General features: G+C 61.9%; 53 protein-coding genes (1 of these 53 running past the window's edge). 19 read left to right on the top strand and 34 right to left on the bottom strand.

The window, feature by feature from the left end:
• On the top strand, positions 1–680 hold the 3' portion of the coding sequence (gene mazG / locus LQK84_RS00265) for a nucleoside triphosphate pyrophosphohydrolase (protein WP_230827253.1). Its footprint begins 148 nt before the window's first position; 680 of the gene's 828 nt are visible here — the last part of the coding sequence; its start codon lies beyond the left edge, outside the window; it ends in the stop codon at positions 678–680.
• Here mazG and LQK84_RS00260 read toward each other — a convergent pair.
• The 10 genes from LQK84_RS00260 to dusB form a co-directional block, all read right to left on the bottom strand.
• Positions 677–973, bottom strand: coding sequence for a type II toxin-antitoxin system RelE/ParE family toxin (locus tag LQK84_RS00260; protein WP_230826613.1), 297 nt, complete (start codon positions 971–973; stop codon positions 677–679). The genes mazG and LQK84_RS00260 overlap by 4 nt on opposite strands.
• A complete protein-coding gene (locus LQK84_RS00255) occupies positions 970–1,272 on the bottom strand; it encodes a ribbon-helix-helix domain-containing protein (protein WP_230826612.1) in 303 nt (100 codons plus the stop codon). Before LQK84_RS00255 ends, LQK84_RS00260 begins: the two co-directional genes overlap by 4 nt.
• A gap of 71 nt (positions 1,273–1,343) precedes the next feature.
• The gene (hflX, locus tag LQK84_RS00250; protein WP_230826611.1) at positions 1,344–2,660 is read right to left on the bottom strand and encodes a GTPase HflX; all 1,317 of its coding nucleotides are present in this window, start codon (positions 2,658–2,660) and stop codon (positions 1,344–1,346) included.
• 75 nt (positions 2,661–2,735) lie between these two features.
• Positions 2,736–2,975: an RNA chaperone Hfq gene (gene hfq / locus LQK84_RS00245; RefSeq protein ID WP_109857631.1), complete on the bottom strand. Its 240-nt coding sequence runs from the start codon at positions 2,973–2,975 to the stop codon at positions 2,736–2,738.
• 99 nt (positions 2,976–3,074) lie between these two features.
• Complete coding sequence (locus LQK84_RS00240) at positions 3,075–3,938, bottom strand: D-amino-acid transaminase (protein WP_230826610.1); 864 nt, start codon at positions 3,936–3,938, stop codon at positions 3,075–3,077.
• A gap of 41 nt (positions 3,939–3,979) precedes the next feature.
• The gene (ntrX, locus tag LQK84_RS00235; RefSeq protein WP_230826609.1) at positions 3,980–5,344 is read right to left on the bottom strand and encodes a nitrogen assimilation response regulator NtrX; all 1,365 of its coding nucleotides are present in this window, start codon (positions 5,342–5,344) and stop codon (positions 3,980–3,982) included.
• The gene (locus LQK84_RS00230) at positions 5,334–7,604 is read right to left on the bottom strand and encodes a sensor histidine kinase NtrY-like (protein ID WP_230826608.1); all 2,271 of its coding nucleotides are present in this window, start codon (positions 7,602–7,604) and stop codon (positions 5,334–5,336) included. The genes ntrX and LQK84_RS00230 overlap by 11 nt, the downstream gene beginning before the upstream one ends.
• Before the next feature lie 150 nt (positions 7,605–7,754).
• On the bottom strand, positions 7,755–9,209 hold the full coding sequence (ntrC, locus tag LQK84_RS00225) for a nitrogen regulation protein NR(I) (RefSeq protein WP_230826607.1): 1,455 nt from the start codon (positions 9,207–9,209) through the stop codon (positions 7,755–7,757).
• 5 nt (positions 9,210–9,214) lie between these two features.
• Positions 9,215–10,357 carry a two-component system sensor histidine kinase NtrB gene (locus tag LQK84_RS00220; RefSeq protein ID WP_230826606.1) on the bottom strand — a complete coding sequence of 381 codons (1,143 nt, stop codon included), beginning with the start codon at positions 10,355–10,357 and terminating at the stop codon, positions 9,215–9,217.
• Positions 10,354–11,361: a tRNA dihydrouridine synthase DusB gene (gene dusB / locus LQK84_RS00215; RefSeq protein WP_269071696.1), complete on the bottom strand. Its 1,008-nt coding sequence runs from the start codon at positions 11,359–11,361 to the stop codon at positions 10,354–10,356. The genes LQK84_RS00220 and dusB overlap by 4 nt, the downstream gene beginning before the upstream one ends.
• A 201-nt stretch (positions 11,362–11,562) precedes the next feature.
• On the opposite strand from dusB, the gene LQK84_RS00210 reads away from it, so the two are divergent.
• From LQK84_RS00210 to LQK84_RS00200, 3 genes are all read left to right on the top strand, one after another.
• Positions 11,563–12,777: a bifunctional 2-C-methyl-D-erythritol 4-phosphate cytidylyltransferase/2-C-methyl-D-erythritol 2,4-cyclodiphosphate synthase gene (locus tag LQK84_RS00210; RefSeq protein WP_230826605.1), complete on the top strand. Its 1,215-nt coding sequence runs from the start codon at positions 11,563–11,565 to the stop codon at positions 12,775–12,777.
• Positions 12,774–13,289, top strand: coding sequence for a CinA family protein (locus LQK84_RS00205; protein ID WP_230826604.1), 516 nt, complete (start codon positions 12,774–12,776; stop codon positions 13,287–13,289). The genes LQK84_RS00210 and LQK84_RS00205 overlap by 4 nt, the downstream gene beginning before the upstream one ends.
• Before the next feature lie 264 nt (positions 13,290–13,553).
• Complete coding sequence (locus tag LQK84_RS00200) at positions 13,554–13,838, top strand: type II toxin-antitoxin system RelE/ParE family toxin (RefSeq protein WP_230826603.1); 285 nt, start codon at positions 13,554–13,556, stop codon at positions 13,836–13,838.
• Between the two features lie 15 nt (positions 13,839–13,853).
• On the opposite strand, the gene LQK84_RS00195 is transcribed toward LQK84_RS00200, so the two are convergent.
• The 3 genes from LQK84_RS00195 to tpiA form a co-directional block, all read right to left on the bottom strand.
• Complete coding sequence (locus tag LQK84_RS00195; RefSeq protein ID WP_442966852.1) at positions 13,854–15,491, bottom strand: CTP synthase; 1,638 nt, start codon at positions 15,489–15,491, stop codon at positions 13,854–13,856.
• A 143-nt stretch (positions 15,492–15,634) separates the two neighbouring features.
• On the bottom strand, positions 15,635–16,138 hold the full coding sequence (gene secG, locus LQK84_RS00190; RefSeq protein WP_230826601.1) for a preprotein translocase subunit SecG: 504 nt from the start codon (positions 16,136–16,138) through the stop codon (positions 15,635–15,637).
• A gap of 120 nt (positions 16,139–16,258) precedes the next feature.
• The gene (gene tpiA, locus LQK84_RS00185) at positions 16,259–17,026 is read right to left on the bottom strand and encodes a triose-phosphate isomerase (protein ID WP_230826600.1); all 768 of its coding nucleotides are present in this window, start codon (positions 17,024–17,026) and stop codon (positions 16,259–16,261) included.
• Between the two features lie 160 nt (positions 17,027–17,186).
• Here tpiA and LQK84_RS00180 point away from each other — a divergent pair, with 160 nt between their 5' ends.
• Both LQK84_RS00180 and LQK84_RS00175 read left to right on the top strand, forming a co-directional pair.
• Positions 17,187–18,695: a caspase family protein gene (locus LQK84_RS00180; RefSeq protein WP_230826599.1), complete on the top strand. Its 1,509-nt coding sequence runs from the start codon at positions 17,187–17,189 to the stop codon at positions 18,693–18,695.
• Positions 18,696–18,747: 52 nt separating this feature from the next.
• On the top strand, positions 18,748–19,425 hold the full coding sequence (locus tag LQK84_RS00175; RefSeq protein WP_230826598.1) for a hypothetical protein: 678 nt from the start codon (positions 18,748–18,750) through the stop codon (positions 19,423–19,425).
• Positions 19,426–19,428: 3 nt separating this feature from the next.
• On the opposite strand, the gene LQK84_RS00170 is transcribed toward LQK84_RS00175, so the two are convergent.
• Entirely contained in the window at positions 19,429–20,322 is an 894-nt protein-coding gene (locus tag LQK84_RS00170) for an alpha/beta hydrolase (RefSeq protein WP_230826597.1), read from the bottom strand.
• Between the two features lie 192 nt (positions 20,323–20,514).
• On the opposite strand from LQK84_RS00170, the gene parE reads away from it, so the two are divergent.
• Together parE and LQK84_RS00160 are read left to right on the top strand one after the other, a co-directional pair.
• Positions 20,515–22,608, top strand: a complete 2,094-nt coding sequence (gene parE, locus LQK84_RS00165) for a DNA topoisomerase IV subunit B (RefSeq protein ID WP_230826596.1) — start codon at positions 20,515–20,517, stop codon at positions 22,606–22,608.
• Positions 22,609–22,738: 130 nt separating this feature from the next.
• Entirely contained in the window at positions 22,739–23,182 is a 444-nt protein-coding gene (locus tag LQK84_RS00160) for a hypothetical protein (protein ID WP_230826595.1), read from the top strand.
• Between the two features lie 33 nt (positions 23,183–23,215).
• Here the strand turns inward: LQK84_RS00160 and LQK84_RS00155 are convergent, their stop codons facing one another.
• Both LQK84_RS00155 and LQK84_RS00150 read right to left on the bottom strand, forming a co-directional pair.
• On the bottom strand, positions 23,216–23,971 hold the full coding sequence (locus LQK84_RS00155; protein WP_230826594.1) for a carbonic anhydrase: 756 nt from the start codon (positions 23,969–23,971) through the stop codon (positions 23,216–23,218).
• A 130-nt stretch (positions 23,972–24,101) separates the two neighbouring features.
• Positions 24,102–25,229, bottom strand: a complete 1,128-nt coding sequence (locus LQK84_RS00150) for a DUF2336 domain-containing protein (RefSeq protein WP_230826593.1) — start codon at positions 25,227–25,229, stop codon at positions 24,102–24,104.
• Positions 25,230–25,343: 114 nt separating this feature from the next.
• On the opposite strand from LQK84_RS00150, the gene LQK84_RS00145 reads away from it, so the two are divergent.
• Complete coding sequence (locus tag LQK84_RS00145) at positions 25,344–25,895, top strand: hypothetical protein (RefSeq protein ID WP_230826592.1); 552 nt, start codon at positions 25,344–25,346, stop codon at positions 25,893–25,895.
• On the opposite strand, the gene recJ is transcribed toward LQK84_RS00145, so the two are convergent.
• The 6 genes from recJ to LQK84_RS00115 form a co-directional block, all read right to left on the bottom strand.
• Positions 25,892–27,694 (bottom strand): single-stranded-DNA-specific exonuclease RecJ, encoded by a 1,803-nt coding sequence (gene recJ, locus LQK84_RS00140; RefSeq protein ID WP_230826591.1) that lies wholly within the window; start codon positions 27,692–27,694, stop codon positions 25,892–25,894. The two genes, LQK84_RS00145 and recJ, sit on opposite strands and share 4 nt — an antisense overlap.
• A gap of 92 nt (positions 27,695–27,786) precedes the next feature.
• Entirely contained in the window at positions 27,787–29,748 is a 1,962-nt protein-coding gene (locus LQK84_RS00135; RefSeq protein WP_230826590.1) for a MacB family efflux pump subunit, read from the bottom strand.
• Positions 29,749–29,759: 11 nt separating this feature from the next.
• Positions 29,760–30,962, bottom strand: coding sequence for an efflux RND transporter periplasmic adaptor subunit (locus tag LQK84_RS00130; RefSeq protein ID WP_230826589.1), 1,203 nt, complete (start codon positions 30,960–30,962; stop codon positions 29,760–29,762).
• Between the two features lie 259 nt (positions 30,963–31,221).
• Positions 31,222–32,532 (bottom strand): homoserine dehydrogenase, encoded by a 1,311-nt coding sequence (locus LQK84_RS00125; protein WP_230826588.1) that lies wholly within the window; start codon positions 32,530–32,532, stop codon positions 31,222–31,224.
• 62 nt (positions 32,533–32,594) lie between these two features.
• Positions 32,595–33,818 carry an LL-diaminopimelate aminotransferase gene (locus LQK84_RS00120; RefSeq protein WP_230826587.1) on the bottom strand — a complete coding sequence of 408 codons (1,224 nt, stop codon included), beginning with the start codon at positions 33,816–33,818 and terminating at the stop codon, positions 32,595–32,597.
• A 156-nt stretch (positions 33,819–33,974) separates the two neighbouring features.
• On the bottom strand, positions 33,975–34,280 hold the full coding sequence (locus LQK84_RS00115) for a hypothetical protein (RefSeq protein ID WP_230826586.1): 306 nt from the start codon (positions 34,278–34,280) through the stop codon (positions 33,975–33,977).
• A gap of 155 nt (positions 34,281–34,435) precedes the next feature.
• Between LQK84_RS00115 and LQK84_RS00110 the strand changes: the two genes are divergently transcribed.
• Genes LQK84_RS00110 through radC form a run of 4 tightly spaced genes read left to right on the top strand, consistent with a single transcriptional unit; the run spans position 34,436 to position 38,678 of the window.
• The gene (locus LQK84_RS00110) at positions 34,436–36,265 is read left to right on the top strand and encodes a PHA/PHB synthase family protein (RefSeq protein ID WP_230827251.1); all 1,830 of its coding nucleotides are present in this window, start codon (positions 34,436–34,438) and stop codon (positions 36,263–36,265) included.
• A 2-nt stretch (positions 36,266–36,267) separates the two neighbouring features.
• Positions 36,268–36,966: a DNA/RNA nuclease SfsA gene (sfsA, locus tag LQK84_RS00105; protein ID WP_230826585.1), complete on the top strand. Its 699-nt coding sequence runs from the start codon at positions 36,268–36,270 to the stop codon at positions 36,964–36,966.
• A 45-nt stretch (positions 36,967–37,011) separates the two neighbouring features.
• Positions 37,012–37,836: a type I methionyl aminopeptidase gene (map, locus tag LQK84_RS00100; RefSeq protein WP_230826584.1), complete on the top strand. Its 825-nt coding sequence runs from the start codon at positions 37,012–37,014 to the stop codon at positions 37,834–37,836.
• Complete coding sequence (gene radC, locus LQK84_RS00095; protein WP_230826583.1) at positions 37,836–38,678, top strand: RadC family protein; 843 nt, start codon at positions 37,836–37,838, stop codon at positions 38,676–38,678. Before map ends, radC begins: the two co-directional genes overlap by 1 nt.
• A gap of 69 nt (positions 38,679–38,747) precedes the next feature.
• Here radC and LQK84_RS00090 read toward each other — a convergent pair whose 3' ends face one another.
• From LQK84_RS00090 to LQK84_RS00060, 7 genes are all read right to left on the bottom strand, one after another.
• Positions 38,748–40,481 carry a TadG family pilus assembly protein gene (locus LQK84_RS00090; RefSeq protein ID WP_230826582.1) on the bottom strand — a complete coding sequence of 578 codons (1,734 nt, stop codon included), beginning with the start codon at positions 40,479–40,481 and terminating at the stop codon, positions 38,748–38,750.
• 2 nt (positions 40,482–40,483) lie between these two features.
• Positions 40,484–40,903: a TadE/TadG family type IV pilus assembly protein gene (locus LQK84_RS00085; protein ID WP_230826581.1), complete on the bottom strand. Its 420-nt coding sequence runs from the start codon at positions 40,901–40,903 to the stop codon at positions 40,484–40,486.
• Positions 40,904–41,253: 350 nt separating this feature from the next.
• Positions 41,254–42,336 (bottom strand): BMP family ABC transporter substrate-binding protein, encoded by a 1,083-nt coding sequence (locus LQK84_RS00080; RefSeq protein ID WP_230826580.1) that lies wholly within the window; start codon positions 42,334–42,336, stop codon positions 41,254–41,256.
• Positions 42,337–42,361: 25 nt separating this feature from the next.
• The gene (locus LQK84_RS00075) at positions 42,362–43,285 is read right to left on the bottom strand and encodes an ABC transporter permease (protein WP_230826579.1); all 924 of its coding nucleotides are present in this window, start codon (positions 43,283–43,285) and stop codon (positions 42,362–42,364) included.
• Positions 43,286–43,288: 3 nt separating this feature from the next.
• The gene (locus LQK84_RS00070) at positions 43,289–44,383 is read right to left on the bottom strand and encodes an ABC transporter permease (protein WP_230826578.1); all 1,095 of its coding nucleotides are present in this window, start codon (positions 44,381–44,383) and stop codon (positions 43,289–43,291) included.
• A complete protein-coding gene (locus LQK84_RS00065) occupies positions 44,367–45,935 on the bottom strand; it encodes an ABC transporter ATP-binding protein (protein WP_230826577.1) in 1,569 nt (522 codons plus the stop codon). The genes LQK84_RS00070 and LQK84_RS00065 overlap by 17 nt, the downstream gene beginning before the upstream one ends.
• A gap of 332 nt (positions 45,936–46,267) precedes the next feature.
• The gene (locus LQK84_RS00060; protein WP_230826576.1) at positions 46,268–47,188 is read right to left on the bottom strand and encodes a LysR family transcriptional regulator; all 921 of its coding nucleotides are present in this window, start codon (positions 47,186–47,188) and stop codon (positions 46,268–46,270) included.
• Positions 47,189–47,352: 164 nt separating this feature from the next.
• On the opposite strand from LQK84_RS00060, the gene LQK84_RS00055 reads away from it, so the two are divergent.
• Positions 47,353–47,841: a nucleoside deaminase gene (locus tag LQK84_RS00055; RefSeq protein WP_230826575.1), complete on the top strand. Its 489-nt coding sequence runs from the start codon at positions 47,353–47,355 to the stop codon at positions 47,839–47,841.
• 14 nt (positions 47,842–47,855) lie between these two features.
• Here the strand turns inward: LQK84_RS00055 and LQK84_RS00050 are convergent, their stop codons facing one another.
• Complete coding sequence (locus LQK84_RS00050) at positions 47,856–48,173, bottom strand: hypothetical protein (RefSeq protein WP_230826574.1); 318 nt, start codon at positions 48,171–48,173, stop codon at positions 47,856–47,858.
• 120 nt (positions 48,174–48,293) lie between these two features.
• Here LQK84_RS00050 and LQK84_RS00045 point away from each other — a divergent pair, with 120 nt between their 5' ends.
• From LQK84_RS00045 to LQK84_RS00030, 4 genes are all read left to right on the top strand, one after another.
• Positions 48,294–48,932, top strand: coding sequence for a VOC family protein (locus LQK84_RS00045; RefSeq protein WP_230826573.1), 639 nt, complete (start codon positions 48,294–48,296; stop codon positions 48,930–48,932).
• Between the two features lie 82 nt (positions 48,933–49,014).
• Positions 49,015–50,232 carry an MFS transporter gene (locus LQK84_RS00040; protein WP_230826572.1) on the top strand — a complete coding sequence of 406 codons (1,218 nt, stop codon included), beginning with the start codon at positions 49,015–49,017 and terminating at the stop codon, positions 50,230–50,232.
• A 149-nt stretch (positions 50,233–50,381) separates the two neighbouring features.
• Positions 50,382–50,651, top strand: a complete 270-nt coding sequence (locus tag LQK84_RS00035) for a hypothetical protein (protein ID WP_230826571.1) — start codon at positions 50,382–50,384, stop codon at positions 50,649–50,651.
• A 257-nt stretch (positions 50,652–50,908) separates the two neighbouring features.
• Complete coding sequence (locus LQK84_RS00030) at positions 50,909–51,460, top strand: hypothetical protein (RefSeq protein ID WP_230826570.1); 552 nt, start codon at positions 50,909–50,911, stop codon at positions 51,458–51,460.
• 96 nt (positions 51,461–51,556) lie between these two features.
• Here the strand turns inward: LQK84_RS00030 and LQK84_RS00025 are convergent, their stop codons facing one another.
• On the bottom strand, positions 51,557–52,843 hold the full coding sequence (locus LQK84_RS00025) for an amidohydrolase family protein (RefSeq protein ID WP_230826569.1): 1,287 nt from the start codon (positions 52,841–52,843) through the stop codon (positions 51,557–51,559).
• 128 nt (positions 52,844–52,971) lie between these two features.
• On the opposite strand from LQK84_RS00025, the gene LQK84_RS00020 reads away from it, so the two are divergent.
• A complete protein-coding gene (locus LQK84_RS00020; RefSeq protein ID WP_230826568.1) occupies positions 52,972–53,325 on the top strand; it encodes a YigZ family protein in 354 nt (117 codons plus the stop codon).
• 42 nt (positions 53,326–53,367) lie between these two features.
• On the opposite strand, the gene thrS is transcribed toward LQK84_RS00020, so the two are convergent.
• The 3 genes from thrS to LQK84_RS00005 form a co-directional block, all read right to left on the bottom strand.
• A complete protein-coding gene (gene thrS / locus LQK84_RS00015) occupies positions 53,368–55,377 on the bottom strand; it encodes a threonine--tRNA ligase (protein ID WP_230826567.1) in 2,010 nt (669 codons plus the stop codon).
• Positions 55,378–55,529: 152 nt separating this feature from the next.
• Positions 55,530–56,285 (bottom strand): hypothetical protein, encoded by a 756-nt coding sequence (locus LQK84_RS00010; RefSeq protein WP_230826566.1) that lies wholly within the window; start codon positions 56,283–56,285, stop codon positions 55,530–55,532.
• A gap of 70 nt (positions 56,286–56,355) precedes the next feature.
• Positions 56,356–56,640 (bottom strand): addiction module antidote protein, encoded by a 285-nt coding sequence (locus LQK84_RS00005; protein WP_230826565.1) that lies wholly within the window; start codon positions 56,638–56,640, stop codon positions 56,356–56,358.
• Positions 56,641–57,041: the final 401 nt, after the last annotated feature.

The following is a 57,041-nucleotide window of genomic DNA, read 5'->3' as shown; positions in this document are numbered from 1 at the left end:
TCGAGCGCAACGACATGGGCGATCTCTGCGAGGAATTGGGCGACCTTCTGCTGCAGGTCGTCTTCCACGCGCAAATGGCTGAAGAAAAAGGACAATTTTCCTTTGGTGACGTGGTGGAGGCAATCACCCGCAAAATGATCCGCCGCCACCCCCATGTCTTCGCCGTCTCGGACGCCGAAACACCCGGCGCGGTGAAGGCGCAATGGGATGAGATCAAGACAGAAGAAAAGCGCGAGCGCGCCGAACGCCGCGCAAGGGCCGGCTATGTCGAACCCGACAATGGCCTGCTCGGCTCGGTCCAGCGGTCATTTCCGGCTCTGACCGAGGCGCTCAAGATCCAGGAGAAGGCTGCCAAGGTCGGTTTCGACTGGAAGGAGGCCGCCCCCATCCTCGACAAGATCGAGGAGGAACTCGGCGAACTCCGCGAGGCATTGGCAGAAGGCAACCAACAAGCCGTCGCCGACGAACTCGGCGACCTCATCTTCGCCACCGTCAATATCGGGCGGCATATCGGGGCCGATCCGGAGATGGCGCTGCGCGGAACGAATACGAAGTTCAGAAGGCGATTCAGATATATAGAGACGTCTCTTAAAGCGTCAGGCGAGGAAATCGGGGATGCCTCGCTGGAGCGGATGGAAGAGCTTTGGGTTGAGGCGAAGGGGTCGGAGCGGCAGGGCTAGATCTCATCCAGGTCGATATTGCGGCCTCGATGGAAGACACGAAGGATTGTTACCTGACCGTTTTCGACGCGAAAGATCACTGTCGCGCGGCGCTCATAACCGACGCTTCTCATGTTGCTGTCGTTATTGATCACTGTCCCTCGATGCGGAAACAACTCGAGACGCTGAAGAAAGTCTCGCATCCTCCCGATATAGTCACGCGCAATCCGCTCGCCTGCTTCAGCAAGAATGTAATCAAAGATTTCATTGACATCAGATACCGCAGACGAGGAGAGAACGACGCGGTGCTTCATTCACGATAGCCTGCGTTCTTTGCGGCTCGATCCATATGACCCTCGATCTGTTCCCATGCTTCCTCGATCGGGATGAGCAGCGAAGGATCGGCGTCAATGGCTTCAAGCATCGGAACCATCTCCGTCTTCATCCACCGATCAATCTCTGCCTGATGCGGCCCGTCTTCGAAAACCAAGGACAGCAGCCCATCGACCACAACGTCGCTCTCGCTCTGGTACTCTCCCGAGCGCACCTTTTCGGCAATCATATCTGCCATTTCTTCAGGCAATTCGATGGTGAGCGCGCGTGTTCTCGACATGGATCAAGCTCCTGTTCATGCGAAAATAACACAGGAACGCACTCGATCAAAGCACGCACAGAGTAGGCAGCCTACCACTCATCCTTCTTCGACTTCACCGTCCCGAGCTTGCGCTCCAGCTCGCCCGAGGACGCCGCCGATATCCGGATATCGAGGCTCACCGAGCCGTCTTCCTGGTCGTGGCGTTCATCGACCATGGCGTTGGCATAGAGCCAGGGCAGCAGTGACAGTTTGTCGGGTGAAATGTCGATGGTCACTTCGGTCATCACGCCGGAAATGCGGCGGCTGATTTCTTCCATGAGCGCATCGACGCCCTCGCCTGTCACGGCCGAAATGGCGCGGACATTGGCGGTGGCGGCGGCCTTGTCGGCAATGGCCTCATGGGCCTCCGGCTCCAGCCGGTCGATCTTGTTCCAGACTTCGAGAATGCGGTCTTCCGCCTCCTGCCCCTCGATGCCGAGATCGGTCAGGATGCGCATGACGTCGCCCGCCTGCGACGCATTGTCCGGATCGGACATGTCGCGCACATGCAGGATGAGATCGGCTTCCAGCACCTCTTCCAGCGTCGCGCGGAAGGCGGCGACGAGATGCGTCGGAAGGTCGGAAATGAAGCCCACCGTGTCGGACAGGATCACCGTGCGACCCTGCGGCAGCTTCATACGGCGCAGCGTCGGGTCGAGCGTGGCAAACAGCATGTCCTCGGCAAGAACGCCGGCACCTGTGATCCTGTTGAACAGGGTCGATTTGCCTGCGTTCGTATAGCCGACGAGAGCCACGATCGGATGCGGCACCTTGCGGCGCTTGGCCCGGTGCAACTGGCGCGTACGACGCACCTGTTCCAGCTCGCGCTCCAGCTTGACGATCTTGTCCTGCAGCACACGTCTATCGGCTTCGATCTGCGTTTCACCGGGGCCGCCCATGAAGCCCGCGCCACCGCGCTGGCGTTCAAGGTGGGTCCAGCTGCGAACGAGACGGCCCTTCTGATAATTCAGATGCGCAAGCTCGACCTGCAGCGTGCCTTCCTTGGTGGAGGCGCGGCGGCCGAAGATTTCAAGGATGAGGCCCGTGCGGTCGATGACCTTGGCCTTCCATTCACGCTCAAGATTGCGCTGCTGCACCGGTGTCAGCGGATGATCGACGATGATCAGGCCGGCATTCTCGGCCTTGGCCATCTCGCCGATCTCTTCCACCTTGCCAGTGCCCATCAGGGTCGCCGGGCGCGGCTGCGAGACGCTCACGATGATGCCGCCCGCGATCTCGAGATCGATGGCGCGGGCAAGGCCGATGGCTTCTTCCAGCTTGGCTTCGTTGGAGCGGGGAGCCGTGGTCGCGGTCTCGCCCTTCGGGTGCGGGTGCTTCAGCACCGGCACAACGACAAGCGCACGCATGTCGTCGCGCGGAACGTCGTGTTCCGCGCCGGCAGCGTCGGTCGTGTCAAATTCGTCTGAAATGGCTTTTATCCGTTAGCCCGCGTCTTCACCTTCGAACATCTGCACGGGCTGGCCGGGCATGATAGTCGAGATCGCGTGCTTGTAAACCAGCTGGGAATGACCATCCCTGCGCAGAAGGACGCAGAAATTGTCGAAGGACGTCACAACGCCCGTGAGCTTCACGCCGTTGATCAGGAAGATCGTCAGCGAAATCTTCTGCTTTCTGACGGTGTTGAGAAACAGGTCCTGGAGGTTCTGAGAACGTTCCGCCATATGCGCCGCTACTTTCTTATGTGCCGGCGTTCGGGACGCCGCTTGGAATGAAATGATGTCCCCGCAAACCCTCACTTTTGCGGCAATAGAAGACTCGTATCAAATCAATGTCTTTTCCGCAATGTCGAAAAAGGCTTCTCTGATCTGCTTTGACACAAGTCCGGGGTGACCATTGCCGATCGTCTTGCCGTCGATGGAAACGACGGGAAAACAGATACTTGTCGCCGCCGTGATGAAGACCTCGCGGGCGTTCAGCATATCCTCGACAGTGAAACGCTCTTCACGGATTTCGATCCCGTCCCGCTTCGCCACATCGAGAAGCGTCGTGCGGGTAATCCCGCGCAGAATGCCGTGTTCGGCCGGCCGCGTGCGCAGCACGCCATCGGTTCCGACCATCCAGACATTGGTGGCAGCACCCTCCGTCACGTAGCCTTCGGCATCAACATAGATCGCTTCCTGCGCGCCTGCCACCTTGGCCGCCTGACGCGCCATGGCGTTGGGCAGAAGGCCCACGGTCTTGATGTCCACGCGGTCCCAGCGGTTGTCCGGCAGCGTGATGGCGCGGATGCCGTCGGCATTTTTCTTGTCGATTGCCTTGCGGTCGGTGTTCTTCGCGGTGATGACGATGGAGGGCTTCACCGCATGCGCCGGATAGGCGTGGTCGCGCCTGGCGACACCGCGCGTCACCTGCATGTAGAACATGCCGTTCGTCACGCCGTTCTTCCGCAGCACCTGCCGGATGACCAGCGTCAGTGCCCGGCGATCCATCGGCCAGTCGATCGAGAGTTCCGATAGAGAGCGGCCGAGCCGGTCAAGGTGGCGCGTCAGGTCCACGATCATGCCGTGGCGGACCTCGCAGACTTCATAGACCCCATCGGCAAACTGATAGCCGCGATCCTCGATATGAACGGAGGCATCCGCATGCTGCACATAGCGGCCATTGACATAGGCAATTCTGGACATTGACGATTTCCGAATGAACGAAAGAGACCGGGCGCTTTGCTTTAAACGCCCAGGGACTTCAATTTGCGATGCAGTGCCGAGCGCTCCATGCCGACGAATTCTGCCGTGCGCGAGATATTGCCGCCGAAACGGTTGATCTGCGCCATCAGATAGTCGCGCTCGAAGAGTTCGCGTGCCTCGCGCAGCGGCAGCGTCATGATGTGCTGGTCGCCCTGCGCCGAGATCTTCGGCATCATGTCCACCACATCGGGCGGAAGGTGATCCGCCGTGATCGTCATGTCGCCGCCTTCCGGCCTCGTCAGGATCAGCACGCGCTCGATGACGTTGCGCAGCTGGCGGATATTGCCCGGCCAGTCATGCGCCTGCAGAACGGCGAGCGCATCGTCGGCCACGCGCCGCGCCTTCATGCCGGCCTGTTCGCTGATCTGGCGCATGAAGAGATCGACGAGGAAGGGAATGTCCTCGCGCCGTTCGGCGAGCGCCGGCACCTTGATCGGAACGACGGCGAGGCGATGATAGAGATCCTCGCGGAAACGCCCCTCGCCGATCTGGTTTTCCAGATTGTAGGCGGTCGAGGAGATGATGCGCACATCCACCTTCACCCGCTTGGAGCCACCGACGCGCTCGAACTGCTGGTCGACCAGCACGCGCAGGATCTTGTTCTGCGTCTCACGCGGCATTTCGCCGACTTCGTCGAGATAGAGGGTGCCGCGATGGGCCTCTTCCAGAGCGCCCGTGCGGCGCGGCTGGCCCGGCTGTCCTTCCGTGCCGAACAGCGCCATTTCCATGCGGTCCGGCGTGATCGTCGCCGCATTCAGCGCCACGAACGGACCGTCGGAACGCGACGACTTCTTGTGGATCATGCGCGCCACCAGCTCCTTGCCGGAGCCGGAGGGGCCGAGGATCATGATGCGGCTGTTGGTCGGCGAAATCTTCTCGATCGTCTGGCGAAGCTGCGAGACGGCAACAGAGGTGCCTATCAGTTCCACCGGATCGCCGGAACGCTTCTTGAGTTCGCTGACTTCCTTGCGCAGCTGCGAGTTTTCCAGCGCCCGTTCCGCAACGAGGATCAGTCGGTCGGCCTTGAACGGCTTCTCGATGAAGTCATAGGCGCCGCGATGGATGGCCGAGACGGCGGTTTCGATATTGCCATGGCCGGAAATCATCACCACCGGTACATCGGAATGGCGCGCCTTGATCTCGTCCAGCAGCGCCAGCCCGTCGAGCTTGCTGCCCTGCATCCAGATGTCGAGGAAGATCAGGCGCGGCACGCGGTCGCTGATGGCGGCCAGCGCGCTGTCGCTGTCATGCGCGGTGCGGGTTTCATGCCCCTCATCCGAAAGGATACCGGACACCACTTCGCGGATGTCCTGTTCGTCGTCCACGATAAGAATATCAGACGCCATTGGCTGCTTCCTTCATTTCCGTTTCGACATGCTGGGCGGCTTCCGTCCGGGGCAGATACACCCGGATCATCGCGCCGCGCCCATCGTCGAATTCTTCCGGCGCGTCGTGCAGTTCAAGCTCGCCGCCGTGTTCCTCGATGATCTTCTTGACGATGGCGAGGCCGAGGCCGGTGCCCTTTTCGCGCATCGTGATATAGGGCTCGAGAATGCTGTTGCGGTTCTCGGTCGGCAGCCCCTTGCCGTTGTCTATGATGTCGACGACGAAGCGCTCGCCGGAGCCGTCCGCGCGCGCCCGGACCATGATGCGGTTTTCCTCGCGCGCTGCCCCCGCCGGCAAGGCTTCGATCGCCTCCACCGCGTTCTTCACCAGATTGCCGAAGGCCTGGCCGAGCATGCGCGAATCGAACACGCCGTCGAGCGGTACGTCGCCCAGATCCTTCTCGAAACGCACATGCGTATTGCCCATCTCGCGCAGGAAGACAGCGTCCTTGAGGATATCGCGCAGGTCGCAGGCCGCCTTGGTCGGTTTCGGCATGCGGGCAAACGAGGAGAACTCGTCCACCATGCGTCCAATGTCACCCACCTGCCGGACGATCGTGTCCGTGCACTGGTCGAAGACCTCGCGGTCATCCTGGTTGATCTGCTTGCCATAGCGGCGGCGGATCCGTTCCGCCGAAAGCTGGATCGGCGTCAGCGGGTTCTTGATTTCATGCGCAATGCGGCGCGCCACATCCGCCCAGGCGGTCGAGCGCTGTGCCAGCACGAGATCGGTAATGTCGTCGATGGTCAGAACCCAGGCGCTCTTGGCCTCATCGGATTCCTCCCGCGTCATCTGGACGTTCAGCGTCCGCTCGCGGCCATTGATGCGAAGGTTGATCTGTCGGCGATAGCTCGCACGCCCCCGGGCCACGGCCTCGGCAAACACCTCGTCGACATCGGGCGAAAGCTCACCCAGCGTATGCCCGACGATGTCATCCGCCGGCCGGCCGACAAAGACCTCGGTCGAGGGATTCGCGACCGTGATGCGACCGTCCTCCTCGACACCGATCACCGCCGCGTTGACGCCCGAAAGCACGGCTTCGATGAAGCGCCGGCGGTCGTCCACCTCGTCCTTGGCGGCGAGAACTTCGTCGCGCTGAGAACGGATTTCGGCGATCATCTTGTTGAAGGTGCGCGACAGGTTGCCGACGTCGCCGTCTGCGGCGCGAACCGGCACGATCACGTTCAAGTTGCCGGTGGCCACGCTGTCTGCCGCACTGATGAGAAGCCGGATCGGGCGCACCAGTCGGTCGGCAATCGCGATTGCGGTCCAGATGGCGGCGAGCAGCACGATCAGCGCAAAGCCGAGATAGAGAATGCCAAAGGCGACCTGCAGGGACACGCGCCCCGCCTCCATCGCCCGGTATTCCTGGGTATTCTCTTCCATCAACCGCAGCGCCGACATGACGTTCGGGTCGACGGCGCGGATCGTGTAGAGATAGGAGCCCGGAATTTCATCGAGCTTGATCACCGCACCCACGAGGTTGGTCACCCCGGGCGGGATCAGTGTCGGCTGTCCGGCAACTGAACTGTCGAGCGCATCCTTCGGAATGGCCGGAAGCGGTTTCTCGGTCTCGATTTCCGCCTGCACGATGACGCTGCCATCCGAACGCACGAGAAATGCGCCGAGCATCCCGCGCCCCCGCGCCTGCCGGGTCATCAGATCGATGAACCCGGTACGGTCGAGACTGTAGAGTGCGCGGTTGCGGTCGAGGTCATTCGCCATCGACGCCGTCTGGCCCTGTAGATAGCTGGCATTCTCCAGCACATAGGCCTGCGCGACGTTAATGGAAGAATTGACGATCGACTGGGTGCGGATCGAGAACCAGCGATCAAGGCCGGCCTGCAGCGTGAACAATGCGAAAATCGCGACCAGAACGGCGGGAAGGATGGCCACGATCGAAAAGAGCGAGACGATGCGAACATGCAGACGCGCCGCGGCACGCCCGCGCCGGCGTGCCTTGATCAGCCGCAGCACTTCGCGACCGATCAGATACATGAGCCCGAAGACGAAAAGCCCGTTGATCACGGCGGATGCGATGACGACATCCGTTTCCGGCGCGATCGGCGTGAGACCCAGAAGCACGAAAAGGGTAATGACGGACGAGGTCAGCGCCCCGCCGGCCAGGATCAGGCCTGGCAGCGCGAAATAGGCGCGCCGATCCTGCGCGCCTAACCCTGTCGCGCTATCGTCTTCCGATGCAGCGATGCTGCCTGCCATCAATACATTCTCCAGGCCTACCCGATGACCAGCAACGGTAGACGGTCGCCCATGCCGGTGTTCGGCAAAGCGAATCCGACGAGTCACGCTGAAAGTCGTGACTTTCAAGCAACATATTGTGGCGAAATTGCAACGCCTGGCAAGCCCTAATCAGTTCGTACGCGCGCTTCTGTAAACAGAAACGCCCAGCTCCCTGATCTTCTTGCGCAGCGTATTGCGATTGAGGCCGAGCACTTCGGCGGCCTTGATCTGGTTGCCGCGCGTTGCCGTGAGAACCGCCAGAATCAGCGGATATTCAAGCTCCGCCAGCACGCGGTTATAGAGGCCGGGCGGCGGCAGGTCTTCTCCGAAGCCGGAGAAATAGGTGCGCATGTTTTCCTCGACCGCCTGCGAAATGGTGACCGGGCCGGAACGACCGGCAGCCTTGTCGAGCGGACTGTCGGGAATGTCGGCGCGCAATTCCGTGTCGATGATCTCGCGGGTGATGACGTCCTGCGGATAGAGCGCGGTGAGTCGCCGGATGAGGTTCTCCAGCTCGCGCACGTTGCCCGGCCAGGCATAGGTCTTCATGGCCTCGATCGCCTCGGAATCGAAACGCTTGACGTCGAGACCTTCCTTCTCGGCACGCGTCACGAAGTGGCGCACGAGATCCGGAATGTCTTCCGAGCGGTCGCGCAGCGGCGGCAGGCGCAGCGGCACGACATTGAGGCGATAGTAAAGGTCTTCGCGGAAAAGCCCCTGATTGATCAGGTGCTTCAGGTCCTTGTTGGTGGCCGCGACGATGCGGACATCCGTGCGGATCGGCATGCGCCCGCCCACGGTCGTATACTCGCCCTGCTGGAGCACACGCAGCAGGCGGGTCTGCGCATCCATCGGCATGTCGCCGATTTCGTCGAGGAAGAGCGTGCCACCCTCGGCCTGCTCGAAGCGGCCGGTCGAGCGGTTCTGTGCGCCGGTGAAGGCGCCCTTCTCGTGGCCGAAGAGTTCCGATTCGATGAGATCGCGCGGAATGGCGGCCATGTTGATGGCGACGAACGGGCCGTTGCGGCGCTTGCCATAGTCATGAAGCGCGCGGGCGACCAGTTCCTTGCCGGTACCGCTTTCACCCGTGATCATCAGCGTCAGGTCCGTCTGCATGAGACGAGCGAGCACGCGGTAGATTTCCTGCATGGCGGCGGAGCGGCCAACCAGCGGCATGCCGTCCTGCTGGTCATCTTCCAGCTCCGGTGCCTTCTGCTTCGGCTCGGAAAGCGCGCGCTTGACGATGGCGAGCAGTTCGGTGAGGTCGAATGGCTTCGGCAGGTAGTCGTAGGCGCCCTTTTCGGAGGCCTTGATCGCCGTCATGAACGTATTCTGCGCACTCATGACGAGGACCGGAAGCTCCGGCCGCGCCTTCTTGATGCGTGGCAGCAGGTCGAAGGCGTTCTCGTCCGGCATGATGACGTCGGTAATGACGATATCGCCCTCGCCGCCCGCCACCCAGCGCCACAGCGTGGCGGCATTGGAGGTGATGCGGACATCATATCCGGCGCGCGTCAGCGCCTGATTGAGCACGGTGCGGATGGCGGCGTCGTCGTCGGCGACTAGAACCGTGGCGCTGGTCATGGGGCTTATCCTGCCTGTTCGTCATTGCGCGCGTTGTCAGCCGTATCCGTGGAAACGGGCATGAGAACGCGGAACGTGGTACGGTTGGTCTGGCTGTCGCATTCGACAATGCCGCCATGCGCGCCAATGATCTTGGCGACAAGGGCGAGACCGAGACCGGAACCGTTTGTCTTGGTGGTGATGAAGGGATCGAAAAGATGCGGCACGAGGTCCTGCGGGACGCCGGGACCATTGTCGTGCACGCAGAATTCCAGCGGCAGCGAGATCTTCTCGCGGGTGCCGGCAACCGAGAGACGAATGCCCGGACGATAGGCCGTCGACAGCACGATCTCGCCATCCGGCTTGTTGCCGATCGCTTCCGCCGCATTCTTCACGAGGTTGAGGAAGACCTGAACCAGCTGGTCGCGATTGGCATAGACCGGTGGCAGCGAGGGGTCGTAGTTCTCGACAAACTTGATGTCGCGGGCAAAGCCGGCCTGCGCAATCGCCTTCACGCGGTCGAGCACGACGTGGATGTTGATCGGCATGCGATCGACCGGGCGCTCGTCCGAGAAGACTTCCATACGGTCGACCAGCGACACGATCCGGTCCGTCTCGTCGCAGATGAGCTGCGTCAGCGAGCGGTCTTCCTCGCCGACGGAGGTTTCGAGCAGCTGCGCGGCACCGCGAATACCGGACAGCGGGTTCTTGATCTCATGCGCCAGCATGGAGGCAAGGCCGCTCACCGAGCGGGCAGCGGCGCGATGTGTCAGCTGCCGGTCGATCTTGTCGGCCATCGAGCGTTCCTGGAACACGACGACCACCGCACCCGGCGTCGTCAGGACCGGGGCGACATAGATATCGACCAGCTTGTCGGATCCGAGGCGCGGTGACGACAGGTCGACACGATATTCGTTGACCGGCGCGCGGCGTTCACGCACCTGCTCGATCAACGCCAGAAGCGGGCTGCCGAACGGGATCAGCGCCTCGATGACGTAACGCGACAGATGCGTGGCACTCGCCCCGAAAAAGGCCTCGGCCTCCCAGTTGGCGAAGACGACATAGCCGTCCGAGTTCAGCATGATCACAGGGTTCTGGATCGCGTTCAGAACCGGCAGCGCAAGTGCTTCCATCGATTCCAGTGGCATGGCGGGCGGCTTGGTGGTCATGCGGCTTCTCCGATTTCGGCGCTCGAATCTTCGGCCGAAAGCAGCGCCTCGCGCAGCCCCCTCACCACGGCTTCCGGGTCATGCGATGTCATGATGGCCACGCGGGCGGCCGGCTCCATCGATATGGTGTGCCGGTCGAGATACCAGCCAACATGCTTGCGCGCATGGCGCAGCCCACCTTCTACCCCGTAGAAGGACAGCATGTCGCGATAATGCTCCTCGGCAATGTCCGCAATCTCGGCTTGGGCCGGGGTTTCGCAGACGCCGGCGATCTTGCCGCAAAGCCAGGGCTGTCCCTGGCTCGCGCGTCCGACCATCACCGCATCGGCACCGGAGCGGCGCAGGATCTCTTCGGCATCATCCGCAGAGGCCACGTCGCCATTGGCAATGAGCGGAAGGCTGATCGCGTCGCGCACGGCGCGGATGGCGTCCCAGTCGGCCTTGCCTTCATAGAACTGCATGCGGGTGCGTCCATGCACGGTGATCATCTGGACGCCCGCATCCTCGCAGCGCCTGGCGATCTCCGGCGCGTTCAGCGACGTCTCGTCCCACCCGAGCCGCATCTTGACCGTCACGGGTACGGAAACTGCCGCGACCGTGGCTTCCACCAGCGACAGTGCGAGATCCGGATCGCGCATCAGGGCAGAACCGGAATAGCCGCCAATGACCTTCTTGGCCGGGCAGCCCATGTTGATGTCGATGATGTCCGCGCCCTCGCCTTCGGCTATCTTTGCGGCTTCCGCCATCCAGCGCGCCTCGCGGCCCGCCAGCTGTACAATGTGCGGACGCGCGCCTGTGCCCTTGAGCCGCTGGCGCGATTCGCGCATGTCCCGCACGAGTTCGCCACTCGCCACCATCTCGGTCACGGTCAGGCCCGCGCCATAACGCCAGGCGAGTTTACGGAAAGGCAGGTCCGTCACGCCCGACATGGGCGCGAGGATCACTCGGTTGCGAATTTCGACCGTTCCGGCCGAAAACGCAGATAGCAGGCTCACGCGATGCAAATGATTATCTTTCGTGCATCAGATTATTTTGCACCTTTTTTAGACATTCGCCATGCTCTTGCCAAGGGGGCAGCGGTAAAGGTCTCAAAAAAGCTTTGGACTGGAAAAAATACTCTTACACTTGTAAGGCCTTGGGTCCGTTGTGGCGTGCCTTACGGGACGTTTTTGACGGATACAAGACAACAGTTTGGAATTTGAAATATGAATGACACGGCGGAACTGGCCAGAGACTGCGCATTTGTCGTTGTTGCCGCAGGCCGCGGCGAGCGCGCCGGCGCGCCGCATGAAGGGCCGAAACAGTATCGCCCGATCGGTGGCAAGGCTGTCATCCGTCATACGCTCGAAGCCATCCTCGCCTGGCCGCGCAGCGGGGCGATCGTGGTGGTCATCCATCCGGACGATGAGGCGCTGCTGGTGAACGCGGTCGCCGGAATGACGGGTGCCGAACGCCTCATCATCGTCCATGGTGGCCCGACCCGCCAGCACTCGGTCCTCTATGGACTTGAAGCCCTCAGAAATGTCGAGCCGCGCTACGCCTTCATTCATGACGCCGTCCGCCCCTTCGTGACGGCAGCCTTCATGGATGGAATCGCCTCTCTCCTTGATGGCGGCGCAAAGGCCGCCCTGCCCGCGCTTGCGGTCGCCGAAACGCTGAAGCGCGCCGAGGACGGGCGCATCACCGCAACCGTCGACCGCTCCGGCCTCTATGCCGCACAGACGCCGCAAGCCTTTGATTTTGCGTCAATCCTGGACGCGCATCAGAAGGCTGCCTCTGCGGAGGACTTCACCTTCACCGACGACGCAGCCATTGCCGAATGGGCAGGCCACGACGTCAGCCTCGCGGAAGGTTTGGCGGGCAATGTCAAGCTCACGGTGAAGCGCGATATCGACCTCGCCGATGAAAGGCTCAGACGCACCATGATTGCCGATGTCCGCTGCGGAAACGGCTATGATGTCCATCAGCTTGTCCCCGGCGACGGGGTCACGCTTTGCGGCGTCTTCATTCCGCACGAAATGGCGCTGTCGGGCCATTCGGATGCCGATGTCGCGCTGCACGCCCTGACCGATGCTCTGCTCGCCACCTGCGGTGCCGGCGATATCGGCGACCATTTCCCGCCCTCCGACCCGCAATGGAAGGGAGCGCCCTCGCGCATCTTCCTGGAAAAGGCGGCGTCCATCGTGCGCGAACGCGGCGGCACGATCACCAATGCGGATGTCTCGATCATCGCCGAGCGCCCCAAGGTCGGGCCGCATCGCGAGGCGATGCGCGCCAACATGGCGGCTGTCCTGAACATTTCCATCGACCGCTGCTCGGTCAAGGCGACGACGAACGAGAAGATCGGCTTCGTCGGCCGCGAGGAAGGCATCGCCGCGATTGCGACGGCGACAGTCATTTATGAAGGAGGACGGTCATGACCGCCCATGCTGAGAATATCGAACTGGCCCGTCAGGTCATCGAAGCCTGCCGCTACCGCAACATCATGATCGCCGCGGCCGAATCCTGCACCGGCGGCCTGATCGCGACCACACTGACCGAAATCCCCGGCTCGTCCGCCGTCTTCGACCGCGGCTTCGTGACCTATTCCAATACGTCCAAGATCGAGATGCTCGGCATCTTTCCGATCACCATCAAGCAATATGGCGCGGTCTCCAAGGAAACCGCCATGGAAATGGCCCATGGCGCGCTCGCACGCTCGGAAGCCGGCCTGTCGATTGCCTGCACCGGCATTGCCGGCCCGGATGGCGGCACGGCTGAAAAGCCCGTCGGCCTCGTCCACATCGCCGCCAAGCACTATAACGGCACCCTGCTTCACCGCGACATGCATTACGGCGAAATCGGCCGCGCGGCCGTGCGCTTTGCGACGGTGAAGACGGCGCTGGAGATGATGCTGAAGCTTGCGGTGATCGACCCGAATTACAAGGGGTGAGACCCCTCACCTTGAAACGTGCAGGGAAAGGCGTAAATTAGCTTTCTGCATCCTTCAAGACGAACGGTGATTGGCCATGGCGCCCCTACCTCGGAAACAACCGGTTGCTGACCATGATAGATGGTTTGGCCAACAGGTTGATCTCGCCTTGAAGGAGGCCGACGATCCCGAAACTGTCTGGATCGATGACGCCGATATCCGCAAAGATTGGGACCGTAAGCGTGCCGACCTGGCTCGGCGCATCGACAAGGCGGACGAAACGGCGTGAAGATCATCTGGCTGCCGCGTGCGGTTGCCGACCTGAACGCGCAAATCGACTACATCGCCGCCGACAATCCCAAAAGCGCGATCGATATCGGTGACCGCGTAATCATACATGTTTTCCACCTCGGCGCCCATCCGGAAATGGGACGCAGCGGCAGACGAACAGGCACAAGGGAACTATTCGTTCCCCGTACACCCTTCGTCGTCGTCTATAGAATCCGAAATCAGCAATTGGAAATACTGCGGCTCCTGCATGGAGCGCAGCAATGGCCGCCGCCGGCATGACCTGCGGCAGAGGCCTCAAACCAGCCGGCTCTGCTCCAGCGCCGCTTCCACGAAGCTCTTGAACAGCGGATGCGGGTCGAGCGGGCGGCTTTTCAGTTCCGGGTGATACTGCACGCCGATGAACCACGGATGATCCGGGTATTCGACCGTCTCCGGCAGCACGCCGTCCGGCGACATGCCGGAGAAGACGAGGCCGCAATGTTCCAGCCGGTCCTTGTAGTCGATATTGACTTCATAGCGGTGGCGATGGCGCTCGGAAATCTCGGTCGAGCCGTAGATCGAGGCGATCAGCGTGTCCTTCTTGAGCGACGCCTTGTAGGCGCCGAGCCGCATCGTGCCACCGAGATCGCCGGAGGCCGAGCGCTTTTCAAGCTCGTTGCCCTTGATCCATTCGGTCATCAGGCCGACGACCGGCTCCTTGGTCGGGCCGAACTCGGTGGACGAAGCCTTCTCGATGCCGGCGAGATTGCGGGCCGCTTCCACGACCGCCATCTGCATGCCGAAGCAGATGCCGAAATACGGCACCTTGCGTTCGCGCGCAAAGCGCGCCGCATTGATCTTGCCTTCCGAGCCGCGCTCGCCGAAACCGCCGGGAACGAGGATGGCGTTGACCTTCTCCAGATACGGCGCCGGATCTTCCTTCTCGAAGATTTCCGACTCGATCCACTCAAGCTTGACCTTGACGTGATTGGCCACGCCGCCGTGATAAAGCGCCTCGATCAGCGACTTGTAGGCATCCTTGAGGCCCGTATACTTGCCGACGATCGCGATCGTGACTTCGCCCTGCGGCGTGTGGATGCGGTTGGAAACCTCTTCCCAGGGCTCGAGCTTCGGCTGCGGGGCCGGCTCGATGCCGAAGGCGGCCAGAACCTCGTTGTCGAGGCCTTCCTTGTGATAGGCGAGCGGCACGTCATAGATCGAGGCCACATCCAGCGCCTGGATGACAGCAGACGGACGCACGTTGCAGAACAGCGACAGCTTCTTGCGTTCGGCTTCCGGGATTTCGCGGTCGGCGCGCACCAAGAGGATGTCGGGATGAATGCCGAGTGCCTGCAGTTCCTTCACCGAATGCTGCGTCGGCTTTGTCTTGAGTTCGCCGGCAGCCGGAATATAGGGCATCAGCGTCAGGTGAACATAGACGGCCGTGCCGCGCGGCAGGTCGTTGCCGAGCTGGCGGATCGCTTCCATGAAGGGCATGGCCTCGATGTCACCCACGGTGCCGCCGATTTCGCAGATGACGAAATCATAGTCCTCATTGCCGTCGATGACGAAATTCTTGATCTCGTTCGTGACATGGGGAATGACCTGCACGGTCGCGCCGAGATAATCGCCGCGGCGTTCCTTGTCGATGATGTTCTTGTAGATCCGGCCCGTGGTGATGTTGTCGGTCTTCGTCGCCGAACGCCCGGTGAAGCGCTCATAGTGGCCGAGATCGAGGTCGGTCTCCGCGCCGTCGTCGGTGACAAACACCTCGCCGTGCTGCGTCGGGCTCATGGTGCCCGGATCGACATTGAGATAGGGGTCCAGCTTGCGCAGGCGAACACGGTAACCCCGTGCCTGCAACAATGCTCCGAGTGCTGCAGCCGCAATGCCCTTGCCAAGAGAAGAGACCACGCCGCCAGTGATGAATACGTATCGCGCCATGGGAGTCACCGGATACCTTTAAACGAACGATTCCGCTACCCGCAAAATTCGGGTGAGCCCGAAAAATCGGTGGATGACGAATCGCTTCTAGCCAAAAGAAATCCGGCAGCCAGTTGGCTGGCTGCCGGAGGATTGTGTCAACCTGTCTGCCCTTACTGGGCGGACGGTACCTTGTTTGGGTCCGCCTGAGGTGCTGCCGGCGCTGTCGCCGGAGCCTGTGCGGCGGGTGCCGTGCCCGTTGCGGGAGCCGCTGGTGCCTGGCCTGCCGGCGCCGTCGAAGCGCCGTTTGCTGCCGGTGCGCCGCCAGAGGGAACGCCATTGTCTGGAACGGCCGGCTTCGTTTCAGCCGGCTTGGTGCCGCCGAGCTGGTCGAGAATGCCGTTCTGCTGGCCCTGCTGGGTGATCGGGATCCGGTCGAGAATGTCGGTCGGCTTGGCCTGGTAGCGGGCGAGAATGCCGAGCGCCAGAGACGTGATGAAGAACAGCGTCGCCAGGATCGCGGTCGTGCGGGTCAGCGCATTGGCCGTGCCGCGCGCCGACATGAAGCCGGAGCCCCCGCCGATGCCGAGACCGCCGCCTTCCGAACGCTGGATGAGCACGAGGCCGACCAGCGCGAGCACGATCATGAGATGAATGACGATGAGAACAGTTTGCATAGTGGCATGTCCCATGCCGCGCGAAAAACGCGGCAAAATAATAGAAGTTGGCGGCTCTTTACACGAGCCGTCCCGTTATTCCAAGTCCCGACGGTTCAATTTGCGTCCAGGGAAATAAACTTAGGCCTGAAGCGTCTCGTACGCCTTGCAGATGGCGAGGAAATCCGCGGATTTCAAGGAGGCCCCACCGACCAGAGCGCCGTCGACATTGGCAACGCCCATCAGTTCGACCGCATTGCCCGGCTTCACCGACCCACCATAGAGAATCCGCATCTTCGCGCCCTCACCTGCAAAGCGTGCCTTCAACTCGGCGCGCATGAAGGCATGTGCCTCCTCGACATCACCGGTGGAGGGCGTCAGCCCGGTGCCAATCGCCCAGACGGGTTCGTAGGCAATGACGGTGTTTTCCGCCGTCGCGCCATCCGGCAGCGAGCCGGCGAGCTGCGTCTTCAGAACCTCAAGCGTCCGTCCGCCCTTGCGCTCGGCTTCCGTCTCGCCGATGCAGACGATGGCAACCAGATCGGCAGCCCATGCGGCTTCCGTCTTGGCGCGGACTTCGGCATCCGTTTCCTTGTGGTCCGTGCGGCGCTCGGAATGGCCGAGGATGACATGCGTGCCGAAGCAGTCGGCGATCATCTCGGCCGAGATATCGCCCGTATGCGCGCCGGAGACCTTCGCGTGGCAATCCTGCGCGCCGATTTCGAGAACACTGTCGGTCGCAAGCGCCGTCGCAACGTAAAGCAGCGTGACGGGCGGGCAGATCAGTGTCGAGATGTTGCACTTCAGCGAACCGACACCGGCGGCCATCGCCTTGATTTCGTCCAGCGAAGACCGCGTACCGTTCATTTTCCAGTTGCCGGCAACCAGCGGGCGGACATCAGGCGTCATCTCGAAAACCTCTCCTCATCGACTTCGGGTCGGACATGCCAATAGCGGCGAAGCGGGCGGGATGCAATGTTTTCAACCGCTCTGCGTCTGCGAATAAAAGATTGCCATTGACCGTTGTTATCCTGCGATCTTCTATAGCCTTTAAGGGCGGGATTTGGGCATGTCTGCGGTTCGGATTTTCAATCGGGCAATTTGGGGCGTCTTCTTCGTCCTGATCCTCTGTGCCGGCGTCGAGGCGCAGGCCGCAGGCCGCGTAGCACTGGTCATCGGCATGTCGGCCTATCGAAATGTCGTGCCCCTCGAAAATGCCGGCAATGACGCCCGTTCCGTGGCTGCCACGCTGAAATCCATCGGCTTCGATGTCACGGAGGCCATCGACCAGCCGCTCGGCGGGCTGGTGAAGACGATCAACGATTTCTCCTTCCGCTCGGAAACCGCCGATATCTCGGTGATCTACTATGCCGGTCACGGCGTCGAGGTGGCCGGCGAGAACTTCCTGATCCCGGTCGATGTCACCCTGCAGAGACTTGAGGAGATCGGCCAGCAGGCCCTGCCCCTCAACAGCCTTCTGTCTGCCGTTGGCGGCGCGCGCAAGCTCCGCGTCGTCATCCTGGACTCCTGCCGCAACAACCCGTTTGCCGAACAGCCGAAATTCAACGAGAAGCCGGCCACACCCGGCATTGTCATGACCGCTGCCGACGATGTACGCGAGGGCCGTCTGGCTGCGCCGACGCCGGAACAGGGAACACTGGTCGTCTATGCCGCCAAGGCCGGCGATGTCGCACTTGACGGCGAAGGCGGGCACAGCCCCTTCGCCCGTGCCCTCATCGACCGCCTGCCGGACCGCGACACCGAAATCGGCATGATGTTCCGCAAGGTGCGCGACGAGGTGATGGCGGAGACGCATAACCGTCAGGAGCCGCATTTCTATGGCTCCCTGCCCGGCATCCCCTATTTTCTGGCCGGTGGCGACGCAGCGGTTGCATCGCTCTCCGATCGCCGCACGGCCTGGGGCTCGCTTGGAGGCAGCCAGCGTCTGCAGCTGGCCTCGCTCGCAGAGGGCGGCAATGTCCGGGCGCTGATCGGTCTCGGCTACATGTCGCTGGCACCCGGCAAGGACAATTTCGACCCGGAGAAGGCCTTCCGCTATTTCTCGGATGCCGCCGACAAGGCCGATCCGGAAGCCATGTTCGAACTCGCCAAGCTCTATGAGAAGGGCATCGGCACGAAGCAGGATTTCACCAAGGCCTTGGCGCTCTACCGCAAATCCGCCGACCTCGGCTTTGCCGACGCGATCAACGATCTCGGTTTCTTCTACTACCAGGGTGCGGAAGGCGTGAAGCGCGATCCGGAAAAGGCGGTTGCCCTCTTCATCAAGGCCGCGGATCTGAAGCATCCGCAGGCCATGTACAATGTCGCCTCGCTGATCGACGACGGTGTCATCAAGGGCAAGACCTCGCAGGATGCCGCGCGCTATCTCTATGCGGCGCTCCGCTCCGGCGTGAAGGACGTGCTGGCGCAATTGACGGAGCGGCCTGAACAGTTCAAGCTTCCGACCCGCAAGGCACTGCAGAAACTGCTCGCTGACAATGGCTTCTACAAGGGAACCGTCGACGGCGGCTTCGGCAAGGGGACGGTCCGTGGCCTGCAGCTTGCATATGGAGAATAGCGGCCGGAATGCGCCTGCGTCGGCCCGAACGGGATTTTAGGGGGCAATGGGCATGCGTGGCACGGTTAAGGCGACCTGGGCGGTCATCGTTTCCATGGGGCTTGTCCTGCCCGACCTTGCCTTCTCCCAGGCCGCGGGACCCGGCCCTGGTAACCAGGGTGGCCAAGGCAACCAGGGTGGTCAGGCTCCAGCACCCAGCGCCACAACGTCCGATCCCGGAACCCAGTCGTCGAATGCGAACCCGGGCGGCTCGCCCACCATCGTCTACACCAACCTCAACTGGTTGATCACCAACCGGATCTCGAAGGACTTCAACGCGGCCGTGACCGAATGCGGCCGCTATGACGATGTCTATCGCATCGATTGCCTGCGCCAGAACATGCAGCGCATCGCGGATCAGCTGCCCGATGACGGGGATTATGGCAGGGTGAAGCGCATTCTCTCGAATGCAGCCGGCAAGCTCGGCGGCATCGTCTCGAAATATGCCGACCCTGCCGCGCCGCGTCTGACGCCGCCCGCCGGCGCCAATCCGCGTTTCCGGCTGAACCGCAGCTACAAGGCCGTGCGCCGCGACAAGGTGCGCCAGGCTATGGCAGAGGCAGCCCAGGTCGTGCAGGAAGCTGCAACCCAGCTGCTGCGCTCGTCGGAAAACTCCAGCGCGCGGCTGGCCCACTACCAGTCGATTTCGGTCGCCGTCGGCTCCACCAAGGTTCTGCTGCGTTCGCTGTGAGTTTCAGGACCGCCTGAAAAACCAGTTCAGCGTATCGCGCCAGTCGAGCATGCGCAGCGGGATCCCGTGCGAGCCCGTGTTGAACAGCACGAAGCGCGTCGGATAGCCCTTGTCGTGCAGCTTGCGATAAAGCCCGTCCTGATCCTTCCAGGAATAGACCGTGTCGTCCGTGCCGTGGGCAAAGAAAAGCGGCAGGTGAGCGGTGTAGAAGGGGGTCGTGTCGAACTGGCTGTCGAGCACGCCGCTCATCAGGATCATGCCGGACAGAACCGAGACGGCCTGCGGGTCGCGCGCGATCTCGCGGCAGACCAGCGTGCCCATCGAGGCGCAGGCGATGATGACCGGATTGCCACCGGACGCCTTGGACAGGCTCTGGACCAGCTTCGACACATCGGCGGCGCCCGCCGCATCGAAACTCTTGACGGTCGGCGCGACATAGACGCCGCCATTCTCCACCGCCAGGTTCTTCAGGCGATTGAAATTGCCGCCAAAGCGTTCGTCGCTCGCGCCGAGTTTCCGGTCGACGCCGCGGCCATGGATGAAGACGATGCTGAACTTCTGCTTGCCGACCTTGCCGGCGGTGAAGATTTCAAGCTTGTGCCCTGCTCCCAGATCCATCGTGCTGAAGGACTGGTTCCAGTTGACGCCCAGCGACATGTATTGCCACTTGACCTTCCGCTCGGGCTCGTCGTCGCGCTGGTAGATGTCGCGTTCCTTGCGGTAGTCGACCTTGATCCAGTCGCCGTTGTCCTTCGTTTCCATGATGCCCGGATAGGCAAACAGGTCGTCCTTGAACGGCTTCAGCTCCAGTGCTGCGGCCAAAGACGGCGCCAGAACCGCGGCAAACAGGCAAACCAGCGTTCTGAAACGCAAATGAACTGTGGACATATGTCCCATGGAAGAACTCCCTGACCTGCCTCATCTTGCCAACAAGGCGGGCGATACGCAATTTCGGGCCAGCTTTCACGGTTTCCCGGACTCATTGCCTGCGCTACAAGACAGGAGAACATTTGGGAAACGATTCGCGCCGCGTTCTATGTGAACCCATGCGGCGCGCGAACACCAGACTAGAGCAGCAGATACGGCACGATGGATAATTCGAACGATCTTTTCGCGAGCATGGCTCCCCAGGCTTCCGAAACTGCGGAGCGCAAGACCGAAGTTGCGGCAGCGCCTGCGCGCCCGGTCGCCGCAGCCCCCGCCTCGTCGCCCGTCAGCTCCGCACCACCACCGCCGCCGAAGTCCAACGGCGCCGACGACTATGGCGCATCCTCGATCCGCGTCCTCGAAGGCCTCGAACCCGTCCGCATGCGCCCCGGCATGTATATCGGCGGCACGGACGAGAAGGCGCTGCATCACCTCTTCGCCGAAGTCATCGACAACTCGATGGACGAAGCCGTTGCCGGCCATGCCAACTTCATCGAAGTCAGCCTCGACGCCGAAGGCTTCATCACCGTCACCGACAACGGCCGCGGTATCCCGGTCGAAGAACATCCGCAGGCGCCCGGCAAGTCGACGCTCGAAGTCATCATGACCAAGCTCCATGCCGGCGGCAAGTTCGACGGCAAGGCCTACGAGACCTCCGGCGGTCTGCACGGCGTCGGCATCTCGGTGGTCAACGCGCTGTCAGATGTTCTCGAAGTCGAGGTCGCCCGCAACAAGAAGCTCTATCGCCAATGTTTCTCGCGCGGCCTCCCGCAGGGGCCGCTGCAGGAACTCGGCGACGTCCATAACCGTCGCGGCACGCGCGTGCGCTTCCATCCCGACGCGCAAATCTTCGGCAACAGCGCCAAATTCGTGCCGGCGCGCATCTTCCGCATGGCCCGTTCCAAGGCTTATCTTTTTGGCGGCGTCGAAATCCGCTGGAGCTGCGATCCGTCCATCCTGCCGGAAAGCGGCGAGATCCCGGAAAAGGCCGTCTTCCACTTCCCCGGCGGCCTGAAGGATTACCTCCAGGCATCGCTTGGCAAGGACTTCACCGTCACCCGCGAAATCTTCGCCGGCAAGACCGAGAAGACCGGCGGCCATGGTGCGCTCGAATGGGCGATCACCTGGTATGGCGGCGACGCGATCCTCAATTCCTATTGCAATACGATCCCGACACCCGAAGGCGGCACGCATGAGGCGGGCCTGCGCATCGCGCTGACCAAGGGGCTCAAGAACTACGCGGAAATGACGCAGAACAAGCGTGCCGCCAACATCACCACCGACGACGTGATGATCTCGGCCTACGGCATGCTCTCCGTCTTCATCCGCGAGCCGGAATTCGTCGGCCAGACGAAGGACAAGCTCGCCACCGTCGAGGCCCAGCGCATCGTCGAAAACGCGCTGCGCGATCCCTTCGACCACTTCCTCACCGGCAACCCGCAGGAAGCCGACAAGCTTCTCGAATGGGTGATCGAGCGCTCGGAAGAGCGCATGCGCCGCCGCAAGGAAAAGGAAGTCAACCGCAAGACGGCGGTGCGCAAGCTGCGCCTGCCCGGCAAGCTCGCCGACTGCGCGCAGAACACGGCCGATGGTGCCGAACTCTTCATCGTCGAAGGCGACTCGGCCGGCGGGTCTGCCAAGCAGGCGCGCAACCGCGCCAACCAGGCGATCCTGCCCTTGCGCGGCAAGATTTTGAACGTTGCAAGCGCCGGCCGCGAAAAGCTCGGCGCCAACCAGCAGATCGCCGATCTCATCCAGGCGCTCGGCTGCGGCACGCGCTCGAAATACCGCGAGGAAGACCTGCGCTACGACCGCATCATCATCATGACCGATGCCGACGTCGACGGTGCGCATATCGCCTCGCTGCTGATCACCTTCTTCTATCAGGAAATGCCGGAACTGATCCGCGAAGGCCACCTCTTCCTCGCCGTGCCGCCGCTCTACAAGCTGACGCAGGGCGGCAAGACGCTCTATGCCCGCGATGACGGCCACCGCGCCGACCTGATGGCCAAGGAGTTTACCGGTCGCGGCAAGGTCGAAGTCAGCCGCTTCAAAGGTCTTGGCGAAATGTCGTCCGACCAGCTGAAGGAAACGACGATGAACCCGAAGACGCGCACGCTGCTGCGTGTCGATGTCGACCGGGAGGACCCGGAAGGCACGCGCGATTCGGTCGATGCGCTGATGGGAACGAAGCCGGAAGCCCGCTTCCGCTTCATCCAGGACCGCGCCGCCTTCGCCGAAAACCTCGATATCTGAGTGCTCGCCTTCGTCCTCTCGATCGTCCTGTTGAATGCCTGCCACAGTTCGGTGATATTCCAGCCTATAACGGGATGAGCGGGCATTTCAGCATGGCGTGAGCGATGCGACAGAAGATGGACGGGAAGAGATGCAGGTCAAGACTGCGATGATCGTCATGGCGATCATGGGCTGCGACGACAGCGCAACGAAGTGCACGCAGCTTTCGCTGAGCGAGCCGAAATGGGAGACGGTCGCTGCCTGCGACAAGGATTCCGAACAGGAACTGGCGCGCTATTCCAACGTGAAATATCCGATGGTCATCGCCATCTGCCAGTCGCCCGAGGTGACCAAGGCAGATGCGATGAAGGATAACACGGCACCCAGGCAACAGCCGCAGGCGCAACCCGCCTTGCCCCCGACTGCCGAAACGGCAGCCAAAGAACCCGAGAAGCCCAACCTTCTGCAAAGAACCTTTGGGGTTATCAAGGAAGCCATTCCGACGACGGAAGGCGTGAAATCAGCTGTGACAAAGCCGGTCCATGTGATCGCCGACGGCTACAGCTGGGTCGTGCGCAAGATCAAGCCGGACTGATATCCGGCCTGATGCGGACGCGCGTCCCTCGTCTTACTGCGACATCAGGACAAGACGACGGTTGATCGGAAGGACAGGTCGTGCATTGCTCGAATAGATCGAGGTGAACGCCTGGATTGATACCTGCTCGACCTTCAGCGGTTCGCGCGCCACCATCCATGTGACGATCTCGCTGCAGGGCGGGGTGGTGAGCGAACCTTCGTAGGTCCAGTATTCGAGACCCTGCGGCAGCAGGTCGCTCGGCGTAAACGCCTCGACTTTGCCCTCGGCTCCCTCCGTCTGCGGGAAGTACCTGGCCAGCATGGAGAAGGCGTCGTGCTTCTGTTCCGGCATCATGAAGATGCCGAGAACGACCAGGTCGCCATCCTTCTTGTTCTTGTGCACGAAATGCACTTCCATCGGATGCGTCATGCCGTCGACGAGATGTTCGCTCGGCGCATGGAAGTGGAACTGCAGCAGATCATAGACCTTGCCGTTGCGGCTGATCGACGAGCCTTCCGGCATGTTGATCTGGATCGTGTGGCCGTTATTGACGATCTTGGCGGAAGATTTCTTCCACGACACCGTGATCGGATCGACTTCGGCCCTGATCGCAGAGGTAATGTTGATCGGCGACTGCTGGCCGCCTGCGGAGCAGACCGCATTGGCCTTGTCTAGATCGGCCCAGTGATCCGGACCGTGCTCGCCCTTGTATTCCCAATGGGGCCCTTCGGATGCGCGCGCCATCCCGGCGCAAACAGCACAACCGCCCAGCGCGATAAAACCGCGTATCAATTCACGTCTCTTCATGATGTCCCCCTGCCCGGGACAAGAAAAATGCGCCTGAAAATGGCGCCGGTTGCCCAAGCGACAATAAGATTAAACAACAAAACATTGACAAGTGGTTGCGCAACCCATCGTCAAGTCTGGCGATCCTGGGTCAGGCGGCGTCGCTCAGCAGCTCGTGAACATAGGCCTTGGCCATCTGGCGCATCTCGGAAATCGCCAGTCGCTCCACCGCATCGACGAGCGCATGGCCGCCTTCCGACAGGTCCTTCTGTCTGCGGCAGCGTTCGGCGAGCCTCAGGAAAATTCCAGAATCGCCGGGGATGTCTCCGCCCTCTTCGCGCCAGATCGCGACGGCCTCAGAGAACACCTCGGAAAGGTCACGGCTGATTCCGGCCGCTTCGATCAGTGCCCGGACGGCGCGCGGACGACCGGAGGCGAGGATCGCACGCGCACGCACGCGCGCGACACCGGAGAGGTTCGAAATGACTTCGGCGAAAAAGGCCGTACGTCCGGCACAAAGTGCGTGAATGAGGAACATGGTCGAAAGCCGTCCCTCGACACGCAGGTGTTCCGTCATTTCGGACAGTTCGGCTTCGCTGGCGCCGGCCAGCACGCGGACAAGGGCGGCCTCGCAGGCCTCGCGACGCATCCGCTCGCGCTTGCGCGGCGGAATGAGCGCCGTGACAAGTCCGGCATCCGCCAGCGTATCGCCGATCTTTTCGATGAGGATATGACGTGCCGTCGCCGGCAGTTCGCTGCGCTCGAGCAGCAGTTCACGGATCGTCGCATCCTTGCCGCAGCGCGACGCCAGACGCACCATGACATTGGCCGTCAGCCGAGCACCCTGATTGCGCAGCAGCAGCGCAATGTCGAACCTGCCGCCCACTTCCGCCAATGCGGCGGCAACCGGGGCGGAGACGGCCGTGCGAACAGCCACGGCTGCCCGGATTTCGTGGTTGCCACGACCGATGAGATCGATGAGATCATTGTCCGTCAGAACCGGAGAACGGGAAACGATTGTCGCTGCGATATCGGTGCGATCTTCCGTCAGCGCCAGAATGACCGGGCGCGGAGCATTGTGGTCATCCGCCAGCGACTCGGCAAGGTTCAGCCGAACTTTGGGGGAAACGTCGTCGAGAAGAAAGGTTGCGGCGAGGTCGAGCTTGCGGCGCTCGCCACCCGCAACCGTGGGAAGCTGCGCGTTCATGGCAGGCGCGGCAACCGGCTCAACCCGGTTCTGGGTCTTGTCCGACCGACGCAGGAAAGTTCCGAAAATCAACCGCTTGCCCCTGAATACTGACTCAGTTCTACTGTTCAGGGAGCTTAGGCCGGAATTGGTTTAAGATTCCTTTACCATGTCGCTTGGCGATTACTTAACCATGACGGACATCGAATGACGGTCATCTTGCGGGAAGAACTGGCTCCGGCGCGCGTCGTCGTCGGCGAGACGGATGATGCCCGCTGGCCGGCTGGAGCGCGTTTCCTTACCACGGCACTCCCGCGCAGCCTCGACGACGACCGTCGCCTGCTCGGGCGCCTCGCCGAGCCGGCATGGGCGGGCATCTGCGTCTGCGGCATCGAAACGCCGGCCGATATCGAAAGGGTATCCGTGCTGCTGCGCGTCGCCGAGGCCGACCGGGATCGGCCGCCCGCCTCGCTTCTCATTCTCGCCGTGCTGGACACGGCAAGGGCAGCACTCGATCTTGCCGCCTTCCATCGACCGATCCCCCGCCTCGCCGGCTTCCTCTTCGATGCGAAGGCCTTGGCGGAGAATACCGGTGCCGCGATCGACAGCGATCTCATTGCCGACCTGCGCCTGCGCCTGCCGCTGGCGGCACGCGCTTCTGAGGTGCCAGCGTTCCTGAAGGTCGATGAAATCGGCGCGGACGCGACAGCTGCCTCGATCCGCAATGGCTATCACGGCCTCTGTCTGGCGACGTCCTAGAATGTCTTGACCGCATCCACGATGCGCAGCTGAACGCGCCGCGAACTTTGCCACATGTCCGCCGAGAGCGTGCCGGCGAGATGCAGCGAAGCGCCACGCGATCCGAGCAGCAGGTCACCGAGCGGCGTGCCGATGGCGCGAAAGGCGATCGCATCGAGCCGCGTCCGGTCGAGCCCTTCAATGGTGACCTTGATATGGTTCACGCCGACCTGCCGCGAATCCAGGATCTTGTGCGACGGCAGGGCAAAGACGGGCTGCGAATGCCCCGAGCCATACGGTCCCGCCTGTTCGATCAGGTCGATCAGTTCCAGCGTTGCGCCGGACGCCGACAGCGCCCCATCGATCTTGAGGCTCGCGCCGGCGGCGATGTCGAGAACCGCAGTTCCCGCATGCTCTTCAAAGAAGGCGCGCATGGCACCGAGCTTCGAACGTTCGACCGTCAGGCCCGCCGCCATGGCGTGACCGCCGCCCTTGACGAGCAGCCCCTGATCGACTGCCGCGCGGACCATGCGGCCCATGTCGAAGCCGGCAATCGAGCGTCCCGAACCCGAGCCCTTGCCCGATGGATCGAAGGCAATGGCAAAAGCCGGTCGCTGGAACTTCTCCTTCAGCCGCGCCGCCAGCAGCCCGACGATGCCCGGATGCCAGCGGTTGCTGGCGGTCACGAGAATGGAGGCCTTCTCGGCGGTGCCGTATTCGGCGAGCACTTCCGCCTCGGCCTCTTCCAGCATCGCCGCCTCCATCGCCTGCCGCTCGCGGTTCAGCCCATCCAGCCGCTCGGCGATTTCGCCTGCCTCGACCGGATCGTCGAGCGTCAGCAGACGGCTTCCGAGCGCCGCATCGCTGATCCGCCCGCCGGCATTGATGCGCGGGCCGATGAGGAAGCCGAGGTGATAGGGCGTGACCGGACCGGAGAGGCCCGCAACCTTCAGAAGCGCTGCCAGCCCCGCATTCTTCTGATGCCGTGCCGCGATCAGACCCTTGACCACATAGGCGCGGTTCAGACCTTTTAGCGGTACGACATCGCAGACCGTTGCCAGCGCCACAAGATCGAGAAACGATAAGAGATCGATCGTGCCTGCCGCAGGATGCCCGGCCTCCTTGAGAACCCTGAGCGTCGCCACCAGAACGAGGAAGACGACGCCCGCGGCGCAGAGATGCCCCTGCCCCGACAGATCGTCCTCGCGGTTCGGATTGACCAGCGCATGCGTGACGGGAAGCTCATGTGTCACCTGATGGTGATCGATGACGACGACATCGATGCCGCGCTCGGCCGCGACCGCAAGCGACTCGTGGCTGGTCGAGCCGCAGTCGACCGTCACGATCAGCTGCGCGCCATTGTCGATCAGCTGCCCGATCGCCGCCGGGTTCGGGCCATAGCCTTCGAAGATGCGGTCGGGAATGTAGATGGTTGCTTCCACGCCGAAATGGGTGAGGAAACGATAAAGCAGCGCCGAGGAGGCCGCGCCGTCGACATCGTAGTCGCCGAAGATTGCCACCCGCTCGCCCTTGAGCGCGGCCTTGGCAATGCGCGCTGCCGCCTTGTCGCAATCCGTCAGGCTTGAGGGATCGGGCATCAGGTTGCGGATGGTTGGATCGAGAAAGGCGGGTGCGTCGTCCACCGACACGCCGCGTCCGGCCAGCACACGGGCGATCAGTTCGGGAATGCCATGCAGCTGCGCCATCGCCAGCGCGCGGTTCTCGCCCGCCTGGCCAAGCCGCGAAACCCAACGCTGTCCGCTGACCGACCGCTCGACATTCAGGAATGTCTGCGGCGCGGGATCGATCGGTTGTGCCATATCCTGCCCTTCATCTGCGGCATCTTGTCTATGGCAAGGCCCGGCGGGTCAAGGCTTTGCCGGGATTTCCACACGGTGTTGAACAGGCAGTCTCACCGTGCGAGCGCCGCCACCGGATCGAGCCGCGAGGCATTGCGGGCCGGAAGGAAGCCGAAGACGACGCCGATCAGGAAGGAGCAGAAGAAGGCAACCGCGATGGACTCGCTCGAAAACACCAGCGAGAAACCAAGCCCTGCGGCATTGAACGCCCAGCCGAAGCCGAGAGCCAGCGAGATCCCCAGCCCGCCGCCGATGAGGCAGACCAGCACCGCCTCGATCAGAAACTGCTGCAGGATATCCGCCCGCCGCGCGCCGACTGCCATGCGCACACCGATCTCGCCGATGCGCTCCGAGACGGAGACCAGCATGATGTTCATCACGCCGATCCCGCCGACGATCAGCGAGATGACGGCAATGGCCGCCACCAGCAAAGTCAACGTCTGCGTCGTCTGCGTGATCGTCTGGCGGATGTCGTCGGTGTTGAGGATGAAGAAGTCCTTCTTGCCATGCCGGTCGGTCAGGAACTGCGTGACGCCGGCCTCGGCAATGTCGGTCGCCGCGTCGTCGGCAATCCGGACGGTGATGGATCGCAGCGCGCGCCGACCGTCGAAACGCGCCTGGACGCTCGAATAGGGCATGTAGAGGTTGAGGTTGTTGCGCGCGCCGAAGCCGCCCTGCTGCGGGGCAATCACGCCGATGATCCGCACCGGCACATCGCCCAGAAACACCGTCTGCCCGACCGGATCGACGCCGCTGTCGCTGAAGAGCGCATTGGCGGTGTCGGTGTCGATGACGGCGTCCTGCGTGAGGTTCGCCACCTCCTCGTCGCCGAAGAGCTTGCCCGCCGTCAGCTTCGAGCCGCGCACCGCGAAATATTGTGGCCCCACCCCGTTCACCAGAGCGGTGGCCGCGACGGAGCCGAAGCGGGCCGTCGCATTCTTCGACACCGTCGGCGTCACCGCGCTCACATAGGAAAGCCCCGCCAGCGCGTCGGCATCCGCCACGACCAGCGTGGTGATCCTGTTCGAGCGAATGTCGCCGAACCCGGTCCCCGGAAAGATTTCGAGCGTATTGGTCCCCAGGCTTGAGATGTTCTCCAGCACCTTGCGCTGCGACCCCTCGCCCAGTGCGACGACACAGACGACCGAGGCGATGCCGATGATGATCCCGAGCATGGTGAGAAACGTGCGCAGCCGGTGTGCCTTCAGCGCCAGCAGCGCCATGGAGAAGGCCTCGCGGAAACGGTCGGCCATGCCGAACAGCCCGAAGCTCTTTCGGGTTGCGGGCCTTGCAGCGGGAGGCTGCGTGGTCTCGGTGGCAGCCTTGTCCGGATTGACCCGGTCCGCAACGATGACGCCATCGGCGATCTCGATGATCCGCCCGGCCCGGCGCGCGACATTCATGTCATGCGTGACGATGATCACCGTCTTGCCTTCGGCGTTGAGCTCGTCGAGGATTTTCAGCACCTCTTCGCCGCTCGCCTGATCCAGCGCCCCGGTTGGCTCGTCGGCGAGGATCACGTCGCCGGCATTCATCAGCGCGCGGGCAATCGAAACGCGCTGCTGCTGTCCGCCAGAGAGCTGGCCCGGCCGATGGTCGAGCCGATCCGGAATGCCGAGCCGCGTCAGCAGGTCGCCCGCGCGCGTCTGGCGCCGCCTGCGGTCGGTGCCGGCATAGATCGCCGGCACCTCGACATTGCCGAGCGCCGTCAGTTCGGGCAGCAGGTGATACCGCTGGAAGATGAAGCCGAAATGCTCGCGCCGCAGCGCCGAGCGCTCGTCGCCGTCGAGCTTGCTGGTCTCACGGCCGGAGACGATGTAGCTGCCCGATGTCGGGCTGTCGAGCAGGCCAATCAGGTTCATCAGCGTCGACTTGCCCGAGCCGGAGGGCCCGACGATCGCGACCATCTCGCCGCGCAGGATCGTCAGGTCGACGTCCTTCAGGACCGTCAGCACGCCATCGCCGGACGGATAGTCGCGGCGCAGGCGCTTCAGTTCGATGATCGGCTCGCTCATCCGATCATCCTTTAAAACAGCGAGGGGCCGCGCCGCGATGACGACGGCGAGGATTGGCGCTGCGCGGCCCCCTCGCCGACAACCACGCGCTCGCCCTTTTCAAGCCCTGAGCGGATTTCCGCCGTCGTCTTGTTGTCGAGCCCGACCTCGACCTTGCGCCGCTCGACCTTACCTTCCGCCGTCAGGACACGGACGAAACTGCCCTCCTTGCCTGCAGACACGGCGGATGACGGCACGGTCAGCGCGTCCTTGGCCTCGTCGATGAAGATCTTCACCTCGGCCGTCATGTAGGTGCGGAAATGCCGGTCCTTGTTGGCGACGTCGAACGTGCCGACATAATAGACAGCCGTGGTCGAGGAGGATGACCCGGAGCCCGAGCTGGATGCCGTTGAAGAGACGGCCGTGTCGTCCGTAATCGATTCCGGCGCGGGCTCGATGGCCGAAAGCGTCGCGTCATACTGGCGGGCAGGATCGCCCACCACATTGAAGCGCAGCTTCTGCCCCGCCTTCACCCGCACGATATCGGCCTCCGATATGGCGGCACGCACGGTCATCGTGTCGAGATCGCCGAGAATGACGATGGTCGGCACCGACTGGTTGGCATTGACGGTCCGGCCTTCCTGGTTCACCACCGAGAGCACGGTCCCATCCATCGGCGCCTTGATCTTCGTATAGCCGAGATTGGCCTCGGCCGTGGAAACCGTCACCTGCGCCTGGATGATCTGCGCTTCGAGCGCTGCAATCTGCGCATCTATGACCTTGACATTGGCCTCGGCGGTCTGCAGGTCGGCGCGCGAACCGGCGCGGCTGTCATAGACCTGCTGCTGCCGCTCCAGCACGACCTTTGCGTTTTCGAGATTGGCCTGCTTTTCGGCAAGCTGCGCCTGGACGACCGCCAGCGCGGCCTTCGACTTGCGCAGGTCATTGGCCTGCGACACGGAATCGATCTCGGCAACGAGATCGCCTTCCTTCAACTCGTCACCCGGCTTCACATGCAGGGCAATGATGCGGCCCGACACCTGCGCGCCTATAGCCACGATCTTGCGCGGCTTCAGGATGCCGGTTGCCAGAACCGATTCAGAGACGGTTCCGACCGTGACCGGCGCCGTGATGTAGCGCGGTGCCTCGACGGTGAAATAGCGTTTCCAGATGAAATATCCGCCGCCGGCCAGAAGGGCGAGGACAACGAGTGACAATAACAGGCGGGCTTTCATGTCCTCTTTCCAATTGGCATCGGGCCGAAATATTGCCCGATGTGATACGTGCGAGAGTACCGACCGGTTCCCGACTGATATGGTGCCGTCCAGCGACGCATACCAGCCTTGATCCAGCGCAAGACCCTGCGCTCCTCTCGCTCATCCGGATAAGGTGCCCGCCTGACATCCGGATGAACATGGATCGTCTATCGAGGGATCACGGCAGAAAGATGCTGCTTCCCGAAGAGGCATGCACCATTTGCCGCCAACCCCACCTTTACGGCCGCTCGATGCGGATCACCTGCGGCTCGCCGACGCAATAGCCTTCGCCCTTGATGGCCGAGACGGCCTTGCGCACGGCATCTTCCATGGTCTCGTGCGTGACGAGAATGATCGTCTTCGGACCGTCCGGATCGTCCTGATTGGGACGCTGGACGATGGATTCGAGGGAGATTTTGTTTTCCGCCATGCGGGTCGCAATGCTGGCGAAGACGCCGGCGCGGTCTTCCACCGTCAGGCGGATGAAATAGCCGCCCTCATGCGAGCGCATGCCGGCCCGCTTGTAAGGTGCCAGCGATTTCGCCGGACGGCCGAGCGCCGGTGCGACCTGCACGCCGGGGCGCGCCTTGGCGATATCGGCGATGTCGCCCATGACGGCAGAGGCGGTTGCATTGCCGCCGGCGCCAGGGCCGACCATCAGCAGTTCGCCGAGCACATCGCTCTCGATCGCCACCGCATTGGTGACGCTGTCGACCTGCGCGATCACGCTGTCATGCGGCACCATGGTCGGATGCACGCGCTGCTCGATGCCGCTTTCAGTCTTCTGGGCGACGCCGAGCAGCTTGATCTTGTAGCCGAGATCGGCCGCAGCCCGGATATCCTCGATCGAGATATTGCTGATCCCTTCGAGATAGATGTCGTCGGCCGCAATCTCGGTGCCGAAGGCCAGGCTCGTCAGGATCGAGAGCTTGTGCGCCGTGTCATTGCCCTCGATGTCGAAGGTCGGATCGGCCTCGGCATAACCGAGACGCTGTGCGTCCTTGAGGCAATCGGCGAAGGAAAGACCTTCTTTCTCCATCCGCGTCAGGATGTAATTGCAGGTGCCGTTCATGATCCCGTAAACGCGGGAGACGGTATTGCCCGTCAGCGACTCGCGCAGCGCCTTGATGACCGGAATGCCACCGGCAACGGCCGCTTCGAAATTGAGGATCGAGCCCTTTTCTTCCGCCAGCGCCGCCAGCTTCACGCCATGGGCGGCAAGCAGTGCCTTGTTGGCCGTCACCACATGGAGACCACGGCTCAGGGCAGCTTCGACAGCCGCAAGCGCCGGATCGCCCGAACCACCCATCAGCTCGACGAAGACGTCGATATCGGCAGTCTTGGCCATCTCGACCGGATTGTCGAACCACTGCGCGTTCGAAAGATCGACGCCACGGTCGCGCGTCTTGTCGCGGGCCGTGACGGCTGTCACCCTGATTGCGCGTCCGCAGGCAATCGCCAGCATATTGTCGCGCTCGGCAAGAATCTTCGCGAGCGAAGCGCCCACGGTTCCCAAACCTGCAATGCCGATCTTCAGGGCATCAGTCATGCGTCATTCCCGATTTTGGTTGAGGAGCCCGCGACCCGTGGCCGCGGGCAGGATATGAAGTCTCAGCGGCGCGCCTCGAGCGAGATCACGTTATGCAGCGTGTCGTCCGCCGTGCCGAAGAACTTCTTGATATTACGCGCGGCCTGGCGCAGGCGATGCTCGTTCTCGACCAGCGCGATGCGGACATAGTCGTCGCCATGCTCGCCGAAGCCGATGCCCGGTGCGACGGCCACTTCGGCCTTCTCGATCAGGAGCTTGGAGAATTCCAGCGAACCGAGATGACGGAACTTTTCCGGCACCGGCACCCAGGCAAACATCGAGGCTGCCGGTGGCGGCACATCCCAGCCGGCGCGGCCGAAGCTCTCTACCATGACGTCGCGGCGACGCTTGTAGGTCTGGCGCACTTCCTCGATATGCTGCTCGATATCCGGATCGTTGAGCGCGGCGGCCGCAGCCACCTGGATCGGCGTGAAGGCGCCGTAATCGAGATAGGATTTCACGCGCGTCAGCGCCGAAATCAGCCGCTCGTTGCCGACGGCAAAACCCATGCGCCAGCCGGCCATGGAGAAGGTCTTCGACATCGAGGTGAACTCGACGGCGATATCCATGGCACCCGGCACCTGCAGGATCGAGGGCGTCGGCTTGCCGTCGAAATAGATTTCCGAATAGGCGAGATCCGAAAGCACGAAGATGTCATGCTTCTTCGCGAATGCCACGACATCCTTGTAGAAGTCGAGCTCGACCACCGTCGCCGTCGGGTTCGACGGGTAGCAGAGGATCATGGCGATCGGCTTCGGGATCGAATGGGCAACGGCGCGTTCGAGCGCGCGGAAGAATTCAGCGTCCGGCTCGACCGGGATCGAACGAATCACGCCGCCGACCATCAGGAAGCCGAAGGCATGGATCGGATAGGACGGGTTGGGGCAAAGCACGACGTCGCCGGGCGCGGTGATCGCCTGCGCCATGTTGGCAAAGCCTTCCTTGGAGCCGAGCGTCGCGACAACCTGCGTGTCGGGGTTCAGCTTCACGCCGAAACGGCGGGCATAGTAGGCGGCCTGCGCGCGGCGAAGGCCGGGAATGCCCTTGGACGAGGAATAGCCGTGCGTGTCGGGCCGCTGAACGGTCTCGACCAGCTTGTCGACGATGAATTTGTTGGTCGGAAGGTCGGGATTGCCCATGCCAAGGTCGATGATATCCGCACCACCGGCTCGCGCGCTCGCCTTCAAACGGTTGACCTGTTCGAAAACGTAAGGTGGCAGGCGTCTGACCTTGTGAAACTCTTCCATCATCGGCTCCAAGGACGGCTGCCCCGAGACAGGCTCACCGTCGCAGTTGGCAAGGTTCGTCTTATGTCATGTGAAGCGCGGTCCGGCGCGAACCTCTCTCAAGCCGGATCGGCGAAGGCTTATCGCCCAAATTCCACGAAACGCAAGGACAAATTGTCAGTTGGATGCCGGTGCGTCAGCCTTGGCGGCGGCTTGCGTCGCCGTGTTCAGCTTGCGCATTTCCTCGACCTTGCGGTTGTAGTCGGCCTCGGAGACCTTGCCGGCCTTGCGCTGGTCGGCCAGTGCCTGCAGCTTTGTGCCGATCGAGGCCGCTTCCGCGTCGCTCATCTGCGTCGTCGCCACTTCGCGTTTTTCGCCGACATAGGGGTAGACGCCGGAATTGTTCATGCCCGCTGGCGTCGGCGTGTTGTTGGCGACATCCGTCGACATGCAGCCGGCAAGCAGCATCGAACATGACAGCACGGCCGCCGCACACGGAAAACGGCGTTTCAGTAGAAAAAACAAATGTGCCGCCTCTCGAATCTGCAATCTCACGTATAGAACTTCCCAGTCTTTTACGGCACAATGGCGCAAATCAAAACGACAAAATTCCGGGAGGACGAGATTTGGCGGAGGAGATGCGGGGGGAGAATGCCCAGAAGCCACCATTCGGCGGGATCGATCCTTCTGTGTTCGAGCCCTATATCCTGAAGGATCCGGAAGCGATGACCGTCAATCTGGCCCGTGCGGTCCAGAATGCCGGCAAGGCTGCCTCGCTCTGGCTTGAGCCGCGCGAGAAGGGCGAAATCGTCGATCACGTCATCGAACCCGTCGGCGACATGGTGCGAACCCTTTCCAAGGTCATCGAGTTCTGGATGACGGACCCTTCGCGAACGCTCGAGGCGCAGACGCGCCTGATGGGCGCGATGATGTCGGTCTGGATGCATTCCATGCAGAAGCTCAACGGCGACAAGGCGCAGGAACCCGCCGCCAAGGCCGACAAGCGTTTCGCCGACAAGGACTGGGAAAAGAACCCCTTCTTCGACTTCCTCCGTCAGGTCTTCCTCGTCGCCTCCGATTGGGCCACGCGCCTCGTTGACGAGACCGAAGGCCTGGACGCGCATACCCGCCACAAGGCCGAATTCTACATGCGCCAGATCATCTCGGCGCTGTCGCCTTCCAATTTTGCGCTGACCAATCCGCAAGTCTATCGCGAGACGATTGCCAGCAATGGCGAAAACCTCGTCAAGGGCATGAAGATGCTGGCGGAAGACATTGCCGCCGGCCATGGCGACCTGCGCATCCGCCAGACCGACATGTCGAAATTCGCCGTCGGCGTGAACATGGCCGTCACACCCGGCAAGGTCGTTGCCGAAAACGATGTCTGCCAGATCATCCAGTACGATCCGACGACGGAAGAGGTGCTGAAGCGCCCTCTCCTCATCTGCCCGCCCTGGATCAACAAGTTCTACGTCCTCGACCTCAATCCGGAAAAGTCGTTCATCAAGTGGTGCATCGACCAGGGCCACACCGTTTTCGTCATCTCCTGGGTCAATCCCGACGAGCGGCACGCCAGGAAGAACTGGGAAGCCTATGCCCGCGAGGGCATCGACTTCGCGCTGGAGGTCATCGAAAAGGCAACGGGCGAACGCAAGGTCAACGCCATCGGCTATTGCGTCGGCGGCACGCTGCTCGCGGCAACGCTGGCGCTTCACGCCAAGGAAGGCAACGACCGCATCCGCTCGGCCACCTTCTTCACGACGCAGGTCGACTTCACCTATGCCGGCGACCTGCAGGTCTTTGTCGACGAAGACCAGATGAAGACCATCGAGGATACCATGAAGGAACATGGCTATCTCGACGGCTCGAAGATGGCGCTGGCCTTCAACATGCTGCGCGCGTCCGAACTCATATGGCCCTATGTGGTCAACAACTACCTGCGCGGCGTCGAACCCACGGCCTTCGACCTGCTGTACTGGAATGCCGACTCCACCCGCATGCCCGCCGCCAACCACGCCTTCTACCTGCGCAACTGCTATCTGGAGAACAATCTCTCGCAGGGCCGCATGAAGATGGGCGGCCACACGCTCGACATGCATGACGTGAAGATCCCGGTCTATAACCTTGCCGCCCGCGAGGACCATATCGCCCCGGCCAAGTCGGTCTTTGTCGGCAGCCAGGTCTTTGGCGGCGATGTCACCTATGTCATGTCCGGCTCCGGCCACATCGCCGGTGTCGTCAACCCGCCCTACAAGACCAAGTATCAGTACTGGACCGGCCCCGCGCCCGAGGGCGATTTCGACACCTGGGTGAAACAGGCGGTCGAAACGCCGGGCTCCTGGTGGCCGCACTGGCATACCTGGATCGAGAACCAGCACAACAAGCGGGTTCCGGCCCGCAAGCCCGGCGGCGAGCATATCAACCCGATCGAGGATGCGCCGGGCTCCTATGTCCGCGTCCGGGTCTGACCTTGCTGTTTGACCCGCCGCTGGTCGAAGGCCGGCTGATTTCGCGCTACAAGCGCTTCCTCTTCGACGCCGAACTGGAAGACGGCTCGATCATCACCGGCAATTGCCCGAACACCGGCTCCATGCTGGGACTGACGACACCCGGCAGCCGCATCTTCATGTCGCTCCACGACAAGCCGGGCCGCAAATATGCGCACCAGTTCGAGATGATCGAGGCCGATGGTACGCTGGTCGGCGTCAACACCGGCATGCCGAACAGGATTGCCGAGGAGGCGATCCTTTCGGGTCTCATCCCCTCGCTTGCGCCCTATCCCATCCTCGCCCGCGAAAAGCGCTATGGCGTCAATTCCCGCATCGACATCCTGCTCACCGGCGAAGGCCTGCCTGCCGCCTACGTCGAGGTGAAGAACGTCCATTTCTGCCGCACGCCCGGCCTTGCCGAATTTCCCGACACGAAAACCGAGCGCGGCGCAAAGCATCTCGTGGAGCTTGGCGACATGGTGGAGGCCGGCCATCGCGCCGTGATGCTCTATGTCATCCAGCGCGGCGACTGTTCCGCATTTCGCATCTGCGCCGATCTCGATCCGGCCTATGCCAGAGCCTTCGAACTCGCCAGAACCCGCGGTGTCGAAGCCTACGCGCTTGATTGCGCCGTTTCGCAATCCCAAATTACGGCGAAAAGCTTGATCCCGGTTGTGTAAGCCGGCATAGAGTAGAAAAGCACATCCGGAAATTACCGAATCGACATGGTCAACTACATCGACGCCACCACTGCACCGCCCAAGAACACAGGCGCGATCCGGCTTTACGGACCGGACGCCTTCGAGGGCATGCGCCGTGCCTGCCAGCTGACGGCGCGCTGCCTCGATGCGCTCGCCTCGATGGTGCAGCCCGGCGTGACGACCAATGCGATCGATCGCTTCGTCTTCGAATTCGGCATGGACAATGGCGCATTGCCGGCGACGCTGAACTATCGCGGCTATACCAAGTCGGTCTGCACCTCGATCAACCACGTCGTCTGCCACGGCATTCCCGACGACAAGCCGCTGCGTGACGGCGACATCGTCAATATCGACGTGACCTATATTCTCGATGGCTGGCATGGCGACGCGAGCCGCATGTATCCGGTTGGCGAGGTCAAGCGCGCCGGCATCCGTCTTCTCGAAGTCACCTATGAGAGCCTGATGCGCGGCATCGCGGCCGTACGGCCCGGCGCCCGCACCGGCGCCATCGGCGAAGCCATCCAGACCTTTGCGGAGGCCGAACGCTGCTCGGTCGTGCGCGACTTCTGCGGTCACGGCGTCGGCCGGCTCTTCCACGACACGCCGAACATTTTGCATTACGGCCGCGCCCATGAAGGTCCGGAAATCCGTGAGGGCATGATCTTCACAATCGAGCCGATGATCAATCTCGGCCGCCCCCATGTGAAGGTTCTGGCCGACGGCTGGACGGCCGTCACCCGCGACCGGTCGCTGACCGCGCAATACGAGCATACCGTCGGCGTCACCGCGACGGGCTGCGAGATCTTCACGCTTTCGCCCGCCGGGCTCGACAGGCCGGGGCTCACCTGATGATGGCAACCGGCGGCAAGGATCGTCTGGACGAACCGGCAGCTGCCGAGGACCCGGACGATTTTTCCGCCAGTGTCGAAGGGGACGAACGCGGCTTCTTTGCCGAACCGCGCCAGCGCCCCAAAGCCGCCACCCGCGCCACGCCGCAGGGCGAGGAAACGTCCTCACCCGAACACCATTACCACGGCCACCGCGAGCGCCTGCGCACCCGCTTCCGCGACCACGGCGATACGGCGCTTGCCGATTACGAAATCCTCGAACTCCTGCTCTTCCGCCTCATCCCCCGCCGGGACACCAAGCCGATCGCCAAGGCGCTGCTCGACCGCTTCGGCACATTGGCCGGCGTCTTCGGCGCGGAAGCTGCGCGCCTGACGGAGGTCAAGGGCGTCGGCGAGGCAGTCGCGACCGACATCAAGCTGATCGCATCAACCGCCCACCGCATGCTGAAAAGCGAGCTCAAGGGCAAGAAGGTGCTGGCCTCCTGGTCATCCGTGGTCGAATATTGCCACGCCGCCATGGCCTACGAGACGCGCGAACAGTTCCGCATCCTTTTCCTCGACAAGCGCAACGCGCTGATCGCCGACGAAGTCCAGCAGAAGGGAACGGTCGACCACACGCCGGTCTATCCGCGCGAAGTGGTCAAGCGCGCGCTCGACCTGTCGGCGACGGCCATCATTCTCGTCCACAATCACCCGTCCGGCGACCCGACACCCTCGCGCGCCGACGTGGAGATGACGAAGACCATCATCGAGACCGCAAAGCCTCTGGGCATCACCGTCCACGATCACATCATCATCGGCAAGGAAGGCCATGTCAGCCTCAAGGGTCTGAGGCTGATCTGAGACGGCCCCGGACAAGACGGGAACCGGCCCTCCGTCAGCAATTTCGCGAAACCGGAATGCCGGGCCCGGTCACAGCACGAGCGACGGCGCCGAGCAGGATCCGCCCGTCACGCTGACATCGGCCTCGCCGATCTTGTAGCCATAGATGAACATGTAGGTGGCGAGAACGCGATCGGCCGGCAGTGTCATGGTAGTCAGCGCCGAGAGCGGTGCTGACCACGGCATTGCGATACATGAGCTGCTGCCGGCGCCAAGCACGTTCACATCCAGATCCAGGTGCTTGATGATGCTCGTCAGGTAGGAGGTGATGGGCGTGGTGACGCTGGCGTTCTTGACCTTGCTCGCATCGATCTCCGTGCGGTTGAAGTCCATCAGCGTGCCGGATATATTGTTGACATCCACCTGCGCCGATCCCTTCACGGTCACGCCCGGTGCCGCGACCAGGGTCGCCGGCGTCACGCGCGGCTTGTTGCCGAAGTTGATGAACGCGGTCTCGTCGACATCGCCCACTATCAGTTCGGCCAGCCCCGGGAAGGTCTCGACCTTGACGCCGGTCACCTTGCCCGCCTTGCACTGGATGTCGCTGAGCCGCGCCTCGCTGTTGGCGGCCTCGATATAGATCGGCACCCGCAGCGTTACCCCCGCCATGGACGGCAGGAGACCTTGGGTGAATGTCACGAGAGTTCGCATCTGGGCGGTGCGCACCAGCGAGCCCGGCGTGTTGATCCCGACCGATTGGGCGCCGACCGGCGGCTCGCCGATCATGAGCCTGAAATTGACATTTCCCAGTCCGGGTACATTGTAATCGAAGGTCAGCTCGACCTGATACCGGCCGTTGGAGACGGCACCGGCCGCACGAATGAGACCCAGCGCATCCGCGGTCGATGTCCCGCCATAGCCGGTGCCGACCATCTGCTTGCCGATGGACGCCAGATTGAGGATCTGCGACAGCTTGAAGGTGCGATTGCTGCGGGACACAGAGATTTCAAGCAGGCGTAACGATGCCTGCGCGGAGGCGCTGAGATTGCCGCCGACACGCATTGCCCGGAAGAACTGCGCGAGCGTCACGTCTGCATCGAGAAGATCGTTATAGGTCACCGCCGACATGTTGATATTCGTCGCCAGCGCCTTGACCGTGGAAAGCACGTCGACATTGGCGCTGAGAAGCGCATTGTAGTCCCCGACCTTGAGGGACACGGTGGTGCCGAACAGCGCACCGAACACGGCGTTGGCGAGCCCGCCGTCAAGACTGCCGAGACGGCTGCCGATCCAGTAGGAAGCGAGCTTCTTCGACGCCGCCGTTGCCGAAACGTTGATATCGGGTTCGGGCATGACGGCGGAGGCGAAATAGAGACGGCCGCGGCACTGCTGCTTCACACGCACGGCATCCGGAACCGACGCGCCGGGCTGGAACCGCTCGGAGACGGGCAAGGCCGGGTCAGCCTCGAAATGGCCGGTCTCGACCGTTGCAATGCAATCGGGAGCTCCCGCCACATCCAACGACGTGACCGACGGTGCGGTCTTGCCACCCGGAAGGTAGACCGATCCGCCTTCCTGAACGGCATAGTTCAGCCCATTGTCCGCATAGTAGCGCTGCAGAAGCACCCTCGCCTGACCGGGATCGGCTGCCGCCGCAATGGCCGCCAGATCCACGGTGGCCTGCTCCGAGCGCCGTTGCTTCAGCAAGGCAGAGTAGTCGACACTGATGGCAAGACCGGCAATCAGGAGCGGCGCGGAGAGCGCGGCCGTCACGGCGATATTGCCGTCTCTGGACTTGAAGAATCGGGAAAGGCAAGTCGCCATGGTCAGGCGCCTCCGACGCGCATCACGGTTGTTCTTGAAATAGACTTGGTGGCCGGCAAGGCATAGGTGAACAGCGACCAGATCGGCAGATCCGCGGCGTCATAGGCAACCTGGATCGAATAGCGGTCGGTATCCTGTCCGCTGACGGTCACCTTGACCTTTTTCGGATCGATGAAGGCGCGATCCTTCATGCTCATCGCCACAGCGTGTTCGGCAAGCGACTGCCGCTCGGACGCAGAAAGCCCCGCCACAGCGGCCCGCGCCGCCTCTTCCGTCATCTGTTGCACGCTTGCGGAGGCCGAAAGATAGATCGCGTAACCGACCATCGACAAAAGGCCCGCGATGAAGATGGGCGCAAGAATGGCAAACTCGACGGCTGATGCTCCGTCGCGGCGCCGCAACATCGTAATCAAACTGGGCACACGAATACTCCTGAATTATGCACCCATAGTAAGCACGCTATATTTACGGCGAATTAGGCCCGTGTATAAAATTGCTAGCATTTGCCGAAATAACGCAGTTTCGGCAGAATATAATTCAAAGCTGCAGGATAACTCGACAATTGTGCAGTTTATCGTCCGAGTATCACGCCAAAATTAGCTTAAGCTAAATAAGAGTTTATCGAAGCAAGTGCGCCATTTCTGGACGCCGATTGCCCTGGAGTCTTGAGGAAGGCGCAGGGTGTGCCTGGATTGAAAAAGGCGGCCCAGGCCGCCTTTTCCGTTTCCTGCTTTCCGGCGCGGTTCGCGAACCGGATGATGCGCATGGCCGATCAGGCGGCGCTTTCGACGCCCTTGACGAACCAGTCGATGACGGCGAGGTCGGCGAGCTTCATGACTTCGCCTTCCTTGACCTTCAGCGTGCCGGCCTGGTCGTAGATCGGGCCCTTGAAGATGTCATACGAGCCGTTCTTGTAGCCGGTCTGAATGTCATCGGCCAGCTTCACGACATCAGCCGGAACTGCCTTGTTGTAGGGCGAGATCTTGACGGTGCCTTCCTTCATGCCATCCCAGGTATCGGCGGACTTCCAGGAGCCGTCGAGGATCGCCTTGACGCGTTCGACGTAATAGGGGCCCCAGATGTCTTCGATCGCCGTGAGGTGAGCGTCCGGTGCGAAACGCGACATGTCGGCGCCCTGACCGAAGCCGTAGAGCTTCTTCTGCTGCAGGATCTGCAGCGGGCCGGGGCTGTCGGTGTGGGTCGTGACGATGTCGCAGCCGAGGTTGACGAGCGTTTCGGTTGCGGCAGCTTCCTTCGGCGGGTCGAACCAGCTGTCGATGAGCACGAGCTTGACCTTGGCGTTGGGGTTCTGCTTCTGCGCGGCCAGCGCAAACGAGTTCACACCGAGAACGACTTCCGGAACCTTGTAGGAGCCGAGATAGCCGAGCGTGCCGGACTTCGACAGCTTGCCGGCGATCGTGCCGAGAACGGCGCGGCCTTCATGGAACTTGGAGTTATAGGTGGAGACGTTGTCGGCGCGCTTGTAGCCCGTGCAATGCTCGAACTTGACGTTCGGGAATTCCTTGGCAACCGCGATCGTCTGGTCCATGTAGCCATAGGACGTCGTGAAGATCAGCTTGCAGCCCTGCTGTGCGAGGTCGCGGATGACCGGGATCGCGGATGCATCTTCCTGGACGTTTTCGACATAGACGGTCTCGACCTTGTCGCCGAGTTCCTTCTCGACCTGCTCGCGGCCCTTGTTATGCGCCCAGGTCCAGCCGTAGTCGCCGACGGGGCCGAGGAAGATGAAGCCGATCTTGATCTTCTCAGCTGCAAAGGCCTTGTTGCCGAGCACGGGCAGCGTCGCGGCAGCGCCGGCTGCCTGTATGAATGTACGGCGGGTAATGATAGCCATGGTGAACTCCTATCGTCAGGGCGTTTCAGGTTGATGGAAGGAACGGCTTGCCAAGGCAGGCCGGGGCGTTGCCGCCCGAGCGGTCGCGCATCGAAATCACCGACAGCGCGATAATGGTCATGAGGTAGGGCATGGCGGCCCAGAACTGCGACGGCAGGAACGAGAAGCCGGCTGCCTTTGCATAAAGTTCGAGCGCCATGAGGATGCCGAAGAAATAGGCCCCGACGAGCAGGCGCCCTGCCCGCCAGCCGGCAAAGACGACCAGCGCCAGCGCGATCCAGCCGCGGCCCGCCGTCATCTTCTCGGCCCACATGGGCGTGATGACCATGGAGAAATAGGCCCCGCCAATGCCCGCCATCGCGCCGCCAAAGGCAATCGCCGCATAGCGCACACCCTTGACCGAATAGCCGATGGAATGGGCCGAGAGGTCGTTCTCGCCAACGGCGCGCAGGATCATGCCGGCGCGGGTCGATTTGAGGAACCAGGCCACGACCGGCACCATGGCAATGGCGAAATAGACGATCGGCGAATAGCCGAAGATGACCTTGAGATAGGGATCGCTCGCCAGCGACGCCGGGAAGATCGAGCCGAAGACCGGGACGATGAAGCCGGTGTAGGAAAGGCCCATCAGTGACGAAAGGCCGGTGCCGAAGATCGTCAGCGCCAGCCCCGTCGCCACCTGGTTGGAATTCAGCTCCAGAACCAGCACGGCAAACAGCATGGAGGACAAGGCGCCACCGGCGGCAGCACCGAGAATGCCGAGCCAGGGATTGAAGGTCGAGACCGTCGCGCCAAAGCCGCAGATCGCGCCCATCAGCATCATGCCCTCGACGCCGAGATTGAGCACGCCGGCCTTCTCGACGACGAGTTCGCCGAGTGCTGCGAGCAGGATCGGGGTGGTGAGGCCGACGATGGTGACGATGGCGGCGATGATGAATTCAGTGCTCATGGATCACTCTCCTGCCGCCGGAAGCGCGCTGACCTTCGGACTGCCGATGAAACGCACCCGGTAACGGATGAGAATGTCGCTCGCCAGAATGAAGAACAGCATCATGGCCTGGAAAATGCCGGCCGTGGAATTGGGAATATGGACAGTCGTCTGCGCCACCTGCCCGCCGACATAGGTGACGGCGAGAACGATGCCCGCAATCAGGCAGCCGATCGGGTTCAGACGTCCGAGGAAGGACACGATGATGGCCGTGAAGCCGTAGCCGGACGGGAAGCCGAGGTTGATCGCCTTCAGCGAACCCGCAAATTCCAGCGCGCCCGCAAGACCCGCCATGCCGCCACCGATGAGAAGCGACAGCCAGATCGTCTGCTTGGCATCAAACCCGCCATGGCGCGCCGCATCCGGCGCACTGCCGACGACGCGGATCTGGAAGCCGAAGACCGAGCGCGACATGATCAGCCAGAAGACGAAAGGCAGCACGATCGCAATCGCGACGCCGAGATGCACCGTCGTGCTCGGAAACAGGATCGGCAGAGTCTGGTCCGCATGAAGCGGCGCCGTTGCCGGGAAGTTGCGCCCGTTGGGGTCCTTCCACGGACCGCCGACGAGATAGCCAAGCACCTGCAGCGCCACATAGGTGAGCATCAGCGAAGTCAGGATTTCATTGACGTTGAGCCGTGTCTTGAGGAAGGCCGGGAACACCGCCCAGAACGTGCCGCCAAGAATGCCGGCAAGGATCATCAGCGTGATGATGATGCCGCCGCCTGCCCCGCCGGCCGCAATGCCGACGCCGGCAGCCGCAAGTGCGCCGATGATATACTGTCCCTCGGCACCGATATTCCATACCTGCGCGCGATTACCGATGGAAAGCCCGAGCGCGATGATGATCAGCGGAGCGGCCTTCACCGCCACGTCCTGCCACTTGTAGGAGGAGAGAAGCGGCGTCAGGAAGATGTCGATGACGGCCTTTTCACCCTTGATGCCGAGCGCGTCGAACACGATCACCCCGATCGCCATGGTGAGCAGAACCGAGGCAATCGGTGTCGCAAACGCCATCAGTGTCGAGGGTTCGGGGCGCTTTTCAAGCTTGATGCGCATGGGCCAGCTCCGGATGCAGGTTTGCGGTTGCGGCCGGGTCGCCATGGACACCGCCCATGAGCAGACCGATTTCCTCGATATCGGCGTCCGCCACCTTCATCGCGGGCGAAAGCCGCCCCTCGTTGATGACGGCGAGCGTGTCGCAGAGCGACAGAAGTTCGTCGAGGTCCTGGCTGATGACAACGATGGCAGAGCCCGCGGCTGCTAGATCGACCAGCGCCTGATGGATCGCCGCGGCAGCACCCGCGTCAACGCCCCAGGTCGGCTGCGAGACGACCAGAACCGCCGGGTTCTGCATGATCTCGCGGCCCATGATATATTTCTGCAGGTTGCCGCCAGAGAGCGAGCCCGCCGTCGAGCCGGGGCCGAGTGCCTTGACGGCGAAGGTCGAGATCACCTCGCCCGCATAGGTCCGCGCCGCCTTCTGGTCGATCAGCCCGACCTTGACCATGCCGAGCCGGTCGCGCGCCGTCAGCACCGAATTGTCGGCCAGCGTGAATTCCGGCACGGCCGCATGACCATTGCGTTCTTCGGGAACGGAGGAAACGCCGGCCAGCCGCCGCTGCTTCGCCGTCAGCTTTCCAAGCTGTGCGCCGTCCACCGTGATGGCGCCCGGATCATCGGTCAGCGTCTCGCCGGACAGCGCCAGCAGAAGCGCGTTCTGCCCGTTGCCCGCAACACCGGCGATGCCGAAGATCTCGCCCTCGCGGACGGTGAATGTAATGTCCTTCAGCGACACGCCGAAATGCGACCGCGCCGGCATGTTCAGCCGGTTGACGATCAGCTTCTCGCGACCGATCGCCCGGCCTTCGGCCTTCTCGATGGTCTTGAGATTGCCGCCGATCATCTTCTCGGCCATGGAACGCGAGGTTTCGACGGACGGATTGCAGGTATCGACCAGCTTGCCGCCGCGCAGGATCGTCGCCGTGTGGCAGAGCGCCTTGATCTCATGCAACTTGTGGGAAATGTAGAGGATCGAACAGCCTTCGCTGGCAAGCTTGCGCAGAACGATGAAGAGCTGCTCCACCTCCTGCGGCGTCAGAACAGACGTCGGCTCGTCCATGATGAGGAGCTTGGGGTTGAGCAACAGCGCGCGCACGATCTCGATGCGCTGGCGCTCGCCGACCGACAGTGTCGAAACGATGCGATGCGGCTCGAGCTTGAGGCCATATTGCGACATGACCTCCTTGATGCGCGCCTCGAGTTCGCGGGCCGGGATCTTCGCGTCCATGCCGAGCGCGATATTCTCCAGCACTGTCATCGCCTCGAAGAGCGAGAAATGCTGGAACACCATGCCGATGCCGAGCTTGCGCGCCGCCTTCGGGTTGGGAACGACAATGCGCTCGCCGTTCCAGCGGATTTCGCCGCCGTCCGGCTGCATGATGCCATAGATCATCTTGACGAGCGTCGACTTGCCGGCGCCGTTTTCACCCAGCAGCGCGTGGATCTCGCCGGGCAGCACGGAAAAGCTCACCTGGTCGTTGGCCAGCACGCCCGGAAAGCGCTTGGTGATGCTCTTCAGCTCCAGCCGCGCGATCGTATCAGTTCCCATCGGAAGTCCCCCTGGCGGTCGCGGCAAACAGGACGCCGCTTCGCCCGCCGGCATTCAGACCGTAGGGCAAGATCGACGATGCGTGAAGATGGTTTGCGCCGGCCCCCAAGCCTGCAATGAACCGACCGGAAAAGAAAAATTTCACAAAATCGACCACCGCGTCAACGCGGCGGCGGATCTCGGTCCGAAATTCGGACGCACTCCCACCCCAAGACTGCTGCAACGTCACCAAGGTCCCCTGCTTTAATTTTGTGCATTAGTTGGTCTGGCTTTCGCACCGCACACAAGCACATTGTTTCGCTCGTTGCGTTGCAAAAATTGCAACACTGAGATTAAGCGCTTTTCGGCACGATTGGCAAGCTGTCCATTTGGACCTTGATCAGATCGACAACCGCAGAGGTTGCGGAGCTCAGGCCCTGGCTGGAGCGGGTGATCAGCGACAATTCCTCGGCCGCCAACAGCCGTCCGGCCAGCGGAATGAACTCGAGACCGGCATCCCTTTGCACGTCGATCAGATTGCCCGCATTGAGGAACGCGATATGCCGATTGTCGGCAATCAGCCGCTTCATCAAACCTGTGGAATTCGTGACCAGGCTCGGCACGCTCTGCACGCCGGACGCCCCGAGCGCACTGTCGATCAGCCGCCGCGCAGCAATGGAAAAGTCGGGCAGGATGAAGGGGTAGTTGATGCACTCCGACAGGGGCACGCTTGAGCGGCCGGCGAGCGGATGCTCCTTCGATACGATCACCCCGGACGGGGTCTCCACGGCCTTGAGTTTATGGATGTTATGCCGATCCGGCACATTGAAGCAAACGGCAAGATCAAGCTCGCTGGCAAGGATTTTCTCGGTGATCAGCGCCGTGCCGCCGACAAAGATGTCGAGCGTGAACTGCCGGAACCGCGCCTGGATCTCATCGAAGAGCGTGCGGGCGAAATCGCCGGCCAGACATTCCATCAGACCCACGGAAACATGGCCCCGCCGAAGCCCCTGCAATTGCTGGAGCCGCACCTTGGAGCGCTCCTGGTCTGCCTTCCATTTGCGGATGTCGGCAATCAGCACCTCGCCCGCCGCCGTCAGCCGCACGCCGCGCGGCAGCCGCTCGAACAGTTTCAGCCCGTAATCCTCCTCAAGGTTGAGGATGCGCCGGTTGAGCGCGGATGGCGAGACATTCAGATGCTCGGCCGCCTTGCGGATCGAACCGAGCCGTGCAACCTCGTCGAAGAGCAGTGCGGCAGGCGAAATGAGGGACATGCGCTTTCCATTGTGCGAACAATTCGAACGGAACCGGCTCTACAATGACTTGAATTTCGCGCCGATCAAGGCAAGTCTTCCGCAGCGCATGAATTAGCGAAGACCGACGAAGCGATGTTGCAACGTTTCGTCCGGCCTCTCGCCAGACATAAAGGGGACAGGACATGGCCATGGTATGCGAGGAACTGGATCACGAGGCGCTGTTGAGGATTGCGATCGCCGAATCGCAGAAGGCGCGCGACGCCGGCAACCATCCCTTCGCCTCGATCCTCGTCGGCCCCGACGGCACGGTGCTGATGACGCAGCACAATGCCTACATGCCCGATCATGACATGACCGGCCATGCCGAACGCGTGCTGATGACCCGCGCCTCGACGACGCTGCCGCATGACCTCCTCAAGGAATGCACGATCTACACATCCGCCGAACCCTGCGCCATGTGCGCCGGCGCCATCTACTGGACGGGGCTGAAGCGCTGCGTCTACGGCATGACGGAAAAGCAGCTGAAGGAGATCACCGGCAACCACCCGGAAAATCCGACGCTCGATCTGCCCTGCGAAGTCGTCTTCGCCGCCGGCCAGCGCAAGGTGGAGGTCATCGGCCCGATCCTCGTGGAAGAGTCCGCCAGGGTGCACGAAGGCTTCTGGGGCTGATCACGCCGCTTCCGTCACTTCGCGGTGACGGAAGCGGCGCCCATGTTTTCCTGGTAGGCTTTGGCGGCCGCCCGCATCTCCTGCACGGTCGCTGCAATCCGCGCAGCCTCGTTGGCATGGGAACTGCCCTGCCCGAAAAGCGAATTGATCACGCTTTCAAAAGCCTGGCGCGTATCGGGATGCGAGTCGAGAAAAGCTTTCTGCGATGCGTTGCGACCCTGAATGATCTCCTGCATCACGCCCATCTGCCGGGCAGCGAAACGATCCGCTGCCTCGCTCTCAATTTCGCGCGTTGCCACCGGCTGCGCGCCAGAAACAGGTCCGATTGCCATGATGAATGTAGAACCCTATATATTTCAGCATCTTATCTGAGTGCACCGTAAAATCCACGCATGAAAATCCGGTCAATCAGACCGACAGAATTTGACTCGATTTGTCTGGATCCGCCACGCATGTTGAAGCTTGATCACATCACGGTCATCGCCCCAACCCTTGAGGACGGCGTGCGCCATGTTGCCGACTGCCTGGGGCTGCTGGTGCCGTTTGGAACGCGGCACGACTACATGGGAACCCACAATCATCGTCTTCAGCTTGGCAACGCAACCTATCTGGAAATCGTTGCCCTCGATCGGCAAGGCACGCAGCCCGGCCGGGCGCGCTGGTTCGGCCTTGATGACCAGGACACGGTCAGGAAAGACTGGAGTGAAGGCCGCAGGCTGCGTGGCTGGGTCGCAAACACGACCTCGCTCGACAAGGTACTGGCGGAGCATCAGGACATTTTCGGTCAAAAGGCTTGCCTCCCGACCGGAGAGCCGGATTTCGCCTTTGCCATCCCTGAGGACGGCTCATTGCCTCTCGGCGGCGCAGCGCCGTCACTCATCGATCATTGGGGCGACACGAGCTTCATCGACACCATCCCGGATATGGGAGCGCGGCTTCGTACAATGACACTGGAACATCCAGATCCAGACCGTATCCGCCGGCTATACGCCGATCTCAAGGTCACAAACGCACCGTTGGTCACATACGGACCCGAGTTGCGCTACAGCGCCGTCATAGACACACCAAACGGGACAAGACATCTGACCTGACAGGCACACAAGAATTGCCGGCGGAGTTGCGTACGCCATAAAACGTTGATATCAATCCAAATGAGGATTGGAGGGAAACGTCATGCAGGAATCGTCCTATCGTTGGGTTGTCGTCGCCGCCGGCGGCTTCATGGGATGTGTGGCCATGGGGGCGCTGTTCTCCCTGCCCGTCCTGCTGACGCCCATGGTCACCGAGACCGGCTGGAGCCGCACCGGCATTTCCGCCGCAATGACCATCGGCTTTCTCTCCATGGCGGCCACGGCGATGATCTGGGGCGCCCTCTCCGACCGTTTCGGCGCCCGGCCTGTCGTCGCCTCGGGCGCTGCCCTCTTTGCGGCGAGCCTCTGGGCTGCCGCGCAGGCGCCGTCGCTCATTGTCTTCCAGCTTGCATTCGGTCTTCTCGCCGGCGGCGCGGTCTCCGCCTTCTTCGCCCCGATGATGGCGACCGTCACAGGCTGGTTCGAGACGCAGCGGGCGCTTGCCGTGTCGCTTGTTTCCGCCGGCATCGGCCTTGCACCGGTCACCATGTCGCCGCTGACGGCGCGGCTGATCGAAAGCTACGACTGGCGCATGGTGCTGACCATCATGGCCGGTCTCGTCGCGGTGCTGACGCTGCCCGCATCCCTGCTTCTGGCCCGCCCGCCCGCCGCACAGCTCGCCCCCATGTCACCCACGGGTGATCTCCCGCCGGATCCCGGCATGACGGTCCGGCAGGCGGTCGCCTCGCAGCAGTTCATCGTGCTGGTCGTCACCAACTTCTTCTGCTGCGCCACCCATTCCGGCCCGATCTTCCACACGGTGAGCTACGCGCAGATCTGCGGGATCTCGGCAATTGCCGCCGTCTCGATCTATTCGGTCGAAGGCATTGCCGGCATGGCCGGCCGCATCGGCTTCGGCGTGCTGGGCGACCGGCTGGGCGCCAAGCGCGTGCTCGTCGGTGGTCTGCTGGCACAGGCTTTCGGTGCGCTGGCTTACGCCTTTGTCAGCCAGCTCGCCGGCTTCTATGCGGTCGCCTTCCTTTTCGGCTTCATCTATGCCGGGATCATGCCGCTCTATGCAGTGCTGATCCGCGAGAACTTCCCGATGAAGATGATGGGAACGATCATCGGCGGAACCTCGATGGCCGGCAGTCTCGGCATGGCGACCGGGCCGGTGCTTGGAGGCTATATCTATGACGCCACCGGTGGCTATGCGACCATGTACATAACCTGCTGGATCCTCGGCCTCATGGCCTTCCTCGTCTCGATGACCTTCCGGCCGTTTCCGAAGGCTTATCTATCCAGCCCCACCGCCGCCTGACAGGCGTCCAAAAATCGAAAGGATCGTTCAAATTGTAACGATCCTTTTCAGCGCCTTTTTGCGCCTCGCCTTTAAAACCTCTCTCAGGAGACGGGCGAGAGCAGAAGAAGAAACGCCAGACATCGCCGTTCTCCCGGGAGAAACCAGCGATGCGCATTTCAGGCCCCATGCCGCCATACTTTCCGGAAGGCCGCAAGATCCAGGCGAATAACGGCGGCTTCAATCTGCAGGCCGCCACGGCCAACCTTGCCGCCGAACACCGCGACACCCCCTATTATCACGACGGCTACAGCCTTCTTTCGCAGATGCTGGAACTTGCCGGCAATCCGAAGGCGCCAGGCTCCGGCGTGCCCTTCCGTGTCGCCCACACAGCCTATCAGGAACATCTGAAGCTCGGACCGTCGACTGCACTCAAGTAACGCCGTCCGAAATGTGCTGGAAGCGAACAGAAAAACGACAGATGCATAAAATTCTAACTTTCAAATTGAGCATAAATTCCAGTTTGACCGGTAAAACCAAGGTCGAAAGTTAAACAGGAAGAAAAGCCAGACGCATCGACGGGTAGATGTGGTTGGGTTCAGCAGAACAAGACTAGCCCGGTAAAAAGAAGGCAACCCACTAGCTATCTCGACCCGAATGAAAACGGGTCCTGGCGTGGTCAAAAGAAAGGTCTGAAATGCGTATTTCCCAGAACACTGCAAGTGCTGCCGCCTACACTCCGGCTGCCGCTGCCGAACACAAGGGCCGCGAGCTGAGCAAGACCCAGCAGGCCGTCCAGGCCCAGCTCGCTCACAACAAGCAGCAGGCCAAGGTCGACGCAGACAAGCTTGCCAAGGTTTCCGGCAAGCCGGTTGCCAACGACGCCGCCACTGCAAAGGCGGGAGCCGCCGCAGCCAGCGCTTCTGGTGCTGCCGCAACGGCCGCAGCAACGAGTGCGACGACCTCCACCAAGGCAGCAGCCAACGCCAAGGGCGTCGACGCTGCCGAAACCACGCAGGCCGCGCAGAAGAAGCCGGCCAAGCCGCAGACCGTCTTTGAAAAGCAGCATGCCCACAATCAGGCCATGGCGAAGATCCACGCCTCCATGCTGGACAAGGTCGCGAACCCCGCAACTCCCAAGACCGACACCGCCCAGCCGTCGGCAGCCGCCGCCCAGGCAGCCACCGCAAAGTATATGGAAAACAGCGGACAGAGCACGGGCACGACCACGACCCACTTCCGCGCCTGAGTTTCGGCAGGGGGCATCCGAATGCAGAGCGGCGGCCGAAAGGCCGCCGCTTTTTCGTTGCCCTGAACGTTGTCTAACCCTTAGTCAGTCTTCGGCTCAGATCTTCGGCGCGTATTGCGCCCCGTCCACGGTTCCGGGCCGCCCTTCGAGGAAGAGGTCGCTCACCCGCGGCGCGGTCTTGGCAATGACCTTCCCGCCCTTGATGACGTAAAGCCGGTTGGCCTTGAGCCGCAGCGCTTCCGCCGCATCGCGCGCCTGCAGGATGACGAAATCCGCCTTGGCGCCCGTCCCGATCCCGTAGCCCTCGATCCCCATCGTCTTCGCCGAATTGACGGTGAGGCACTGGAAGATCTTCTTCTTGTCCTCGACGCCCGCCATCTGCGCGACATGGATCGCCATGTGGCCAACCTCCAGCATGTCGCCGGAGCCCATGTTGTACCAGGGGTCCATCACGCAATCGTGGCCGAAGGAGACGTTGAGGCCGGCCTCCAGCAGTTCCTTGACCCGCGTCATGCCCCGCCGCTTCGGATAGGTGTCGTGCCGGCCCTGCAGCATGATGTTGATCAGCGGGTTCGGAATGACATTGATCTGAGCCTCCGCCATCAGCGGAATGAGCTTCGAGACATAGTAATTGTCCATCGAATGCATCGAGGTCAGATGCGAACCGGCGACACGCCCCTGCAGGCCGAAACGCACCGTCTCCGCCGAGAGCCGCTCGATATGCCGCGAATTCGGATCGTCCGTCTCGTCGCAATGGATATCGACGGGAAGGCCGCGCTCGGCTGCAATCCGGCAAAGCGCTTCCAGCGACTGTCCGCCCTCTTCCATCGTCCGCTCGAAATGCGGGATGCCCCCGACAATGTCGAGACCCATGTCCAGCGCCCGTTCCAGCGACTTAACGCCATCGGCGCAGCGGTAATAGCCATCTTGCGGGAAGGCGACGAGCTGGAGGTCGATATAGGGCTTCACCCGTTCGCGCACCTCGATCATCGCTTCGGCTGTCACCAGCCGGGGATCGGACGTGTCGACATGGCTGCGGATATAGAGAAGCCCTTGCGTCGCCGCGAGGTCACAATAACGCAGCGCCCGCTCGACCAGCGCTTCCCTGGTCAGGAGCGGCCGAAGCTCGCCCCAGAGCTGGATGCCCTCCATCAGCGTGCCGGAGACATTCATGCGCGGCAGGCCGAGCGACAGGGTCGCATCCATGTGAAAATGCGGATCGACAAAGGGCGGCGAGACGAGCCGTCCGCCCGCATCGATCACCTCGCCCGCCTCCGCGCTGATCACGGCCTCAACGGCCGCGATCTTGCCGCCACTGACGGCGATATCGATGCCGGAGCGGCCATCGGGAAGGTTGGCATTCTTGATGATGAGATCGAACATGGGCGGGAGACTCTGACATGGGAGGAAGGATGGCGCGAGTGTTTGCGATGCACGCGCCGGCGTCAAGCCTTGCGAGCGTCCTGAGCAGAGTGCTTGCCCAAGCTCATCCCAGAGACTAAACCCCGCCCATGCTCATCCTCGACAACATCATCTCCGATCGCGGCTCGAAATATGCCGTTTCCGGCGGGCCGTGCCGCTCGGCGGCGGAAGCCAAAGCCTTTATCGACGAGCTGAAGAAGACGAAGAAATTTGCGAAAGCCACGCATAACAGCTGGGGCCTCATCTGCGCTGACGGCCCGCTCAAGAACGACGACGGCGAAAGCGGCGCCGGCGCCATCATCATCCGCATGCTCGAGCGCGAGACTTTAAGCGACCATATCGTGGTCGTCACCCGCTGGTATGGCGGCAAGCATCTCGGCGGCGACCGCTTTCGCCATGTCACCGATGCCGTGCGCCACTATCTCGATGCGCTGAAAGCCTGAAACAAGAAGGGCGGAACCGAAGTCCCGCCCTCATGGATAGTCTCAAGCCACCTTGGCGGCGCGCGCAGCCTTCTCGGCCGCCTTGCGCTTCACATCCGGCGGCGTCGCCTCGTCGGCGAGCGTGGAAAGCGCTTCGGCCAAGGTCATCGACGTCTGGTTCTGCGAACCGAGACGGCGGATGTTGACGGTGCGCTCTTCCGCCTCGCGCTTGCCGCAGACGATGATCGCCGGCACCTTGCCGACGGAATGCTCGCGGACCTTGTAGTTGATCTTCTCGTTGCGGAAGTCTGTCTCCACATGGAGACCGGCATCGCGCAGAAGTTCAGCCACCTCGCGACCGTAATCATCGGCCTCCGACGTGATCGTCGCGACAACCACCTGCACCGGCGCGAACCAGAGCGGCATGTGGCCGGCGAAGTTCTCGATCAGAATGCCGAGGAAGCGTTCCATCGACCCGCAGATGGCGCGGTGGATCATCACCGGCTGCTGCTTTTCCGAATTGTGGTCGATATAGAAGGCGCCGAAGCGTTCCGGCAGGTTGAAGTCGACCTGCGTCGTGCCGCATTGCCATTCACGGCCGATGGCGTCACGCAGCGTATATTCGAACTTCGGCCCGTAGAACGCGCCCTCGCCCGGCAGGATGCCGGTCTTGATGCGCCCTTCCGACTGTTCCTCGATGGTCTTCAGAACCTCCATCATGACGCTTTCGGCGCGATCCCACAGCGCATCCGAACCGACGCGCTTTTCCGGCCGTGTCGAGAGCTTCACGACGACTTCGTGGAAGCCGAAATCCTCATAGACCGAGAGGATGAGCCTGTTGATGCGCAGGCATTCCGCCGCCATCTGCTCGTCGGTGCAGAACACATGCGCGTCGTCCTGCGTGAAGCCGCGCACGCGCATCAGCCCGTGCAGCGCGCCCGACGCCTCATAGCGATGCACCAGACCGAATTCGGCGAGACGGATCGGCAATTCGCGATAGGACTTCAGGCCATGCTTGAAAATCTGCACATGGCCGGGGCAGTTCATCGGCTTCAGCGCGAAGACGCGGTTATCCGCCTCCTCGTCCTTCGGATGCGTGAAGGCGTAAGCCGATTTCACCGCGAACATGTTTTCCTGATACCAGCCCCAGTGACCGGAGGTCTCCCACAGCGAGGCATCGAGCACCTGCGGCGCATTGACCTCCTCATAGGTGCCGGCGAGCCGGCGGCGCATATAGGCCGTCAGCGCCTGGAACATGCGCCAGCCCTTGGAATGCCAGAACACGACGCCCGGACCTTCTTCCTGGAAATGGAAGAGATCCATTTCGCGGCCAAGCTTGCGGTGGTCGCGCTTTTCCGCCTCTTCCAGAATGTGGAGATAGCGGTCGAGATCTTCCTGCTCGGCCCAGGCCGTACCGTAGATGCGCGTCAGCATCGGATTGTTGCTGTCGCCGCGCCAATAGGCGCCGGCCACTTTCATCAGCTTGAAGGCCGTGCCGATCTGGCCGGTGGAAGCCATATGCGGCCCGCGGCACAGGTCGAACCAGTCGCCCTGATAATAGATCTTGAGGTCCTGACCTTCCGGGATTGCATCGACCAGCTCGACCTTGTAGCCCTCGCCCTTGGAGGCGAACACCTCCTTGGCCTTGTCGCGCGACCAGATTTCCTTGGTGAAAGGCTGGTTGCGGGCGATGATCTCCTTCATCTTCTTCTCGATCTTCGGCAGATCGTCGATGGTGAAGGGCTCGTTCTTGGCAAAGTCGTAATAGAACCCGTTCTCGATCACCGGCCCGATGGTGACCTGCGTGCCGGGCCAAAGCTCCTGCACGGCCTCGGCCATGACGTGGGCCGCATCGTGGCGAATGAGCTCCAATGCGCGCGGATCGGTCCGCGTCACGATCTCAATCCTGCCGGGCTCGATCGCATCCGAAAGATCGCGCACCACGCCATCAATCGCAACCGCAATCGCCTTCTTGGCCAGCGACTTGGAAATCGATTCCGCCACATCCTTGCCAGTCGTGCCGGCAGCATAGGATCGAACGGAACCATCGGGGAAAGTCAGGGAAACAGACATCTAGGTCTCCTTTATCCAGTCCCGCCTACGAGCGCGGGTGGAGGTGGTTAGGGGCGACGCGGGGCGCGCAGATGGGCCGAGGGCGTCGCGGGACGCGGATGCGTATAAGGGGATTTGGGGGGATTGGGAAGGGGCTATGTCCGTGGAGCCAGTTAGCGATCGGGGAAAGGGTTGCCGAACGTATTAACCAGATTGTTCGATGACTTTGTCATGAAGCTCAGGTGGTCAGAACTCGCGCTTGAAACGCATGGAACTCGCAGGAGCCCCGGATCACTACCCACATAAAATTGCTCAAACGCCAATCCAGTTTTCACGCGGCGGGTGGGGGAGACATAACAAACCACCCCGTCCAAGAAAAAACGTATGAATGGATGGCCTTTGATCTTTGAAGGAGCCATTTTTATCAGCTCTCGCGCACCGTCGAAGACAATGAAATACGCAGGAAAATCCCCGACGGATAGAGGCTCCGTCCCTAATAGCATCTGCCTCAACTCTTCTAATCGTCTTGCGCGGACGGTGATATGCTCAAAGCCGGATAAGCTTGTTACCGCCGAACGCCAGAGAAGTGATATGGCAAACAAATGAAGTGACTGAGTGTCTACACGCGAAATTTCGTAGACATATCCGTCGATGAAATTATCTCTAAGTAGGTCTAATTTCAGAGGATCGCGGCGCTTAGAATAAGTAAAACCATTATCTACAAAGCAGCTGGCTGCTACATCGTCAAATTTCGCTATCATCGCTTCGCCGGAGCGCCCCAAGATGCCATAGTCATACCAACCAGTTTGCGAACGTTTTGGTCGCGTCTCTCCATCCCATTCTTTAAATGGGGACTTAGTGGCCCTTTTCATAAAAGACTTTGGGATAATGTGACTTTTGCTAAATGGCCCGACGTCGCCGGTTAACAAGCATCGTCCTATCGAAGAACCCATCGCACACCTTTTCTGAGGCTGTGAAATGAAACAGTAAGTTTGAGAATCACGCCACCTTCTCCACCGTCAACCTCACCCCCAGCGCCGAAAGCACCTTCGCCACGGTCTCATACCTTGGCTTAGCCCCTTCCTTCAGCGCCTTGTAAAGGCTTTCGCGGCCCAAGCCCGTTTCCCGTGCAATCTCGCTCATGCCCTTCACCTTGGCGACATGACCGAGCGCTGCGATGAAAACCTCCGGGTTCTCGTCTTCAATCGCGGCGGCCAGAAACTCCACAATCATCTCGTCGCTATCGAGGTAATCGGCGACATCGAATGTCGTGAACGTGTTCATGGGCGACTTAGCGACCTCCTCAAGCAACCAGAAGCAGTCTATATCGCATCCGATGCAAGTCAATCGAGCCGCCTTGTCCTTGGGCGCTTGCTTGGCAAGGCGATACATCCTCTCCTCCGTCATCCCGGACTTGATCCGGGATCCAGCCAGCCCGCGTCTGCGGGCTGAGAGGACTCTTCACATATGGCAGCGCGAGTACTGAGTCACCCGCGCGATGGACATCGCGCGCTGGATGCCGGATCAAGTCCGGCATGACGGAGTGTGTGGTGAGCGCCGCGCCCGTCCTCTCCCCTTGTGGGACCATTGCATAACTCGCACTTGTTGGGATTTTGAGGATTGAAGACGCAGCTTTTCGAGCCCGGTTGTTGATTTTCCGGGCTTTTGGGTTGTTCTTTGTCGGC

This window comes from Rhizobium sp. C4 (assembly GCF_021026315.1).
Lineage (GTDB): Bacteria > Pseudomonadota > Alphaproteobacteria > Rhizobiales > Rhizobiaceae > Ensifer_A.
This window is presented reverse-complemented; position numbering and strand designations above follow the sequence as displayed.

Bases quoted from the DNA above. Each gene is read 5' to 3' on its own strand.
- LQK84_RS00260 (WP_230826613.1), bottom strand. From the start codon at position 973: ATGAAGCACCGCGTCGTTCTCTCCTCGTCTGCGGTATCTGATGTCAAT.
- LQK84_RS00255 (WP_230826612.1), bottom strand. From the start codon at position 1,272: ATGTCGAGAACACGCGCGCTCACCATCGAATTGCCTGAAGAAATGGCA.
- hflX (WP_230826611.1), bottom strand. From the start codon at position 2,660: ATGCGTGCGCTTGTCGTTGTGCCGGTGCTGAAGCACCCGCACCCGAAG.
- hfq (WP_109857631.1), bottom strand. From the start codon at position 2,975: ATGGCGGAACGTTCTCAGAACCTCCAGGACCTGTTTCTCAACACCGTC.
- LQK84_RS00240 (WP_230826610.1), bottom strand. From the start codon at position 3,938: ATGTCCAGAATTGCCTATGTCAATGGCCGCTATGTGCAGCATGCGGAT.
- ntrX (WP_230826609.1), bottom strand. From the start codon at position 5,344: ATGGCGTCTGATATTCTTATCGTGGACGACGAACAGGACATCCGCGAA.
- LQK84_RS00230 (WP_230826608.1), bottom strand. From the start codon at position 7,604: ATGGCAGGCAGCATCGCTGCATCGGAAGACGATAGCGCGACAGGGTTA.
- ntrC (WP_230826607.1), bottom strand. From the start codon at position 9,209: ATGACCAGCGCCACGGTTCTAGTCGCCGACGACGACGCCGCCATCCGC.
- LQK84_RS00220 (WP_230826606.1), bottom strand. From the start codon at position 10,357: ATGACCACCAAGCCGCCCGCCATGCCACTGGAATCGATGGAAGCACTT.
- LQK84_RS00210 (WP_230826605.1), top strand. From the start codon at position 11,563: ATGAATGACACGGCGGAACTGGCCAGAGACTGCGCATTTGTCGTTGTT.
- LQK84_RS00205 (WP_230826604.1), top strand. From the start codon at position 12,774: ATGACCGCCCATGCTGAGAATATCGAACTGGCCCGTCAGGTCATCGAA.
- secG (WP_230826601.1), bottom strand. From the start codon at position 16,138: ATGCAAACTGTTCTCATCGTCATTCATCTCATGATCGTGCTCGCGCTG.
- tpiA (WP_230826600.1), bottom strand. From the start codon at position 17,026: ATGACGCCTGATGTCCGCCCGCTGGTTGCCGGCAACTGGAAAATGAAC.
- LQK84_RS00180 (WP_230826599.1), top strand. From the start codon at position 17,187: ATGTCTGCGGTTCGGATTTTCAATCGGGCAATTTGGGGCGTCTTCTTC.
- LQK84_RS00175 (WP_230826598.1), top strand. From the start codon at position 18,748: ATGCGTGGCACGGTTAAGGCGACCTGGGCGGTCATCGTTTCCATGGGG.
- LQK84_RS00170 (WP_230826597.1), bottom strand. From the start codon at position 20,322: ATGGGACATATGTCCACAGTTCATTTGCGTTTCAGAACGCTGGTTTGC.
- parE (WP_230826596.1), top strand. From the start codon at position 20,515: ATGGATAATTCGAACGATCTTTTCGCGAGCATGGCTCCCCAGGCTTCC.
- LQK84_RS00160 (WP_230826595.1), top strand. From the start codon at position 22,739: ATGCAGGTCAAGACTGCGATGATCGTCATGGCGATCATGGGCTGCGAC.
- LQK84_RS00155 (WP_230826594.1), bottom strand. From the start codon at position 23,971: ATGAAGAGACGTGAATTGATACGCGGTTTTATCGCGCTGGGCGGTTGT.
- LQK84_RS00145 (WP_230826592.1), top strand. From the start codon at position 25,344: ATGACGGTCATCTTGCGGGAAGAACTGGCTCCGGCGCGCGTCGTCGTC.
- recJ (WP_230826591.1), bottom strand. From the start codon at position 27,694: ATGGCACAACCGATCGATCCCGCGCCGCAGACATTCCTGAATGTCGAG.
- LQK84_RS00135 (WP_230826590.1), bottom strand. From the start codon at position 29,748: ATGAGCGAGCCGATCATCGAACTGAAGCGCCTGCGCCGCGACTATCCG.
- LQK84_RS00130 (WP_230826589.1), bottom strand. From the start codon at position 30,962: ATGAAAGCCCGCCTGTTATTGTCACTCGTTGTCCTCGCCCTTCTGGCC.
- LQK84_RS00125 (WP_230826588.1), bottom strand. From the start codon at position 32,532: ATGACTGATGCCCTGAAGATCGGCATTGCAGGTTTGGGAACCGTGGGC.
- LQK84_RS00120 (WP_230826587.1), bottom strand. From the start codon at position 33,818: ATGGAAGAGTTTCACAAGGTCAGACGCCTGCCACCTTACGTTTTCGAA.
- LQK84_RS00110 (WP_230827251.1), top strand. From the start codon at position 34,436: ATGCGGGGGGAGAATGCCCAGAAGCCACCATTCGGCGGGATCGATCCT.
- map (WP_230826584.1), top strand. From the start codon at position 37,012: ATGGTCAACTACATCGACGCCACCACTGCACCGCCCAAGAACACAGGC.
- radC (WP_230826583.1), top strand. From the start codon at position 37,836: ATGATGGCAACCGGCGGCAAGGATCGTCTGGACGAACCGGCAGCTGCC.
- LQK84_RS00090 (WP_230826582.1), bottom strand. From the start codon at position 40,481: ATGGCGACTTGCCTTTCCCGATTCTTCAAGTCCAGAGACGGCAATATC.
- LQK84_RS00080 (WP_230826580.1), bottom strand. From the start codon at position 42,336: ATGGCTATCATTACCCGCCGTACATTCATACAGGCAGCCGGCGCTGCC.
- LQK84_RS00075 (WP_230826579.1), bottom strand. From the start codon at position 43,285: ATGAGCACTGAATTCATCATCGCCGCCATCGTCACCATCGTCGGCCTC.
- LQK84_RS00070 (WP_230826578.1), bottom strand. From the start codon at position 44,383: ATGCGCATCAAGCTTGAAAAGCGCCCCGAACCCTCGACACTGATGGCG.
- LQK84_RS00065 (WP_230826577.1), bottom strand. From the start codon at position 45,935: ATGGGAACTGATACGATCGCGCGGCTGGAGCTGAAGAGCATCACCAAG.
- LQK84_RS00060 (WP_230826576.1), bottom strand. From the start codon at position 47,188: ATGTCCCTCATTTCGCCTGCCGCACTGCTCTTCGACGAGGTTGCACGG.
- LQK84_RS00055 (WP_230826575.1), top strand. From the start codon at position 47,353: ATGGCCATGGTATGCGAGGAACTGGATCACGAGGCGCTGTTGAGGATT.
- LQK84_RS00050 (WP_230826574.1), bottom strand. From the start codon at position 48,173: ATGGCAATCGGACCTGTTTCTGGCGCGCAGCCGGTGGCAACGCGCGAA.
- LQK84_RS00045 (WP_230826573.1), top strand. From the start codon at position 48,294: ATGTTGAAGCTTGATCACATCACGGTCATCGCCCCAACCCTTGAGGAC.
- LQK84_RS00040 (WP_230826572.1), top strand. From the start codon at position 49,015: ATGCAGGAATCGTCCTATCGTTGGGTTGTCGTCGCCGCCGGCGGCTTC.
- LQK84_RS00035 (WP_230826571.1), top strand. From the start codon at position 50,382: ATGCGCATTTCAGGCCCCATGCCGCCATACTTTCCGGAAGGCCGCAAG.
- LQK84_RS00030 (WP_230826570.1), top strand. From the start codon at position 50,909: ATGCGTATTTCCCAGAACACTGCAAGTGCTGCCGCCTACACTCCGGCT.
- LQK84_RS00025 (WP_230826569.1), bottom strand. From the start codon at position 52,843: ATGTTCGATCTCATCATCAAGAATGCCAACCTTCCCGATGGCCGCTCC.
- LQK84_RS00020 (WP_230826568.1), top strand. From the start codon at position 52,972: ATGCTCATCCTCGACAACATCATCTCCGATCGCGGCTCGAAATATGCC.
- thrS (WP_230826567.1), bottom strand. From the start codon at position 55,377: ATGTCTGTTTCCCTGACTTTCCCCGATGGTTCCGTTCGATCCTATGCT.
- LQK84_RS00005 (WP_230826565.1), bottom strand. From the start codon at position 56,640: ATGAACACGTTCACGACATTCGATGTCGCCGATTACCTCGATAGCGAC.